48 protein-coding genes (2 of these 48 cut by a window edge) are annotated in these 57,671 nt (G+C 38.2%); 17 read left to right on the forward strand and 31 right to left on the reverse strand.

Annotated features, from left to right (window positions below; genetic code table 11):
* From MS6x_RS10905 to MS6x_RS10920, 4 genes are all read left to right on the forward strand, one after another.
* On the forward strand, positions 1-498 hold the final stretch of the coding sequence (locus MS6x_RS10905) for a hypothetical protein (protein WP_482601910.1). Its footprint begins 543 nt before the window's first position; only the last 498 of its 1,041 coding nucleotides appear in the window; its start codon lies off the left edge, out of view; the stop codon is at positions 496-498.
* A gap of 103 nt (positions 499-601) precedes the next feature.
* Positions 602-3,634, forward strand: coding sequence for a sensor histidine kinase (locus MS6x_RS10910; protein ID WP_482601912.1), 3,033 nt, complete (start codon positions 602-604; stop codon positions 3,632-3,634).
* Positions 3,635-3,640: 6 nt separating this feature from the next.
* On the forward strand, positions 3,641-4,390 hold the full coding sequence (locus tag MS6x_RS10915; protein ID WP_482601914.1) for a LytR/AlgR family response regulator transcription factor: 750 nt from the start codon (positions 3,641-3,643) through the stop codon (positions 4,388-4,390).
* Positions 4,391-4,670: 280 nt separating this feature from the next.
* Entirely contained in the window at positions 4,671-7,943 is a 3,273-nt protein-coding gene (locus MS6x_RS10920; RefSeq protein WP_482601916.1) for a S41 family peptidase, read from the forward strand.
* 95 nt (positions 7,944-8,038) lie between these two features.
* Here the strand turns inward: MS6x_RS10920 and MS6x_RS10925 are convergent, their stop codons facing one another.
* From MS6x_RS10925 to MS6x_RS10935, 3 genes are all read right to left on the reverse strand, one after another.
* Entirely contained in the window at positions 8,039-8,800 is a 762-nt protein-coding gene (locus tag MS6x_RS10925; protein ID WP_482601918.1) for a LytR/AlgR family response regulator transcription factor, read from the reverse strand.
* Entirely contained in the window at positions 8,797-9,855 is a 1,059-nt protein-coding gene (locus MS6x_RS10930) for a sensor histidine kinase (protein ID WP_482601920.1), read from the reverse strand. The genes MS6x_RS10925 and MS6x_RS10930 overlap by 4 nt, the downstream gene beginning before the upstream one ends.
* A 166-nt stretch (positions 9,856-10,021) precedes the next feature.
* Positions 10,022-10,438, reverse strand: a complete 417-nt coding sequence (locus tag MS6x_RS10935) for a hypothetical protein (protein WP_482601922.1) — start codon at positions 10,436-10,438, stop codon at positions 10,022-10,024.
* Between the two features lie 270 nt (positions 10,439-10,708).
* On the opposite strand from MS6x_RS10935, the gene MS6x_RS10940 reads away from it, so the two are divergent.
* Together MS6x_RS10940 and MS6x_RS10945 are read left to right on the forward strand one after the other, a co-directional pair.
* A complete protein-coding gene (locus tag MS6x_RS10940; RefSeq protein WP_482601924.1) occupies positions 10,709-11,272 on the forward strand; it encodes a hypothetical protein in 564 nt (187 codons plus the stop codon).
* Positions 11,196-12,299: an FMN-binding glutamate synthase family protein gene (locus tag MS6x_RS10945; RefSeq protein ID WP_482601926.1), complete on the forward strand. Its 1,104-nt coding sequence runs from the start codon at positions 11,196-11,198 to the stop codon at positions 12,297-12,299. The genes MS6x_RS10940 and MS6x_RS10945 overlap by 77 nt, the downstream gene beginning before the upstream one ends.
* A gap of 266 nt (positions 12,300-12,565) precedes the next feature.
* On the opposite strand, the gene MS6x_RS10950 is transcribed toward MS6x_RS10945, so the two are convergent.
* The 12 genes from MS6x_RS10950 to MS6x_RS11005 all read right to left on the reverse strand — a co-directional run bounded on the left by MS6x_RS10950 (position 12,566) and on the right by MS6x_RS11005 (position 26,225).
* A complete protein-coding gene (locus tag MS6x_RS10950; protein WP_482601928.1) occupies positions 12,566-15,325 on the reverse strand; it encodes a hypothetical protein in 2,760 nt (919 codons plus the stop codon).
* 659 nt (positions 15,326-15,984) lie between these two features.
* Positions 15,985-16,467 carry a monoheme cytochrome C gene (locus MS6x_RS10955; protein ID WP_482601930.1) on the reverse strand — a complete coding sequence of 161 codons (483 nt, stop codon included), beginning with the start codon at positions 16,465-16,467 and terminating at the stop codon, positions 15,985-15,987.
* 4 nt (positions 16,468-16,471) lie between these two features.
* The gene (locus MS6x_RS10960) at positions 16,472-17,692 is read right to left on the reverse strand and encodes a sulfite oxidase (protein ID WP_482601932.1); all 1,221 of its coding nucleotides are present in this window, start codon (positions 17,690-17,692) and stop codon (positions 16,472-16,474) included.
* Positions 17,693-17,756: 64 nt separating this feature from the next.
* Positions 17,757-18,998, reverse strand: coding sequence for a mechanosensitive ion channel family protein (locus MS6x_RS10965; RefSeq protein WP_482601934.1), 1,242 nt, complete (start codon positions 18,996-18,998; stop codon positions 17,757-17,759).
* Between the two features lie 486 nt (positions 18,999-19,484).
* Positions 19,485-19,661, reverse strand: coding sequence for a hypothetical protein (locus tag MS6x_RS10970; RefSeq protein WP_482601936.1), 177 nt, complete (start codon positions 19,659-19,661; stop codon positions 19,485-19,487).
* A 44-nt stretch (positions 19,662-19,705) separates the two neighbouring features.
* Complete coding sequence (locus MS6x_RS10975; protein ID WP_482601938.1) at positions 19,706-20,125, reverse strand: GreA/GreB family elongation factor; 420 nt, start codon at positions 20,123-20,125, stop codon at positions 19,706-19,708.
* Positions 20,126-20,520: 395 nt separating this feature from the next.
* Positions 20,521-21,147 (reverse strand): MCP four helix bundle domain-containing protein, encoded by a 627-nt coding sequence (locus tag MS6x_RS10980; RefSeq protein WP_482601940.1) that lies wholly within the window; start codon positions 21,145-21,147, stop codon positions 20,521-20,523.
* A 143-nt stretch (positions 21,148-21,290) separates the two neighbouring features.
* Positions 21,291-21,650 (reverse strand): hypothetical protein, encoded by a 360-nt coding sequence (locus MS6x_RS10985; RefSeq protein WP_482601942.1) that lies wholly within the window; start codon positions 21,648-21,650, stop codon positions 21,291-21,293.
* 2 nt (positions 21,651-21,652) lie between these two features.
* Positions 21,653-22,126, reverse strand: a complete 474-nt coding sequence (locus tag MS6x_RS10990; RefSeq protein ID WP_482601944.1) for a GreA/GreB family elongation factor — start codon at positions 22,124-22,126, stop codon at positions 21,653-21,655.
* A gap of 237 nt (positions 22,127-22,363) precedes the next feature.
* Positions 22,364-23,683 (reverse strand): sigma-54-dependent transcriptional regulator, encoded by a 1,320-nt coding sequence (locus MS6x_RS10995; protein WP_482601946.1) that lies wholly within the window; start codon positions 23,681-23,683, stop codon positions 22,364-22,366.
* A 2-nt stretch (positions 23,684-23,685) separates the two neighbouring features.
* Positions 23,686-24,774 (reverse strand): sensor histidine kinase, encoded by a 1,089-nt coding sequence (locus MS6x_RS11000; RefSeq protein WP_482601948.1) that lies wholly within the window; start codon positions 24,772-24,774, stop codon positions 23,686-23,688.
* A gap of 110 nt (positions 24,775-24,884) precedes the next feature.
* On the reverse strand, positions 24,885-26,225 hold the full coding sequence (locus tag MS6x_RS11005; RefSeq protein WP_482601950.1) for a sugar porter family MFS transporter: 1,341 nt from the start codon (positions 26,223-26,225) through the stop codon (positions 24,885-24,887).
* 105 nt (positions 26,226-26,330) lie between these two features.
* Between MS6x_RS11005 and MS6x_RS11010 the strand changes: the two genes are divergently transcribed.
* On the forward strand, positions 26,331-27,038 hold the full coding sequence (locus tag MS6x_RS11010) for an SDR family oxidoreductase (RefSeq protein ID WP_482601952.1): 708 nt from the start codon (positions 26,331-26,333) through the stop codon (positions 27,036-27,038).
* Here the strand turns inward: MS6x_RS11010 and MS6x_RS11015 are convergent, their stop codons facing one another.
* From MS6x_RS11015 to MS6x_RS11030, 4 genes are all read right to left on the reverse strand, one after another.
* A complete protein-coding gene (locus tag MS6x_RS11015) occupies positions 27,039-29,777 on the reverse strand; it encodes a PD-(D/E)XK nuclease family protein (RefSeq protein ID WP_482601954.1) in 2,739 nt (912 codons plus the stop codon).
* 70 nt (positions 29,778-29,847) lie between these two features.
* A complete protein-coding gene (locus MS6x_RS11020; protein WP_482601956.1) occupies positions 29,848-31,188 on the reverse strand; it encodes an OmpA family protein in 1,341 nt (446 codons plus the stop codon).
* Positions 31,189-31,301: 113 nt separating this feature from the next.
* On the reverse strand, positions 31,302-32,495 hold the full coding sequence (gene kbl, locus MS6x_RS11025; RefSeq protein ID WP_482601957.1) for a glycine C-acetyltransferase: 1,194 nt from the start codon (positions 32,493-32,495) through the stop codon (positions 31,302-31,304).
* Positions 32,496-32,502: 7 nt separating this feature from the next.
* Entirely contained in the window at positions 32,503-35,607 is a 3,105-nt protein-coding gene (locus tag MS6x_RS11030) for a UvrD-helicase domain-containing protein (protein ID WP_482601959.1), read from the reverse strand.
* A 120-nt stretch (positions 35,608-35,727) separates the two neighbouring features.
* On the opposite strand from MS6x_RS11030, the gene MS6x_RS11035 reads away from it, so the two are divergent.
* Positions 35,728-36,336: a superoxide dismutase gene (locus MS6x_RS11035; RefSeq protein ID WP_482601961.1), complete on the forward strand. Its 609-nt coding sequence runs from the start codon at positions 35,728-35,730 to the stop codon at positions 36,334-36,336.
* 1,124 nt (positions 36,337-37,460) lie between these two features.
* Here MS6x_RS11035 and MS6x_RS11040 read toward each other — a convergent pair.
* The 4 genes from MS6x_RS11040 to purN form a co-directional block, all read right to left on the reverse strand.
* Positions 37,461-39,359, reverse strand: a complete 1,899-nt coding sequence (locus tag MS6x_RS11040) for an amidophosphoribosyltransferase (RefSeq protein ID WP_482601963.1) — start codon at positions 39,357-39,359, stop codon at positions 37,461-37,463.
* 120 nt (positions 39,360-39,479) lie between these two features.
* Positions 39,480-40,406, reverse strand: coding sequence for a PfkB family carbohydrate kinase (locus tag MS6x_RS11045; protein ID WP_482607162.1), 927 nt, complete (start codon positions 40,404-40,406; stop codon positions 39,480-39,482).
* Between the two features lie 140 nt (positions 40,407-40,546).
* Entirely contained in the window at positions 40,547-41,182 is a 636-nt protein-coding gene (locus tag MS6x_RS11050; RefSeq protein ID WP_482601965.1) for a ribonuclease H1 domain-containing protein, read from the reverse strand.
* Positions 41,183-41,269: 87 nt separating this feature from the next.
* Positions 41,270-41,848: a phosphoribosylglycinamide formyltransferase gene (purN, locus tag MS6x_RS11055; protein WP_482601967.1), complete on the reverse strand. Its 579-nt coding sequence runs from the start codon at positions 41,846-41,848 to the stop codon at positions 41,270-41,272.
* Between the two features lie 286 nt (positions 41,849-42,134).
* On the opposite strand from purN, the gene MS6x_RS11060 reads away from it, so the two are divergent.
* The 5 genes from MS6x_RS11060 (at position 42,135) to pyk (ending at position 46,496) form a co-directional block, all read left to right on the forward strand.
* Positions 42,135-42,368 carry an acyl carrier protein gene (locus MS6x_RS11060; RefSeq protein WP_008269813.1) on the forward strand — a complete coding sequence of 78 codons (234 nt, stop codon included), beginning with the start codon at positions 42,135-42,137 and terminating at the stop codon, positions 42,366-42,368.
* Positions 42,369-42,478: 110 nt separating this feature from the next.
* On the forward strand, positions 42,479-43,729 hold the full coding sequence (fabF, locus tag MS6x_RS11065) for a beta-ketoacyl-ACP synthase II (RefSeq protein ID WP_482601969.1): 1,251 nt from the start codon (positions 42,479-42,481) through the stop codon (positions 43,727-43,729).
* A gap of 8 nt (positions 43,730-43,737) precedes the next feature.
* Entirely contained in the window at positions 43,738-44,472 is a 735-nt protein-coding gene (gene rnc / locus MS6x_RS11070) for a ribonuclease III (protein ID WP_482601971.1), read from the forward strand.
* 114 nt (positions 44,473-44,586) lie between these two features.
* Entirely contained in the window at positions 44,587-45,051 is a 465-nt protein-coding gene (locus MS6x_RS11075) for an IPExxxVDY family protein (RefSeq protein WP_482601973.1), read from the forward strand.
* A gap of 2 nt (positions 45,052-45,053) precedes the next feature.
* Positions 45,054-46,496 carry a pyruvate kinase gene (gene pyk / locus MS6x_RS11080; protein WP_482601975.1) on the forward strand — a complete coding sequence of 481 codons (1,443 nt, stop codon included), beginning with the start codon at positions 45,054-45,056 and terminating at the stop codon, positions 46,494-46,496.
* 68 nt (positions 46,497-46,564) lie between these two features.
* Here pyk and MS6x_RS11085 read toward each other — a convergent pair whose 3' ends face one another.
* A complete protein-coding gene (locus tag MS6x_RS11085; protein ID WP_482601977.1) occupies positions 46,565-47,086 on the reverse strand; it encodes a PAS domain-containing protein in 522 nt (173 codons plus the stop codon).
* A 201-nt stretch (positions 47,087-47,287) separates the two neighbouring features.
* Between MS6x_RS11085 and MS6x_RS11090 the strand changes: the two genes are divergently transcribed.
* From MS6x_RS11090 to MS6x_RS11105, 4 genes are all read left to right on the forward strand, one after another.
* Positions 47,288-48,136, forward strand: a complete 849-nt coding sequence (locus tag MS6x_RS11090; RefSeq protein WP_482601979.1) for a helix-turn-helix domain-containing protein — start codon at positions 47,288-47,290, stop codon at positions 48,134-48,136.
* A 92-nt stretch (positions 48,137-48,228) separates the two neighbouring features.
* A complete protein-coding gene (locus tag MS6x_RS11095; protein WP_482601981.1) occupies positions 48,229-48,384 on the forward strand; it encodes a hypothetical protein in 156 nt (51 codons plus the stop codon).
* A gap of 119 nt (positions 48,385-48,503) precedes the next feature.
* The gene (locus MS6x_RS11100; protein WP_482601983.1) at positions 48,504-49,052 is read left to right on the forward strand and encodes a carboxymuconolactone decarboxylase family protein; all 549 of its coding nucleotides are present in this window, start codon (positions 48,504-48,506) and stop codon (positions 49,050-49,052) included.
* Positions 49,053-49,138: 86 nt separating this feature from the next.
* Positions 49,139-49,546 carry a plastocyanin/azurin family copper-binding protein gene (locus MS6x_RS11105; RefSeq protein ID WP_482601985.1) on the forward strand — a complete coding sequence of 136 codons (408 nt, stop codon included), beginning with the start codon at positions 49,139-49,141 and terminating at the stop codon, positions 49,544-49,546.
* A gap of 61 nt (positions 49,547-49,607) precedes the next feature.
* Here the strand turns inward: MS6x_RS11105 and dinB are convergent, their stop codons facing one another.
* From dinB to MS6x_RS11140, 7 genes are all read right to left on the reverse strand, one after another.
* Positions 49,608-50,717: a DNA polymerase IV gene (gene dinB, locus MS6x_RS11110; protein WP_482601987.1), complete on the reverse strand. Its 1,110-nt coding sequence runs from the start codon at positions 50,715-50,717 to the stop codon at positions 49,608-49,610.
* A gap of 658 nt (positions 50,718-51,375) precedes the next feature.
* The gene (locus tag MS6x_RS11115) at positions 51,376-53,031 is read right to left on the reverse strand and encodes a SulP family inorganic anion transporter (protein ID WP_482601989.1); all 1,656 of its coding nucleotides are present in this window, start codon (positions 53,029-53,031) and stop codon (positions 51,376-51,378) included.
* A 30-nt stretch (positions 53,032-53,061) separates the two neighbouring features.
* On the reverse strand, positions 53,062-53,760 hold the full coding sequence (locus MS6x_RS11120; RefSeq protein WP_482601991.1) for a carbonic anhydrase family protein: 699 nt from the start codon (positions 53,758-53,760) through the stop codon (positions 53,062-53,064).
* A 300-nt stretch (positions 53,761-54,060) separates the two neighbouring features.
* A complete protein-coding gene (locus MS6x_RS11125) occupies positions 54,061-54,456 on the reverse strand; it encodes a hypothetical protein (protein WP_482601993.1) in 396 nt (131 codons plus the stop codon).
* A 40-nt stretch (positions 54,457-54,496) separates the two neighbouring features.
* The gene (pheS, locus tag MS6x_RS11130; RefSeq protein WP_482601995.1) at positions 54,497-55,516 is read right to left on the reverse strand and encodes a phenylalanine--tRNA ligase subunit alpha; all 1,020 of its coding nucleotides are present in this window, start codon (positions 55,514-55,516) and stop codon (positions 54,497-54,499) included.
* Between the two features lie 149 nt (positions 55,517-55,665).
* Positions 55,666-57,546 carry a SulP family inorganic anion transporter gene (locus MS6x_RS11135; RefSeq protein ID WP_482601997.1) on the reverse strand — a complete coding sequence of 627 codons (1,881 nt, stop codon included), beginning with the start codon at positions 57,544-57,546 and terminating at the stop codon, positions 55,666-55,668.
* A gap of 24 nt (positions 57,547-57,570) precedes the next feature.
* Positions 57,571-57,671, reverse strand: partial view of a carbonic anhydrase gene (locus tag MS6x_RS11140; RefSeq protein ID WP_482601999.1) — the final stretch only. The gene runs 532 nt beyond the window's last position; the window shows 101 of its 633 coding nt (coding positions 533-633); its start codon lies beyond the right edge, outside the window — the gene reads right to left on this strand; its stop codon occupies positions 57,571-57,573.

Here is a 57,671-nt window from a genome sequence, read left to right on the forward strand (position 1 = left end):
TTTAATGTCTATGGTGGAAAATATGCACCACATTATCTGGCAAAACCTTACTACAATTTTTACCCAACCGCACAATCGGAAGGGCCAGCAGCGCTGGCAGCCGAGTTTAAACAACTGTATGATATAACTGATATTGATTGGCGAAGTGCAATAGATAACCGACAGGAAACGCGTATTGGGGAAGCGTACAGCTATAAATTTAATATTCCAGTTGAATGGGAAGTCACTTTTGATGCCGAAACGGAAATCCCAGAGCTAAATGATAGGGAGGCAATTATGGATTTTGTAGCGCAATATCCCGAAATGGCGGAAGCGTTATACCAGTTAAATATCCCTTTGGAAAAGTACCGTTGGAGGAGCAAAATACAGGGGAACACCCTAATTATTAAAGGAAAAACCACAGTACTTTGTGTTTTGGAACCCATTTTACAGGAGAAAGATGAAAACGAATACCGAGAAACTGATGTGAACGATAGGTTTTTATATCAAATATTATAATAATATTTTCGTTAAAATGAGGAGCAAACTACACATGATATGGGTTTGTATAGAACAAAATCAGGCTCGATATTTGATTATCGTACAATACTAAGCGTGCTAATTGAACATTAAACGAACATGTCTATTTCTTTTTCTACTTTGTTTTTTAACGAATCACATTGATGCGCAAAACAGTCAACTTAGACCATACACTATTGAAGACGGCCTACCGCAGTCCCAAGTATATGACATCATACAAGATGAAATAGGATATCTTTGGTTGGGCACACAAGGTGGCGGACTCGCAAGCTTTGACGGCGCCAATTTTACGGTATGGAACGAGGCAGACGGACTCGCATCCAACTACATCCATGCTTTATATTCCCAAAACGATACGCTTTTTATTGGAAGTAAACGCGGCCTTTCCATCAAGATAAAAGAGCGTATTCTTAATATTAAAGGGCCACAGATACAGCAGTTCTATTCCAAAGCCAAGGTGCTTTATGTGGCTACAGAGAAAGGCGTGTATCGGTTTTCTAAAGCGGCGGGATTAGAAAAAATCAGCATCAACCCAGAAATAGATAACAGTGGCATAAACGAGATATATTTTGATGGGGCTTTTTACTGGTTGGCGACCAATAACGGACTTTGGAAACTTACGGAACTAAGCGGAGATGCAAGTGAAATATCAAAATTGGAAACCAATAATTTCACATCAATACTACATCATGCCAATGTTGTTTTTGCCGCAACCTTTAATGACGGTATTCGGGCAATCGACATAAAAAACCAAGATAAAACCATACTCATACGAGAACCACAACGGATCAATTCCATGTCCATCCAAAATCAAGATCAACTGTGGGTAGTTACTGATAACAGGGGTATTACGGTCATAAACACCGAAAGTTATGATGAGATAAAAAGTATTGATACAAGAAACGGCCTAAGCGTGCCCCACGTGAGGAAAGTCATAAAGGATAAAGATTCCAATATCTGGATCGCAACATCGGGCGGAGGGTTTTACAAGTATTTTCAGAATAATTTTAACCACTATGACAAAGATTCGGGCTTAAAGGGAGACCGCATCTACGCGGTACATAACGCTAATAATAATATTTGGATTTCCAGTTCGGAAAAGGGGCTTACGCGAATAGATTCACTTGGTATCCATCCTATAAAAATACCTGTGGATTTTACCGATGTAAAAATAAAAACCCTCGCGAGTGATGCTAAGGGAAATATCTGGGTAGGTTCGGATGGCATGGGACTTATGTTCCGAGAATCTAAAATGGTAGATAGTGTAATGGTAAGCATTGATGATCAACTTCAAGTTGAATTTGATACGCTGTCCATCACACGAATCAAAAATCACGTTCTGACTATGGATACCGGTTTTCCAGACAATTGGATTCGGAAAATCATAGTAGGGAAAGATCATATCTGGGCGGCGACCTATGCTAGCGGAATTGTAAAATTTAACTATTACCCCGAGAATGATAGTCTGGTTCTAAGAAAGACTTTTGGTAAAGCAGATGGTATTTCCGATTTGTTAATACAGGATATGGCAACCGATACTCAAGAGCGTATTTGGTATGCCACTAGAAATGGCGCTATAGGTTTTATAGAAAAGGATACGGTTGCGGACTTCCCTTCGGTGCTCCTTGGTCAAACTTCTATTGGAACCCTTCTTTTTCATAAAAATCAGCTGTTTTTAGGAACTGCGGGGCGTGGTATTTGGTATTCGGAAATAAGTGAAACACCTACTTTTCAGAAATTAAAAGGAAGTAAAAAAGGGTCTTCCGAAAATATATACCAACTCATTTTTGACGACCAAGGCTATTTATGGGCAGGGTCCGAGCGCGGCGTGGATAAAATAGAACTTAACGAGGCCAATGAGATTGTAGATGTGTATCATTTTGGTAGAAACGACGGATTTTTGACAATAGAAACCTGCCTAAATGCGGTGGATAAGGATAAGGCTGGAAACCTATGGTTTGGTGGTATTTATGGATTAACGCAATACACGCCAAGCGAGAATACCGTACAAACGCAAAAGCCGCAAATCAGGTTTACGTCCGTTGCCGTAGATTATAAGGTTTTGGATTCCGTACTTACCGATACCTGGACTATGAAGGATAAGGTTTTAGAACTGAACCCTGACCAAACCCAATTGGCATTTACCTACAGAACGGTAGATATCAGCCACCCCAACGAGGTGCAATACCGTAACAAACTCAATGAAACGGAATGGAGCCCTTGGTCTAAGGAGAACAGGCAAAACTTGGTAGGTCTTGCCTATGGCACGCACCAGTTTACGGTACAGTCCAGAAACTACCGCTGGCAGGAAAGTGAGCCGATACAATTCGCTTTTTTCATCGATAGTCCCTTACATAAAAAACCAGGGTTTCAATGGGCGATGCTCGCTTTTGCGGTTGTGCTGTTAGGACTTTTGGCCTTGTTCTATATCCGAAGGATAAAAGCAAAAAACAGACGCGAACAGGAGCGTTTGCGGTTGCAGAACCACTTGCTTACCTTGGAGCAAAAAGCCCTGCGCCTGCAAATGAATCCACATTTTATTTTTAATGTCCTCAACGGGATAAAGGCCATGGGAAACAGCAATCCCCAGAAAATGGACACGACCATTAATAGTTTTGCCGTTTTGTTGCGCGAAACGCTGAACAACAGCAGAACGGACAGTATTAGCCTAAGTCAGGAACTGAAGACCTTGACCCATTATATCGAGGTAGAAAAGTTGATGAGCCCTAAGCCGTTTACCCATCAGCTTATTGTAGAAACAACGCCCGATGCAGAGGAGATTTTGATTCCGCCCATGTTGATACAGCCTTTTGTGGAAAACGCTATTAGGCACGGTATTTTAAAAGGGCCACGGAAGGGCGAACTTTCCATTAAATTCTATACGGAAAATGACTTCCTTCATTGCTCCATTACGGATAATGGACTCGGTATTTTTGAATCTCAAAAAGCCAAAACGAAGACCGACCATCAATCCATGGCACTTACCGTAACACAGGAACGGCTGGAGTCCATCTCTGGAAAAGACGCCTTGGAAATTACAGAACTGAAGAATGCGGACAGTAGCGTTGCAGGAACCCGAATACACCTTAAAATTCCCTTACAAACTGATTATTAGAACCCTATGCTTACAGCCATTATTGTAGAAGACATGCCCGACGCCTTGCAGTTATTGCAGCGGGATATTCAAGCGAACCATCAAGATATTGAAATCATGGGCACCGCCCAAAGCGTGGTGGAAGCCGCTAAATTATTGCGTAAAAACCAGCCAGATATCCTTTTTTTGGATATTATGCTCGGCGATGGTACAGGCTTTGATATTTTAGAAATCGTGCCCGATTTAACATCGAAGATCATTTTCGTAACTGCCAGCGATGAATTTGCCATACGCGCCTTTAAATTCGCGGCCATCGATTACGTGTTAAAACCCTATTCCCAAGAAGATTTGGCATTGGCCATACAAAGGGCAAAAGAGCAGCTAAAACCCAATAAAGAGCGTTTGGATATTTTAAAGGACACCCTGGCGGCTCCAGAAAGAAAGCCCGACAAGATTTCCTTGCATACCTTGGACAAAATCATCATTGTAGGCTTAAATGATATTGTGCGTTGTGAATCTGACAGTAACAACACCATGTTTCACTTAAAGGACAAACGCAAAATTTTTGTAACCAAGACCCTAAAGTATTTTTCGGATATGTTGAAGGGTTATGAATTTCTGCGCATACATCAAAGTCACTTGGTGAACCTGCAATATATCAGCGAATACATAAAGACCGACGGTGGCTATTTAATGCTAAAAAATGGTGAAAACGTACCTGTATCCGTGCGTAAAAAGGTGGAGGTCATGGAAATTTTGGACGGGATGCATAGGTAGGTTATCTGCTTTGTAATGATGCTAAATAAATTAAGTTACTAGCTTAAAAAACCATTTGTATTTATTTTTAAAATTGAAGTCATTCATACTTCAAGTTGGGATATCAACTATTTTCGATTACTTCAAAAATATATCAAAACAATAATTTGTAAAGTATCGGTAGAAATACTTTAGTATAATTTAGTTGTTGATATCCGCGTTTTTAGATACTTTCATTGTGAAATGGCTAGACTTTTTCATGTGTCAAAGCGTATACCATTCCATTCGTAAAACCTTCCTTATGAGACATCTACTACTTATCCTATTTTTATCCGTAAATCCCCAAGCCTTTGCCCAAGGCACACAGTTGCTTCGAGAGCCCACAGTTTTTGGTTCCGAGGTAGTATTTGTTTATGCAGATGATCTTTGGAAGACTTCCAGCAATGGAGGAGATGCCATCCGCCTAACAAGCAATGAGGGTTCGGAATTTTCGCCACATTTTTCCCCAGATGGAACATTAATAGCCTTTACCGCAGAATATGATGGGAATATAGATGTTTATGTAATAGCTGCAGGTGGTGGAGAGGCTAAACGCCTGACTTTTCACCCAAGTAATGACATTGTGCAGGGATGGACGCCTACCGGAGAAGTCTTATTCAGTTCAGGGAGGGAGGCCGTTCCCACATTTACCGATAGGTTTTATAGTGTTGCCGTAGATGGAAGTTTTCCAACAGCCATAGAACTATCCAATGCGGCATTTGGCGAAATATCTCCCGACGGCAAGTACATCGCTTATGTACCCTTACGTGCGTGGGATGCCGAATGGCGAAATTATAGGGGCGGGCAGGCTGTTCCGATTTGGATCTTGAATACCGAAACCAAGGAATTAACCACTGTTCCTCAACCCACTAAAGAAAGACATTTAGACCCCGTTTGGTTGAATACTAAAGTATATTATATTTCTGAAAGAGATTATACTAGCAATATTTGGTCTTTTGATATCGTAACGAAAATGGAGGAACAAATAACCTTTCATAAGAAATTCGATGTTAAAAGTCTTGATTCCGACAGCGAAAAGATCATCTATGAGCAAGGAGGTTATCTTCATTTACTAAATCCTGAAACAAGTTCGGTAAAGCAGCTGAACATTCTTGTAAACGGCGATATGAACTTTGCGAGATCCCGTTGGGAAGATGTAAAGTCGATGCAATTAACGAATCCGAATATATCACCCACGGGGAAACGAGCCATTTTTGAACATAGGGGCGAAATTTTTACGATACCTAAAGAAAATGGTACTTGGCAAAACGTAACCAATTCTCCAGGGATTGCCGATAGAACTCCCGTATGGTCTCCTAAAGGTGATAAAATAGCTTGGTTTTCAGATAAGAGCGGTGAATATGAGCTAGTGGTCGCTGATCAGGATGGGGCAAATCAAAAGTATTACACGCTGCCTAACCATACTTTTTATTTTCAGCCAGATTGGTCGCCCGACGGAAATCATATTGCCTATTCGGACACCGATTATACTATTTGGACCATAAATCTGGAAAACGGAAATGTAGATAAGGTAGCCGCTGATACGTACGCACACCCTAACCGTACATTAAATCCCGTTTGGTCTCCCGACAGTGAATGGATTGCCTACCCAAAGCAACTGAAAAGTCATTTCAAGACTATCTTTGCCTACAATATAACCACAAAACAAACCGAGCAATTAACAGATGGTATGGCCGATGCCATAAGTCCCGTGTGGGACATAAACGGCAAATACCTCTATTTTCTTGCAAGTACCAATTATGGGCTACAATCTGGTTGGTTGGACATGAGTTCCTACGATACAAACCTCACAAGAAACTTATACGCGATTGTTTTATCCAAAACAGATAAAGCCCCCACGCTTCCTAAAAGCGATAAAGAGGAATTAAAAAAAGAATTACCGGACGATAAGGATAAAAAGAAGGGCAAAAAGAAGGAAAAAGAAACCGAGGAAGACACCAAAGCTGTAACCGTTACATTGGATGCCGATGGTATTTTCAACAGGATAGTGGCCTTAGATTTGGAAGACCGTAATTATATGGCCCTAGCCAAAGGGCCGGAGAATACTATTTTTATAGCGGAAAGTATTCCCAACGCAACAGCGCTTACACTACATAAGTACGATATAGAAAAAATGGAAGCTGAAGTTTATGCTACTGGAGTATCTGAAATGGTAGTTTCAGCGGACAGAAAAAACATACTTTTAAACCAAAATGGGGCTTGGCTGCTGTCCGGAACCGATGCAAAACCCGATGGCCTAAAGGACAAACTGAATATCGATATTAAAATAAAAATTGATCCTACTCAGGAGTACAAGCAAATTTTCAAAGAAGGGTGGCGTTTTATGCGCGACTTTTTGTATGTAGATAATGTTCACGGCGCACCATGGGACACGGTTTATGAGTGGTACGCCCCTTGGGTAGCACATGTACGCCATCGTACTGACCTCAACTATCTAGTTGATATTTTAAGCGGAGAGGTTTCCGTTGGGCATTCTTTTGTATATGGTGGCGACTTCCCTGACCTTACGGAGGTACCGGTAGGGCTGTTGGGCGCGGATCTATCATTGGAAAATGGATTTTATAAAATAGAAAAGATTTATAGTGGCGAAAATTGGAACCCTGATTTGTACGCACCGCTCGCCCAACCAGGTAATGAAGTGAGCCCAGGAAACTATATAATAAAAATTAACGGGAAGGAATTGGCCGAAGGGCAGAATCCATATGATTTATTGGAGCAAACTGCCGGCAGGGAGATAACCATAACCGTTAATTCTAAACCCAGTACATTGGGCGGTAGTGATATTTTAGTTAAACCCGTAGATAGTGAACGCGGCCTGCGCACCTATGATTGGATGGAAGGTAACCGAAGAAAGGTAGATGAACTTTCCAATGGTAAGCTGGCCTATGTGTATGTGCCCAACACCGCGGGAGGCGGCTTCACTTCATTTAATCGTTATTATTTTTCGCAACAGGATAAAAAAGGAGTCATTGTAGATGAACGAAACAACGGTGGTGGCTCTGCCGCAGATTATATGATCGATATTATGTCGCGCGAACTTTTTGGCTATTTCAATAGTCGCTCTGAAAGTAAACGTCCATGGACTACACCCATTGCCGGTATATGGGGACCAAAAGTGATGTTGATAAACGAGAACGCTGGATCTGGTGGGGACTTGTTACCCTATATGTTCCATGCTAAACAAATCGGTCCGTTGGTAGGCACACGAACTTGGGGAGGCCTGGTAGGTACTTGGGATACGCCATTTTTTATTGATGGAGGAAAGATGGTAGCGCCACGAGGTGGGTTTTTTGATGTGGACGGAAATTGGGCCGTGGAAGGTGAAGGTATTTCACCGGACATCGAGGTAATCCAAGAACCAAAATTGATATTGGAAGGCAAGGACCCTCAATTGGAAAAAGGAGTTCAAGAGGCCATGCGCTTGTTAGAAAAGGAAGAATTTAGACTAAAACCAGAGCCTGCTGCCCCAAAAAGATGGAAACGCCCAGATGGTTGGGAGAAGTCTGAAAACTAATTGGCTTGGTGTAGTTAATCTCAAGGTTGTAAAGGGAAGAGTACGTGTTTTTAATTTCTTTATGGGCATCAAAATTTATTACTTACATGCTTTTCCTAGTTCGCCACCCAAGTCTTAAAATCGGGAGCTTTTGCCTTACTTACGATAATCTGCTCGGAAGCAACTGGCGTAACCTCTACAATAAGCTTTCCGTTAAAATATTGTTTTATTTTGGATAGGGCATCGCGCCTTAAAATACATTGGCGATTAATTCGGTAAAAATTATTGGGGTCCAACTCTTCTTCCAGCTCTTCTAATTTCTCATCAACGGTGTAGGTTTTGCGATCAAAAGTAGTGGCCTTTACAAGTCCGTTATCGATTATAAAATAAGCAATATCTGCCGTTTTTAATGGAATGAGCTGGTCTCTGTGGCTAATAAGGTAGGTGGTCTTGTAACTGCGCTCTTTTTCTTTTACCAAATCCAGCAAACCCTTTATTTGGTCGTTCGCAATGTTTGCTTCCGGCTTTTGTTCTTTAAATTGCTGAAGGGCATCGGAGAGCTCATCTTGGTCCAAGGGTTTTAAAAGATAATCTATACTGTTTACTTTAAACGCCTTGAGGGTATACTGGTTGTAAGCTGTGGTAAAGATAACTGGAATAGTAATTGAAATCTGTTCAAAAATCTCAAAGGAAAGACCATCAGCCAAATGAATGTCCATAAATACAAGTTCTGCGGTCTGATTTTTAGAAAAATAGGCTACCGAAGCCTTTACCGAATCCAATACCTTAACTACTTTGATAGTACTGTCGATATGCTCTAATAAATAGGTAAGATTATCGCTTGCCGCTAGCTCGTCTTCTACGATTACTACGTTCATAGAGGTTTAATTAAAGGAAGTTGTACGCTAAAGATATCATTTTCCGTGCGTACTGTAAGTTCTTTACGCAACAATAAGATATATCGTTTTTTTAGGTTTAATAGCCCGTTCTTGGTACCCTCCGTAAAGGTTTTCCTTAGCCTTATCGGGTTGTCAACAAAAAGTGATCCGTCTTTAGAGTAAACACTAACTTTTAAGGGATTGGTTTCCGAAATTTCATTATGCTTTACCGAGTTTTCCACCAATAGCTGTAGCGCTAAAGGGGGAATTTCCTGCTCCAAATAGTGAGGTTCTATATTGATGTCTATGGTAAAACGATCTCGGTACCTGGTTTGCATTAAATAGGTGTAGCTTTCCAAAAATTTAAGTTCGTCCTTAACACTAACCAGATCACTATCGCCACTCTGTAAAATATAGCGGTACATATAGGATAGTTTTTTTACAAATTGGGTGGCTGGTTCGTTGTCCCTAATAAGGGAGGTTAAGGAGTTAAGAGAGTTGAACAGAAAATGAGGGTCTACTTGGTTTTTAAGCGCGATTAGCTCGTTCTGTAGACTTTGTTGTTTCAGGTGTTCGTTCTCTATTCTCGTTTCCTGTTTTTCTACCTGTAAGCGTAGTATCCTACCAATAAAGACTAGGGCCAAGAGTAAAATCGTATAAGTAAAGGCTAAGAAACCCTTATCCCTTGGATTCATTTCTATCTGAATCACGTGGGGGTATAAGAATTCAAAAAAGCTTAGCGTCCCTATTAATACTGCTATGTTGATGAGTACCATGACGCTTAAACGAACAGAGGTAGACCATTTGTATTTGGAGTATCCCACATTGGCATTGATCTGTAAAATGGTCCAAGAGAACAAAAAGAAAAAAACAAGGCGGTAGACCAGATCTGCGATCCACGCCCCCAAAAACGCTTCGTCTTTACTCACCATATCATAAATGAATATGGTTTTGGGTACGGAAACCAAAATAGCCAATAAAATAGCAATTTTAATTATAGAGGATTGTTTAACGTGTCTTACGGCCATATGGGACAATGCTTGTGCATATTTCAAAAATACATCAATTTTAAGGGAAATAGCGTACTAAAAATTAAGGTTCTGCCTTGTGTTTAAAATCAATTCGGGCGGGGCCGAGAATAAAACATTCTCCACTCCGCCCGAAGATACTATGGGTTCAAAACGGTCAGCTATCCAATACAAGATGCTAACTAAATTGAAATTACTTGGCTAAGGCATCAAAGCTTCTTGGAAGATATTTCTTAGTATTGAAATCCAAAATAAACTCTTCCTCTTCTTCTATGACAACAATATCTTCTATTGCGAATATCATACCCTTGTATGGATTAAAACCTTCTGGTAAATAGTCCTTTGCATTAAAACCTAGTTCTATTTCCTCCTCAACCTCAATTAATCCTAAATCCTCATGAGCAGTAAACATACCTGCATACGGGTCAAAACCTTTTGGTAAGTACTGAGCGGTGTCGAAACCTAATTCAATTTCTTCTTCAACTTCTATTAGATCGATATCTTTTATATCAATATTATTGCATTCTGTCTGGCACTGAGGGCTTGCTTTAAAAGAAACCATTGTAGCACCCAAGAGTAATAAACTTAGAATTGTTGATGCTTTTTTCATACTATTATATTTTTGTTATTAATTTTCTTTGATTTGTTAAACAAAAGTACAATGGATAACCACCTAAAACCGAAGCTTTTTAACTGAAACGTCTAAAATTGAAGATGAAACGACTTTTTAGCGAAGCGAACTATTTCAATAAGCTTTCTTTGCGATAAAACGGTTCGGGTTTTGTTAGACGGTAGTTCTAAATGGCTGATTATTCGCTACGGCTAATCTTTACGCTTTGCTTTGATGCTTATCTTTGAAGGGTAGAAAATACCTACCCTTATGAAAGTACGTGAATATTTTATTCTAATTTCTTTATTCCTTATTACATTAATAATTGGCATTTCGTTTTTTCAATTATCGATTTTATGGGCTTTTGTAGTCGTATTTCCGTTAATCATCATGGGTATTTTTGATATGCTGCAGACCGAGCATACGATTCGGCGTAATTTTCCGGTATTAGGTAGGATGAGGTATGTACTGGAATCTATACGCCCGGAAATCATGCAGTATTTTGTGGAGACCGATACGGAAGGCAAACCCTTGAACCGTATTTTAAGATCTACCGTATATCGCAGGGCGAAGGGAGAAACGGATACCGAACCTTTTGGTACACAAATGGACCTGTACCAATCTGGTTATGAGTGGATGGAACATTCTATGTACGCTAAGAGCAATCCTCAGAATCTAGGAGAATTTCCTAGAATAGTTAATTGGAGGGAAAGATTGCAAACAACCTTACACTTCCAGTCTTTTAAATATTTCCGCAATGAGTTATGGTTCCTTGAGCAAGAACGCGGTTTTAGCCATGAACCAAGGTGCCAAGATGGGAAATTTTGCTCATAATACAGGAGAAGGCGCCATTAGCGATTATCATTTACAACCAGGAGGAGATTTGATTTGGCAAATAGGAACCGGTTATTTTGGCTGTAGAAAGGATGACGGGACTTTTAATGAGGTGACTTTTCGTGAAAATGCGATAAGGCCCGAAGTAAAGATGATAGAAATTAAACTTTCCCAAGGTGCAAAACCGGGACACGGTGGCATTTTGCCGGCTATTAAGAATACGCCTGAAATAGCAAAGATTAGACACGTGCAACCGGGAGTTGCGGTACATTCACCGCCATCCCATAGTGCGTTTAGCGACCCAATTCAGTTTATGTATTTTATTGAAAAATTACGGAAATTGTCAGGCGGAAAGCCTGTCGGATTTAAGCTATGTATTGGTAGAAAGCAAGAATTCATGGACTTTTGCGAGGCTATGGTATTCACAGGCATTACACCGGATTTCATTACCGTAGATGGTGGCGAGGGAGGTACTGGTGCCGCCCCTGTTGAATTTTCCAATACCATGGGAATGCCAATGCGCGAAGGATTAATCTTTGTGCATGACACCTTGGTAGGCTTTAACCTTAGAAAGGAAATTAAGGTTATTGCGGCCGGTAAGATTATTACAGGTTTTGATATGGCTAGAGCAATGGCACTTGGTGCGGACGGTTGTAATAGTGCGCGTGCCATGATGTTGGCCGTTGGCTGCATACAGGCCTTGCAGTGTAATACCAATGCATGCCCTGTGGGTGTAGCGACCCAGAACAAGTCGCTGATGAAAGGTCTTGTGGTTTCCGATAAGGCCCCTAGGGTCAAAAACTTTCATAACGCAACCGTAAAAAGTTGTTTGGAGCTTATTGCCGCGGCCGGTTTAAACGGCCCCGAGGAACTAAGGCGCGAACACATAAGTAAGCGAATGGGTATGTTTGAAGTGAAGAACTATGACGAAATATATCCTTATATACCTGAAGGAAGCCTATTGGATATTGCGCAAATTCCCGATAGCTACGCGCGCTATTTTCAACTTACGAGAATTATGAATTAGGAATACAAGTGCCCAAGTCCGGCAGTTTAAGGAAGTCGGCCAGTGTGCCGTTGCTGGTAGTAATTTTTTGTATGGCTATAAACCTATGCACTGCCATTATCTAAAGTAGGGAATATTTAGGCTTTTTTTATCTCCATTTATGGTTTATGTGCCGATACTGTAAAAAAGCAACAATCTGAGCAATCAGGTATGATTTTACAACTAATTTAAGCCTTATGGCCATTAAATGATGTATTCTAACCCAATAGAAAAATCAACGCTAAACCCTATTCTAGAATATCGTAAGATATTTCGCCCCGTCCTATTCCAACTCCGCTAGTGGAGATGCCTTCACAAATAATGATCACTTTTCCCGCAATGTCGCCATTGAAAAATTTCACGGTTGCATTTCCTTGGGCGTCGGTTTTAATATTGGGTTGCCAATGTATCAATGTTCTTAAATCTGGGATATTTCCGTTATCGTCCGGACTATCATAGATTGGGCTATAGAACTCCCTTTTTGGAGAAAACGCAGGAGTGAAAGCTTGCAACAAATTTGTTTTGCTTGGAAAAGCCCCAAAAAGCCCTTTGCCCGCATAGGTGTAAATTGCCAATATTGCGGGAGATTTTGGAGGTGGAATAGTATGACAGGTAAAAGGAAATACCTCACAATAATAGCTGTTGTTGGCAGTACCCGAATTTCTAATCAACTCAACACTTTTGACGGCGTGTATAGGAATGTTTGGAATTATGCTGTAGTTTTCTTGATTTACGGGTTTACCGTCAATTACCACATATGTAAAATCTGCGCCAAAAACGTCGGCATACAAAAAACCCGAAGGATCTTCTTCTATTATAACATTAACTTCTAGTACCCTTCTAACATTAAGCTCTAGAGGGAAATTGTACAATAGCCATGAATGAAGCCTACCGGTCCAATTTTTTTCCTTGGCCAGAAGTTCCTTGGCATTAACGACAAATTCTGGCATACCGTGCAATTTTTTCATTTCTTCCCTTTCCGGAGTCAAAATATAGTCACTTACTACTACTTCGTTCAAAGCTATGGTATTAGGCAGTAAATAGGGGTCTCTGGCGATTTCTCTTACAATTCTATCGGTCATCGTTTTTTCTATTACGCTATCAACGGGAGCTATAATCGCCTCAATTTTATATTCGATCTCGGGGATTTTTCTTTCGTTTATGTTTACTTTAAAGGAAGTATTTTCACGAGCAGAAGATGCCGGTTGAATTAGGAATTTCTCACCTTCCTCATGGCTATCCGGCAAACTAAAATTAAAATACCCCGTTCTATCAATTTCTTGTTGGTATACATTGCTATTTTCCCCGTAGGTCATCAAGGTCAAATCAAACTTTTCATCTTCAAAACGCTTTTTCTTTTTTAAATTCTGGACGCCCCCTACATAGCCCGAAAGTCTCAGTCCCTTTTCAGGTTGGTTTAGTTTGGGTGTATAGGGCTTGTCGTATTTATAGTTTGTCCAGCCTTGGGTAAGCATCAGATAGTCCAAATCATTAAGATTCTGTTCATTTTCAAAATAATAAGCGGAATCCTCGATTTTGCCCCTGATATCCGATTCCAACATAAAATAGGAAGTTATGTTATTTTGAACAGGATTGGTTAGTTCAAAATAATTTTTATTTACTGCCATTAGAGAGATAGAGGCCGGTTTGGGTGCGCTTCCTTTAGTCGAACGAATGCGAACGATTACACTATCACGGGTTTCATATTCGCTTTGGCTGACTTCAATTTTGATATCCAAATGATCTTCTGGTTTATGATTGTAAAAATGGCGTTCGGCTATCGGCCTATGCTCTGAATCATATAAAGTTGCGCCTATAAGTCCGCCTGGCAAGCTGCTGCTAGCGAAAGGATAATTAAATGTTCCATTTTTCATCAATGCCTTTAGAATGTAAATATCCTTGCCTCGGTGGTACAATTTTATGAAAATGCTATCGGTTATAGCCGGTTTCGCATTTAAAACAATAAGTTTCAATTGATTTATAGAAATTACACGCATAACTGAACCCACGGGTTTGGCCTTTGGAATAGGATATTTATACGAAGTGCCATCGTTAGACTTAATTATCCCAAAATAGCTTTTACCTATTTCTGGCAGCAAGACTACTTTGCCCATGCCTAGGGGATTACTTTCAAAAGTGGTCAACTCGTTATCATCTTGATCTACTATAATCCCCTTTACTTCTGCTCCCTTCCCTTTATAGTTTAGATACTTAAAACCTATGGTACTTTTTATATCGTTTACCAACGCCCCTCCTTCGGGGAAAAAGTTTAAGGAACCCTCGTTTGTATCCAAAACAATGGATTTGGAATAGCTTTTATTTCCGGTTTTTAAACGATAACCAATAATCTTTACATCATTTGGTATCTTATACTCCACAGGAACGGATCTACCTCTTTTTTGTTTGATATCAATAGAATCGGTTCCATCTTCCCAATTTAAATAAAGCATAGCGTTGCCTTTATACAGACTGTCAACTTCGTTCGGAAACAGTAGTGCAGCTACGGAAATTGTTTCACCATTTAATTCTTTGTTAACTGTAATATTCCGAATAGGGTCGATTTTATCTTCCGGTCTTTGGAAATGGAAGACATCCACATAGGTTGAAAAGATGAAATCGGCACCGAAGTTTTTGTTCCATTCGGTATACGCCCGTATCAAATATTTGCCTTCCTGATAATTGGCATGCAGCTGAAAAAAGCTTTCGGCTACACCGTTTTTTAACTTCAGTACTTTATGGTCTACAATTTGTTCGTCGATGGGGTCAATCAATTCTACGTGTAGAACACCGCTAATTTTGGAGAGGGAGTTATCAAAAGCATTTGTAACGACCGCTTTGAACCATATTATCTCCGATGTGTTGAACGCATTGCCTGTCAACTGTAAATAGATTTTTTCGGCATCAATGGCGTTCGCGGGAATAGCGTTACCGGTTGCGAACGGTTTTTGGGCAGCGCACCAAGAGATGGCGAAAAGAAAAATATATGTGTAATATCGGCGGATAAACATGTTCTTCTAAAATTAAGTAAAAAAATGAATCTCATTGTACAAGAAAACGGTCGTTTTATGGAATTCTAAAACTATTCCTTGCTTTTAACAACAATGTATCCAGATGTTTATGGTGTCTATTCCTTAATGTTTTGGTATTCCAAAAACTGGTACGAAGCTTGATTTTTTTCAAGAAAAAAGGATGTCAGGATACTTTATATGTAAATTTAACGTTAATTAATTGTAAATATAATGAGCTAATTTGTAGCTTTATGAAATGTTTAAAGGAAAAATATTATGAAGAGAGATAAAAATATATTAACAAGCTTAAGGGATTTTCATAGAAACTGTGTTAAAAATCTAAGGTCTTACGGAACCAAAATAAGAAATTTTCACGCGTTGATTTATAGCGTTTAACTTCAATCTTGAAGTTCAGTGAGCTTCGTGTGGCATTGCTTCTTTACAAATATTAATAAGCGATTATTATGTTTTGTTGCTTTGGATTACCGCGTAAACACAACTCCTTACTTTTCATTTTATTCTGCTCTATAATCGTTCTACACTTTTAGATTTGAGGATGAATAAAGTCATTTTAATGTTAGCAATAGTTTATCGTAATGCTTTTACTACAGCTAAAAAAGTTTCTATCCAATTACTAAGTGGGTGTTAAAACCACCAAATTATTGCTCTAAAACATACCACTCAATTTCGCTTAGGGCTTTTCGTCTTCCGCTTGTTTTTTGAGGATAGTTTTCTACCAAATAATTGATAATTACATCTTCGTTTTTACCTAAATCCCATAAGTTTTGGGTCTCTTGCATCCAACGGATGGTAGCTTTCCAACGTTCTGCGCTCATACGGTTCTGCGTTACCAGTTTGGAGGAATGGCAGTTGGTACAATTAGTAACCGTCTCCATGAGTCCAGGAGCATCTATTAGCCCTGTACGCACATGTATACCATTCTCAATTTTATCGTAATCATCTTCTTGGGGAACCGCTACTATAGTTTCATCTGGTTCTTGATTGCTAAACACCGATGCCTTGGGATTGATCATAACGTAAATACCCATAATGGCGATTACTCCTAAACAACAGAACAGTATGAGCATCAGCCTATAAACACCATGCACACCTTTCCTAAATTTAGTATTCTTGTCCTCCATACGATTAGGTAACTTTTATAGCTATTCGTTGGCATGCGTTGTTAAGGTATCCTTTTGGGTTCCACCCAGGAATGAGCATAGGTTGCGCTATTCCTTGGCTATCGGTGGCCCGAGACCATATTTCGTAATACCCTTTTTTAGGAAAATCTACTTCTGCAGTAAAATGTTGCCATGCCAAACGGTTTGCAGGCTTCTCTATAGGACATTCCTTCCAGGTAGCTCCGAAATCGATGGAATATTCCATTTTAGAAACTTCCAGTTCCCCAGCCCATGCATGGCCTCTTATATTTAACTTAGTTCCTTCACTAATCATTGCCCCCGTTTTGGGATATGTAATTAACGATTTAACAGGCATCGACTCTATAATGCACATATCTTCATTAGAAACTTTTTCTCCTGGCGCTACAGGGTTACATGGGACCCGATAGGCATCTCCCTGCATTTTAGAGCCGTCGTGTTCTTTGTTGCGAACACTAATGCGCTGTACCCATTTACCCGAAACCGAAGCAGGCCAACCTCCTGCAACCAATCGCAGTGGATACCCATGCACTAAAGGAATATCCTCTCCGTTCATCTGAAAGGCGAGCAGGGTTTCATCCTGCAATGCTTTAGTCATTGGAGCACCGCGAGAAATAGGTTCTTTTTTTAGATCTCTACTAAGATGTTGGTCAATGGCATGGTAACCTATATATACTGCATCGTTTTTTATGCCTACATCTTCCAAAACATCGCGCAACCTAATGCCGGTCCATTCTGCACAATAAACAGCACCTATAGTCCATTGGTTTCCTTTTGCCGGAGGGTTATATTCTGAGCGACCGTTACCGCCGCATTCTAGCGTAAGTTGATAGGTATGTTGCTGAAATTTTGATTTTAGCTCTGCCAAACTATAAGTCTTTGTCTTGCCAACCGATTCACCGTCTATAGTCAAAGTCCACTTATCCGCATCTATGTTTTCGGGAACCAAGCCATTGTTCCTAATAAAAATATACTTGTTGGGCGTTATCTTGTCATCCAAAAGATGTGCCTGCGCCTCCATATTCCATGGCCGATCGTTCAGGAGTACCATGCTACTATCTTTATTGAACAAAGCAAACGGATCTGGATCTTGTAAACCTACCGGAATGTAGCGGTCTGGCAGATGATTGCCAAATACGATTTCTGTACCCAAGGCACTACATAAAGCAGCTAAAGCGGTTTGGCCAATGAACTTTCTTCTTTCCATGGTACATTATTTACAGTTCCAAGATAGGACTTTTTCAAATTTTCAACCGTTAGATGTTCTGATTTTAAGTTTCTAAGGTCGTTGGCAACTCAAAAACCTTTAATTTAAAAAAGGGTAGCGCTGCAAAGAGATGGTCAAAAATATCGGCCATCACATATTCATAGTTTTCCCAACGTTTATCAGCGCTAAAGGCATATATTTCCAAAGGAATGCCCTGTGGGGTAGGGGCGAGTTGCCTCACCATCAGTGTCATTCCTTTGTTTACAGCTGAGTGATTCTCTAGATACTCGGTAATATATTTTCTAAATACACCTAAATTGGTGAGATTTCTTCCGTTTATAGCTAATTCCTTGTTGGCGTTATTTAGGGTATTATACTCCTTAATTTGTTGATTTCTATTCTTAAGATAGGGAGTTACCAATTCAATTTTTTGCAGATTGTTGATATCATCATCGGAAAGAAAGCTAATACTTTTTTGACTAATGATCAAGGCTCTTTTGATTCGTCTTCCTCCAGAATCCTGCATCCCACGCCAATTTTTGAAAGAATCGGAAATCAGGGCATAGGTTGGAATGGTGGTAATGGTCTTGTCAAAGTTCTGAACTTTCACCGTAGCCAGGGTAATCTCTACTACATCTCCATCTGCACCATATTTCTCAAATGTAATCCAATCACCAATGCGTACCATGTCATTGATACTTACCTGCATACTAGCTACAAACCCTAGGATAGAATCTTTAAATAGCAATAGGATTATAGCGGAACCGGCTCCTAAGGCGGTAAAGAATTTAAAGATACTCACTTCCGTTATTATGGCAAATATGGTGAGTATACCAATAATCCAGATGAATATCATGAACACTTGAATGTAACTGTCCATTGGCTTATCCCGGAACCTTGACTTGGTTTTTAGATAATCGTTCGTACTTCGAAGTACCTTTTTTACTATGGTAATAGCGAGTACCACAAATAGGACCTGAAGTGCTTTTTCTGCAATAGTTGCTGCGTACTTAAAATCGGTCAATGCCAAGGGAACCAAGTCAAATAGCAAAATTAAAGGTAAGAGGTGGGCTACATAACGCGGCACTTTATGGTTGACCAAAAAATTATCAAAATTGGTCTTTGATTTTCTTGCTAACTTAATGGATAAGGAACGCAGTATTTTCCAAGCAATAATATCCAGAATATAGGCAAAAATGAGAATGGCAAGTAAAAATATACCCATGTTCAGGTACTCGGCCACGCTTTCGCTCATGCCGGTTTTTAATAAATAATTATATAGTATTCTGTCTGCTCCGTCTTTCATACGTAAGTTTTACGACACTTATTATTTTAGGTCGATTATCATGTGGATATTACAAAAGTAACTTAGGAATACTGTTTGTAAAAACTTCTACAGGATTGTTTTGTCATATTCAGGTCGCTCTCGTATTATGTTCTAGATATTGTACTTGATGTGTTCACTTTTTTAACGGAATTTATCTGAGAATAAAGAAATGGGATTAATGCATCATCACCTTATTAAACAGTATGGAAAGGGTATCTATTGGATATATATATATTCTTAATATTTAAAGGTATCTGTTAAGAAAGATAATCTACACCTATGCAAACCAACTGAGTGATATTACCTTGGAATCTGCACTATTTTAGAAAACACTTTTGCTTTAATGCTTCTATATTTATTCAAGTGGGTAAGGAAATTTGTTCGCGTTTTTTTATGGTTAGAAAGACAAAAGGCGTCACACTCCGAGGTGTCGCATTCGCGTGTACTTCTAACAGTGCCTTCGTATTAGTATAACTCTCCTAATCGCAATTGATTTTCCTTTTTTAACCCATATAAATGTTGATATAACTCGGTATTGTTACGTATGCAACCTTCTATATCTAAAAGATACTCTAGGTCTTCATTTATGTATTCTAAATCATCGGTCCAGTTTATAATTTCTAAAAGGTTCTTTTTTATCATAATCTTATCATCCGTTTCATGACTATAAAATGGTTATATAGCGTTCATAACATCACGTTTACGTTGGGTTGAATATTTTCCTGCTCTACTTTTTTTATAGTAAGCGTTTGTTCCCCAGATGGAAACTCCCAGATTAGGGAATCACCCTCGGCGTAACCCATTACGGCAGCTCCCATTGGGCTTAATAAGGATATTTTGTTGTTCTTTACATCGCTTGATTTTGGTAATACCAATTGAAATTTTTTTTGCCACCCGTTTTCTGAAACAATAGTAACTTCGGAATTAAAGCGCACTACATTTGACGACATGTCTATCTCGTCACATATTTTTGCCGATTCCAATTCCCTTGATAATTTGCCCACAGCTTTACGTAGCGTTAGGTCTTGCTGGTAGCCAGATATGTTGAGTACGCGTTTTAGAATTACGTATTCTTTTTTTTCTACAATTAGATTTTTGTATTTCATTTTTAGAATTTTTGCTGTTTTCATTACTTACAACTCAAAGACTTAGATTTCTTAAATCAGCACTATTTATAAGACAAAGAATTAGGCTTGTAATTGCTACTTTTTAGAATACATTTTGAAATTGAGTTCTCATTTTCAGGTTTACTTCTTAATAGTATATCCTTTTCAAAGTAACTGGTGTACAAGCCTAATGGTTCTGCCCTTTTTTCATGTTATTATGATGTAAGAAAAAATACCATGTTGAATATATGTGTCTTCCAACCAATCCCAATATTCATTAAAAGAACGTATGGCATCTTTATTTATTAATGAGGGAGCAATCCATATAAATTGTAGATGTTATACAGATTCTTTTGTATGTTCTGTCATAGCACTATTTTTTTTGAATCTTTAAATTAGTCTTTTGTGTTGGTGTCCTTCTTTTTGATGGGATAAAAGATGAGTGCCATCATGGCGATACCGATAACAATCATTAAGCCTAATTCCAATCTTGACATTAATACGTTCATACCCAAGGATTTATTTGAAAGTTCTGTCAGTTGTTCACTTTCTTCTAGCTGTATTTTGGCCAGACCATCTAGCTGTTGCCTCATTGAATTAAGAGCTGTTAGCACCTCTGTTTTTTGATGCGCAGTTACTTGGGGGCTAATCATTTTTTTTTCTAGAGTTAAAAAATGGTCAAAATCTTCACTTAATTCAAGAAGTAGATTGTACTCTTTTGAAGTTAATTCTGTTTTCCTGAATGCGGTAAGAATAGTAGCTACTTCGTTATTTTCAATGGTGAACGCTTCGTAATTTGTTTGATCCAAACTGAACCGTAATGCTTTTTTGTGTAAAATAGTACTTAGTTCGTATATTAAATTCTGTACCACAACCCTATCCTTGTATACCGAGTTTACCGTGTTTTGAATGGTTTCAAAGTGTCTATTATCCAATCGGTTGGAAAACAACACCAAAAGAAAGGCAATAGCTAAGATTAGGCCTACTGAAATTCGTTGTAACACTGTAAGTTTTGTGAACATTTTCTATTTTTTAGAATTCATGATTATATTATGTTAGCATGTTAATATTATATAACAAAATCCACCCGGTCATTGTCTTTGTTTTGAGCAAAACAAAATAATTTATAGACCGAGTAGATTATATCAACCAACCAAAATTTTTACTAGAACTGTAATTCTCCTGCCTCCAGTGCTTCCTCAAAATTTGCGGATATGAAGGTATGGCTTCCAAAAAAACGACCACCGTCTTCTCGTTTTATCGTTACTTGATTAGTTCCATCCTTTTTTTTCTTAACCGAGGTTACGATTACTTTTTTCCCTACTGCACGTTTGTAATTGGCAACGCCACCTTTCTTAATAATGAAGTTTGGGTTGGGGAAATTAATGTGTCTGTAGGTCCTTGTTTCAGGTTTTCCAATTTCATAAATATCGCCTACCTGTGGGTTTTGCTGATTAGGTTTTGAATTGTTTTTAGCGGTTAGCAGGCTTAATGCTAGGAACAGGGTCATAATTAATTTCATCATAGTTATGTTTTTAAAGTTAAAATTCTTGAATCTTGGGAAACACTAGTGCTCGCTTCTGCTTTTGAAGGCGATAGATTAGCTTTTATTTTAGTAGTTACCACAGTTTCTATTTTTAAAAATATAGTGCTTCCGGGCAGACCATACTTTATACTATCTCCTTCTGAGATTCCGATGAGAGAAGCTCCCAAGGTGCTCATCACCGATGTTTTGTTCTTTTTGATGTTTTCTTCGGATGGAGCCACCAAGGTAAATTCTTCCTGCCATTGTGAGTTGCATGTGACCGTAATCTTAGAATACAGTTGTATAACGTCCGATGGCATTCGTTCTGCCTCTAAGATTATAGCGTTGGACATTAAATTTTTTAAGGTATCCAAGGTGTTCTTATGGGCGTAGTCCTCGTAGGTAAGGTTTGTGCGTTCATATTGCTTTATCAACGCGAAATCACTTTTTTCTAGTACGAGCTTTCCATATTTCATCTATAATCTTATAACCGGTTTCTAAGTTTCATATGTTTTCTCCTAGTAAAGCAAAATTTGTTCCTATTAAATAGCTAGCTACATCAAATTATTTTAGTTATTTGAAAATCAGATTGATAGGTTAAAAAATATAATATAAAGTAATATCCAAAGTGGGGAGAAACTCCTCAACCGGGGAAATTTTACCCATCTGTTTACAGTAACAAGTAATGTCGTGAAGAAACCTATGGGCTGGATTCAATTGAGTTTGTCGCGCAAGGTTTTGCGATCTATTTGAAGTAGTTCTGCGGCTTTGGTTTTGTTTCCTTTCGTGTGTAGTAAAACCCGTTTTATATATTCTTTTTCCATCTCCCTAAGTGGAAGTAGTTTAGAGTCGGGGAAATTTATTTCAAATTTTAAAAAGTCAGGAAGGTCTTTTATTTCAATTGGTCCATCTGCCATAATTACTGCCCGTTGTATAACATTTTCTAGCTCTCTAATATTTCCGGGCCAGTTGTAGCGCTTTAAAATACTAATCGCTTCTGGGGAAATTCTCAAAAGACGGTCCTTATATTCTACACCATATTTACGAAGAAATTTTTCTACTAATAATGGAATATCCAATTTACGTTCCCTAAGGGGAGGTACCATTATTTCTACAACGGTTAGCCTATAATAGAGGTCTTCCCTAAACGTCTTGTTTTTAATTCCTTCAACAAGATCGGCATTTGTGGCTGCAATAATGCGTATGTCTACTTTTTCTACTTTTCTTGAGCCAACTCTGGAAATTTCTTTTTCTTGTAAGGCACGTAATAATTTTGTTTGTACTGCAAGGGATGCCGTCCCAATTTCGTCTAAGAACAGCGTACCCCCTTGCGCCGCTTGAAAGAAACCGTTTCTGTTTTCGTTTGCTCCCGTAAAGGCACCTTTTTGATAGCCAAAAAGTTCGGCTTCTTGTAGATTCTCAGGGATGGCTCCACAGTTTACCGCAACGAAAGGTGCACGGGAGTATTTGCCCGAATAATGAATAGCTCTTGCTACTAGTTCTTTTCCGGTACCACTTTCTCCTTTTATAAGTACGGTTGCCTTATTATCCTTTACTCTATCTATTATTGTGGCAACCTGGCAAAAACCCTCCGAGGCGCCAACCATATCTCCGTATAAAACGGTAGTCGGTTTTTCTCTTAAGTTGGCTCTGGATTCCTTGCTTTTTTCAAATGCTTTTGAAACAGCTTCCCTTAGCTCCGCTTTAGTAAACGGCTTTGTTAAGTAGTCTGTTGCACCGGATTTCATCACGGCTAAGGTGCCACTTACCGAGGGATAGCCCGTAACCATAAGTTTGGGCATATCTGGGTAGTGCTCGTTGGTATACTTCAGTAATTGTAAGCCGTCTACCTCCGGCATTTGGATGTCTGTAATTAATAAATCTATAAAGGTGTCCTTTAAAATGAAAAGTGCCTCTTTTACAGATACAGCCTTGTAGGTATGGTAATTCATAGAATGTAAGTGCCGCTGTAGCAGTTCTAATATGTTGATATCATCATCAACAAGTAGTATGTTTTCTTTGCGAAAGGCCATGTTTACAATTTAGGGAAATCAATCGTAAAAATAGTGCCATTTGGTGTATTGGGTTTGTGTAAAATAGTGCCCTTGTGGCTATCGATAATTCCATGAACGACACTGAGACCCAGTCCCGACCCTTCGCCTAAGGGCTTGGTAGTGAAAAATGGTTCAAAAACCTTATCGTTATATTTTGATGCTATTCCTTTTCCTTGGTCAGCAATATAGATTTGGACCGTTTCGTTTTTCTCTGTGAGCACAAGCTCTATTTCTCCGCCTATTGGAGAATAATAAATTGCGTTCATAATCAGATTAAAGAGAACTTGTGTCAATTGAACTGAATCTGCACGTAGAAGAATATTGGCATTACTGAATTGTTTTTTAAGTACTATGTTTTTATCCTTAAAGGATGGAGAGAGCAGTTTCAAGGAATTTTCAACTAGGGCATTAAGTTCTATTTCATCTTTTTTATGTGGCATTTCACAGGCAAAAAACATTAATTTTTTTACAATTTCACGACTAAAGACCGCATTTTCCATGATTTTTTCAAGATCTCTACTATTTTCTTTGAGTTTTACCTTTTCTTTCAATAATTCGGCAAAACCTAAAATGTTAGCCAAAGGTGTATTTAATTCATGTGCTATACCGGCTGTAATTTCACCTAGAATATGCAAACGATCTGCACGTTCCATTTGCATTTTTGCGGCAACTTCGCTATCGCGTATCTGTTTACGTTCCATTAGATTGCCCACGGCCAAGCTTACATTGTGCAATAACGTATGTTCTTCTGGTAAAAAATCTGATTTCGAGTAACGGTCCAGTGGATAACCTATTTGGATTTGCCCGTCTACTCGGTTAAAGATTTTAATGTCTTGCTGCATAAAGGCCATGTTATGCTGGTAGTTCTTTGTTTTAGTTTCATAGTCGCACACTTTTAGATATACCTCGGTATCATTTTCAAATTGCCATGCTTTTTTTAAACAATACACGATTGCTTCAAGAGAAGTCTCTAATTCATCATAATCAGAATTTACGATAATGGAAGTTACCTCATATAAACAAGTAAGTTCTTTAACACGTTCTTTTAACTTGGCTTCTATTGTACTCATTATCTTTAGCGTTTATAAAATCGGCTAAAAGGAATAGCTAAACGTAATTAAAGATAGCCAAAATCACCAAATATAATGGGAGTTTTATATACTGTAGTAGGTAGTTGATTTTAACTTTCAGTCAGTTTTTTACTTAATTCCTCCAAGGATATACCTTTTGTTTCAGGCATTTTTGTTATTGCCCAAATGAGTTGTAGCACCATCATACCGCCAAAGAAATAATAGATATACCAAACTGCATTTCTTAGAACTCCTTCTGTGGCATCCAAGAAAAATGGCGTGATTAATGTAATTACCGCTGCGAAAACCCAATGTACGCTCACACCCCATGATTGACCGTACGCACGAACGCTATTGGGATATATTTCTGAGATAAAGACCCAGATAACGGCACCTTGACCAATAGCATGGGAGGCTACGAAGGAACAGATGAAAATTAGGGTTAGCGTAGAACCGAGTTCCATTTGAAAACATAAGCCTACCATCACCAAACTGATAATATATCCAACGGAGCCAATGATGATCAGTTGTCGTCTTCCTAACTTGTCCAATAATCGAACACCAATAATGGTAAACAATAAGTTTATGATGCCAATAGCAATGGAGTTAAAAAGAGATTCCTTGCCGCCTAGTCCGGCCTGCTCCAGAATTTCGGGTGCATAGTAGAGTACAAAGTTAATGCCGGATAGCTGATTAAAAAATGCAATTAAGAAACCTAACCATAGAATTTTAGAATATTTCTTTTGAAAAAGATTTTCACTTATTTCAGAATGATTATAATCCAGCTTTATCTCCTGTAATTGCTCGGTTGCTTTTTCCTTACTGTGTATGAGTTCCAACACCTTTAGCGCTGTATCATCGTCTTTCTTGTGCAGCACTAACCATCTTGGACTGTTTGGTACTTTAAGTACCATAATCGTGTAAATAAAGGCAGGTATTGCCTCTACCCCGAGCATCCATCGCCAGTCATTTGCACCATCAAAACCTTTTAACAACCAGTTGGATACGAAGGCAATTAGAATTCCGAATACCAACCAAAATTGATAGAGTCCACCCATTTTACCACGGTTTTCCTTAGATGTTATCTCAGAGATATAAATGGGGGCAGCTACAGAAGATATTCCAACACCCACACCACCTATAAAGCGGAAAAATGAAAAGGAATATGGGTCTTGTGCTAGCGCAGAACCTATTGCCGAAATAAAGAATAGAATCCCTATCCAAAACAAGGTTTTTTTACGGCCTATCTTTTTTGTAGGAATTCCTCCAAAGAGTGATCCAAATACAGTTCCCCAGAGTGCCATACTCATTATAAACGTACCATGAAACAAAGGCGATGTATCCCACAATTGTTTTATAGGCTCGTTAGCCCCGCTGATGACAACGGTATCAAAGCCAAACAAAAAACCTGCAAGTGCTACAGTGATAGACCAAATTACAATTTTGTTCATGTACATAGTTTTAACAACTTCTAAATATAACAAAACAAAACTTTAACATATGGCACATTCTGGATAAGTATCTTTGAAATAGTTATTAATTAAATGAATTATAGGATGAGCATGGAAGGAAAAGTAGCATATATTACAGGAGGAACAAAAGGAATTGGTTATGGGATTGCACAATGCTTGTTGGATATTGGAATGAAGGTAGCTATTAGTGGAAGAACACAAGATAGTGTGGATACTGCTTTAAAAAGTTTGAATAGGGATAATGTTATTGGTGTAGTTTCAGATGTTTCTGTGCTGAAGGACGAGACAGAAGCAGTGCGGTATATTCTTGATACTTGGGGACAATTGGATGTGGTTTTGGCCAATGCAGGGCTTGGACATTTTGCCCCTGTGGACAAACTTACGGAAGCTGACTGGCACCAGATGATAAATGTAAACCTTAACGGTGTTTTCCATACCTTAAAAGCATCAGTAGAGGCATTAAAGCAATCCGAAGGTTATTACATGACGGTTGCTAGTCTTGCTGGAACCAATTTTTTTGCTTCTGGGGCCGGATATAACGCAACAAAATTTGGAGTAGTAGGTTTTACACAAGCTGTAATGTTGGATTTGCGAAAATACGGAATCAAGGTAACCACTATAATGCCAGGATCAGTAGCTACTCATTTTAATAGTAATAAACCCGACGAAAGTGATGCCTGGAAAATCCAACCAGAGGATATAGGAGCATTGGTGGTTGACTTATTGCAAATGAACCCTAGGACATTGCCCAGTAAAGTAGAAGTGAGGCCGACACGCCCAGATAAGAAATAGTTACACCTTTTTTTCTGTGAATGGTTGCTCTACGTCATGTATTTCGAGGATAAGTTCGTGTAAAACCGTTTCAAAATTAGAAAGGGTTTCTGAATTTATTACATGGTTTTTAGGTCCCCTGGGTGCTTCTTTTTGAGCAAAAAGAAGGGTTCCTTCTCTTAAATTTTTAAGAGAAATAATACCAGCCACAATGGGTTGGTTTATGTGTTCCTTTGAGTACATATATGCGTAACAAAGCAACTGAAACGCTTTACTATATTTATAATCAACTATCATGTTCTCCCATGACATTATTTCAACGTGCTTTCTTTCTACCCTACCTGTTTTATAATCAATAATTCGCGTCATACCATCTACTTCATCTATACGGTCTAGTTTTCCTTTTAGTATTATAGGATGATCTATTCCTTTAACATTCAATTTTATACTCATCGTTTGCTCCAAGGCTATTATTCTTACCTGGTGATGTTCTAATTGTTGTAGTTCTAAATCCAAAAAATTGGAAATATACTTTTGTATAACATGAAAAGACAAGTAGTTTTTACCTGTACTAATATCGCCATCAAAATAGGTTTTAAGAAAGTTACTGTGTATGGCTTCATTAAGTTTTGTTTTGGCGGAAATGAGATTTTCTTTGGATAGAACTGCTCCAATAAACGGCATGTATAGTTCCTCTAAAGTGTCATGTACGATGGTGCCAAAGGTATTTGCAGCAATGGTCTCTTCTACTGCAAGGCTATCCTTAATCCCCAATAAATTTTGTTTGTAAAAGTCGATGGGATTTCTAATATAGTTACTTAATGAACTAGGGGAGAAACCTTTGGCAGAATAGCTAGTAATCAAATCTAGTAAAGCGTCAGATTTGATAATGGAATCCAAGTTGGCCACAACGGGTTGTAAGGTAGGGGAAGCTATTTTTTCAATGATAGAGCCCCTATTTTCCTCTGTGAGTAGTTGAGTGATAAGCCTACTTTTTTCACCTCCTTCTAAAACATCTGGTTCCGTATTGTATAAGAGATAAATGGTCTTAGCCCTTTGTAGTAAACGATAAAAATGATAGGTATACACAGCATCTTTTTCTTTGTAGGTTGGAAGCCCGTGTGCTATTTTCAAATCAAATGGAATAAATGAGTTGTTGGATTTACCGGAGGGAAGGATGCCTTCATTTACAGAGGTCAATACCACCGTTTCAAAATCTAAATTTCTGCTTTCTAACATCCCCATAAGCTGTAATCCTTCTAATGGATCTCCTTGAAAGTCTAGGGTTTCTTTGGATAGTAGTTGTTTTACTAGATTTTTAAGAGCTTTTAGGTTGGTTATATAATTGTACTTGGTTATTAGCTGTTCAATTTGCGAAAATAACGTGTGATATTTGTAAAGCTGTTCTAAAACTAAATTATTGTTATCAGTCAGAAAGGTTTCTTTGAGAACTGTGACGAGTGCCTGACATTTTTTTAGAAAGTGCGAAGGGCTGTTATTTTCTTTAGAAAATAACAGTGGTAGAATGGGATGATTATTTCCTATTAGTTTTTCTAATTCTTCGAGTTTTACAAATGTCCAGTTTCTATTCTTTATAGTATTTAGTATCGCTGTTAAGTTAATCTCATGGTGGTTTAACAATGCTGTGCAAAAGGGGTGGGTAACAAAACTTATAAAATCCTTAAAAAACCAACCTTTGGTACTTGTTATCTCATGTAAGTCAAAAAATCCGATAAATAGGCCAGCCAACGGACTTAGTTCCAGTTTTTGTCCCATGGTAATATTTACGAAAGGTATGGAATTGGGTATAGCGTTGAGCAAAGGTGTTAACAATGATTCATCGCCCAAAATTAACGCTGTATCCTTTAAAGCTTTGGGGTTATGCTGATGAATATTAGCAAGTAAGTTTCCTGCATATTTAGCCTGGGATACCGCTTTAGGAACACCTATAATTTCTATATGTTTTTGCTGGCGGTAGTAATTACTGGTTCCTTTTAAGTGGGTGTCTTCAAAATAAGACCAATTTTCTTTGTGTTGCCTTATGAATAAGCCTGCATCATGTATGTGATCTGCTAAGAAATAAGGGTCAATATCCCAATAGATATCTGAATGCGTCTCTTTTAATATGCTTTGTATGATGTGGCTTTCTGCTTTATTAAGCGCGTTAAAACCCAAAAAGATATGGGTAATAGACTGTTTTTTTAAATATTCATTTAGATTTTTCGAGGCGTATCTGTATACCAAGCCTTGATGACCTATTCCTTGATCTACTAGATTTTTATTGAATCTGGAATATATAGGAAAAATATTCTTCCAGAAGTTCAAGTAGTTTTCAACAAGAACGGTCTGTTCGGTATTTGTAGACCAGTGATTTATTTCCTGTATATCGCTTAGATTGGAGAAGAGCGCTTTTGGATTAATGAGATAACGATCTACTTCATTAAAGTCTTGGAGTAATGTTTCGCCCCAAGTGAGAAATGTGTCAAACGTTTCCTTTTCATAGTCACCTGTCTGAAGATACGCAGTGTAAAGCTCAAAAAGTTGTTGGGTATTTGTTGCGTATTCCAATCCGGATACTTTTTCAACAAACTCCTCTATGCTGTAAACAACAGGAGCAAATATGGTTTTACCTGCTTTTCTGGATATGGCTTCTTTTAAGAAGGTGCCGGCTCGTTTACTAGGGAGTACGAAGATAATATTCGAAATGGAAGCATATTCCTCCCATACCTTATCAACTACATCTTCTATGAAAGTTTGCATATGGTAAAAATAAAAAAGCTCCGCGAGTTGCGGAGCTTTTTAAATATTAAAACACTTAGTTTTTAGAAACTTATTTTACTAAGTTAATTTCAACTCTTCTGTTTTGTGTTCTACCAGTTCTTGTGTTGTTAGTAGCGATTGGCTTGTCTTCACCATATCCAACAGCAGATAATCTGAATTCTTCAATTCCTTTGTCAACTAAAAATTCTTTAACAGAAAGAGCTCTTGACTCAGAAAGACTCTGGTTTAATTTAGCACTACCTACACTGTCCGTGTGACCTTCAACTGTAAATTTAGCAGTTGGGTACTCTTTAAGTATAGTAATGATATCTACCATAACTGAAGTAGATTCTGCCTTGATTGAAGATTTACCAGTGTCGAACAAGATAGTTCTAGCATAGTCGTTCAATTGTTTTTGAACTTCTTCCGTTACTTCAGGACAACCAGCGTTAGCTACAGTTCCAGCAACATCAACACATTGATCATCTTTGTCAAGTACACCGTCACCATCTGTATCTGGCCATGGGCATCCTTTATTTGCAGAAGGACCAGCTTCGTTAGGACAAGCATCATCTTTGTCAGCAACACCATCGCTATCCGCATCTGGACAACCTGCTAGAGCAGCAAGACCAGCTTCGTTAGGACAGGCATCATCTTTGTCGGCAACACCGTCACCATCAGCATCTGGACATCCGTTCATCTCTTTAGATCCAGCTTCATTAGGACAGCTATCTTTGCTGTCTTCGATGCCATCACCATCAGCATCTGGACAACCGTTGAAAGCTTCTAAACCAGCAACTTCTGGACAAGCATCATCTTTATCATATATACCGTCACCATCAGTATCCGTTCCACCAAATTTGATAGAAAGACCTGCTAAATGCTGGAAATGAGTAACACCATAATCTTCGAAAGCATTTTTGTATGAAGACTGTAAAGTAAGACCAACATTTTCAGTAAACCAGAAATTTACACCAACACCACCATTTACGGTACCAGCACCTATTTCATCTACCCAAGTATAACCACCGCCAATTTCAACGAATGGGTCAACTACAGTATTTTTAATAAAGTTATATTTAATTGTACCATCTAATGCATAATGAGACAAATCATCAACAGATACATCTCCAAGTTTGCTTATTTTGTTCAATGAACCTCTTGCTCCAACAGAGAAACCGCCTCCTACAGATTTAGATAAGCCGATGAAAGAGATAGATGGAAGAATATTCCAGTGGTCGTTGGCATTAAAGAATTCATTACCAAAAGAACTTACATCCCCAGTAGGATATACGTCGATTGCGTTAACCCCGAACTGTACTTGCCAAGGATTGTTCTCGTCTTGCGCTTGTACGTTGTTAAAACCTACAACAAGTAGGGCAACAAGCATTAATTTGCTAAGATGTTTCATGTTCAAATTTTTAAGTTTAAGTGTTTATTAGCTGCAAATGTAACTTGTTAAATATTATTAACAAAATCAATTTCCTATTTTTTTTAACGCATTTGAAGGATTAAATGACGCGTTTAAACGATTTTTAACTCCTGTCCGACTTCTGTAAAGGCTTTTATGGCATTATCTAATTGCTCTTTCGTATGCGCCGCCGATAGCTGCACACGTATTCGTGCTTTGCCTTTAGGTACTACAGGATAAAAGAATCCTATAACATAGATTCCTTTCTCTAGAAGTTTATTTGCCATTACCTGTGAAAGTTTAGCATCGTATAGCATAACTGGAACTATGGCAGACTCCCCATCTATAATGTCAAATCCAGCATCTTTGATTCCTTTTTTAAAATAAGCCGTATTTTCTTGCAGGGCGTCTCTTAAACTAGTATCATTTTTTAACATATCAAAAACCTTAATGGAGGCTCCTACGATAGCTGGAGCTAGGGAGTTAGAAAACAGATAGGGTCTAGATCTTTGTCGCAATAGTTCTATAATCTCTTTCTTGCCAGTAGTGTAACCCCCCATGGCGCCGCCTAGCGCTTTCCCTAAGGTGCCGGTAATGATGTCTATACGACCCATGACATTCTTTTCTTCTAAGGTGCCTATTCCTTTTGTACCAATAAAACCGGTCGCATGACATTCATCTATCATAACTAGTGCGTCATATTTATCTGCTAAGTCACATATTTTATCCAAAGGAGCCACCAAGCCATCCATGGAAAACACACCGTCTGTAACAATTATTTTAAATCTAGCACCGTCCTTGTTAGCTTGTTGTAATTGTTTTTCAAGATCTGCCATGTCGCTATTGGCATACCTATAGCGCTTTGCCTTGCATAACCGAACACCATCAATAATAGAAGCGTGATTTAATGAATCGGAGATAATGGCATCTTCGGAGGTTAGTAAAGGCTCAAAAACTCCCCCGTTGGCATCAAATGCAGCTGCGTATAATATGGTATCCTCTGTTTCATAAAAATCAGCAATTTTGGCTTCCAGTGTTTTGTGTATGTCTTGGGTGCCACAAATAAAACGTACCGAAGACATTCCAAAACCATGGGAATCCAGTGTGTCTTTCGCTGCTTGCACAACATCTGGATGAGACGACAAACCCAAATAGTTGTTCGCACAGAAGTTTATAACTTCTTGTCCTGTAGCTATTTTTATAGAAGTATCTTGGGGTGATACGATAATACGCTCCTCCTTAAATAACCCATCTTCTTTAATTTGTTGAATCTCAGCTTCTAAATGTTCTTTGATTTTTCCGTACATAATAATGTTAAATAAATTCTGCAGTTATAGTATTGTCAATATATACAATGATTTTTTCATCTATGGTATAACCCAAATCGGTTAAGGCGTTGGCATAAGCTAATACTTGATTCTTGTATTTTGGGTTTTTACTACCCGTTTTGTAATCTACTACAGAGGCATGATTGTTCCTTATGACCACTCTGTCCGGGATTAACTTTTGCCCGGTGGCCAAGAGGATTTCCCTCTCATTGTAAACCTGGTTCTCTTGATTAAACAAAGGTATTAGTTTTGGATGGGTAACAACCTGTAACACCTTATCTTTTATTTGTGATATTTCGTCCGGGAGTATTATACCTTGTTGTAAGGCTCGTTTCACGGCGGTATTAATATCTTTATCGGTATGGATAAGGCCCAAAATATAGTGTATTGCGTTTCCTTTTTTTATAGCTTCTTCCTGTGCTGTATCCCATAGCATACCTGCTGTTGTCAGTATGTTAAAGCTAGGTCTGTTCTTGTGAGTATAACCAAAAGGAATTTCTAAATGTTCGTATTCTTCGGTGTTTTTAACCTCTAAGTTTTTTGGAAGTGTGCCAAAGCTATAGTCTTCGGTGTTATCGTTCCAGAGCCCTTTGGATTGTAGGTAGTGAATAAAAAGACCAGAGAAATAACTGGGTTTGTGGGAGCCGTCCCTATTCAGATCTTTTTCACTAATGATATAAAGGGATGCCTCTGCCCTTGTGAGGGCTACATATAAAAGGTTAAAAGCGTCTAAGTGTAATTTTTGCTGTTCCTCATCGAATAGTAAAGCTTCTTGCTCCCCATATTCCCTAATCTCCTGTTTTTTGGATAGTAGAAGTTCTTGAAAACCTGAAAAAGATTCGGGAGCTACCGTTGTCCATATTTTCGGTTCTATTTCCTCAAAAATATAGGTATTAGCATACGGGAAAATAACCACCGGAAATTCTAAGCCCTTAGATTTATGAATGGTCATTATCTGCACAGCATTTGTGGTCTCTGGTGTGCTAATGCTCAACTTGTTACCTTTTTTGTCCCAATACGTTAGAAAAGATTGGATGTCCGCACCATGTTTTTGTTGCACTTCGAAAATAGCATCCATAAAAGCGGTAAGATGGGCGTCGGATTTTGGGATAAGATCAAATACTTTAATCGCATGCTCCATACCATCATAAATAGCAGTTTCTCTAAAAAGTTTTATATTAAAACCATAAGAATTTTGAAGGAGGATGTCCAGCTTATTCAAGTTAGTCGTTATGAAGGTATGCTTATCCCTTAGCGTCGTTGCAAAAAATTGTAGTACTTCATAACTAAGTTCTGATTCGTTTGGCTGCATGGTATATTTTGCCAAGGATACTAAGAATTTAACCTTGGCACTGCTGGAAAGTAAAAGCGATTCGGAGGAAACTACTGGAACATTTTCTTGCATGAGATAGTTTGCCAGCGAGACCCCATGTTTTTTTTTGCGAATTAGGATACAGATATCTTTGTAATCAAACCCTTGCGCTAAGGATGTTGAAATGTGATGCATTGTTTTGTGTCCGTAAAGGGAATCATCTGCATCGTTCAAAAAGGACAAATGCACATAACCACCTTCTTTATGGTTGGTTTCTTGCCGGTTTCCTTCTTCAAAAAATATCCGATACTTTGGGTGTTCCAAGAAGGAACTTATACTTTGAAAAAAGGAGTTGTTGAAACGAACGATTTCATGATAACTACGATAGTTTTTAGGAAGTATTCGGGTTTCGCTCGCAATGGAAAATGGGTTGGAAAGAGAGGTGGCCAATTCTAGAAATTGTTCTGCTTCACCTCCGCGCCATCGGTAAATTGCCTGTTTGGCATCGCCAACTAAAAAAAGAGATCCTGTTTGTCCTTGTTCGTCCTCGCTTTCCAAAGCATTTCCTATCAATGGAATTAGATTATCCCATTGCATTTTAGAGGTGTCTTGAAACTCATCTATAAAGTAATGGCGATACTTCTCTCCCAAACGTTCATAAATAAAAGGAGCAGGCTGGTTCTTTATTTCGTTGGATATAATGGTGTTGAACTCAGAAATGGATAGCTGATCTTTTTCTTTTTGAATGTTCTTTATCTCTCTTTGTATCGCATTAAGCAATGTAAGCGGGACAAGGTTTCTGTAGGCATTCTGTAAAAAGTTAAATCGCATCAATTTCGACTCTAGTTCTCTAAAAAGCTTAATGAACTGGGCGTGAAGACCATCCAAGATAGATTTTGTAGGCTCTTTACAAGATTTATTGTAAAGAGGCTTCGTTTCAAAATTTTGTTTCCATCCGCTTTTGAAATCCTGTTTTAAATCGCCCTCCGCTATTTTCATCATGAATTTTGGAAAGTAACTAGAAGTAAAATCACTAAAAACCAAGCCATGGTTTTCAATGAGATTCAGACTCTCATTTGCGTTTGAAATTATTTCTTTTTTATAGTTTGCTAGGGTGTTAGAAATATTTCTTTGTAAGGTTAAAAAATCGCTAATCGATTTGTTTTCGAGTTTTTTTATATGGGAAACATTATTTTCGTTGAACAATAATTTGCCAATTTTAGTTAGGTCAAATGCGATATCCCAACTTCTATCGTCATCTATTTTTTCCAAAGCAAAGTCCATCAAGACCTTGGTAAGTTCCATATCTTCTCCAGCCTTTGAGATAACTCGAGAAACGGCTTCGTCCAAAAGCAAATCGGTATCAAGGACTACTTCAAAGTTTTGAGGAATTTTAAGGTCTTTGGCAAAAGTTCGTATCAGCCTATGGGTAAACTTATCTATGGTAGAAATATCAAAGAACGCATAATTATGAAGTAACTCCTTAAGACTTTTTTTACTTAGTGCAGTAAGCGATTCTTGAGTCATGCCTAACTCCTGCATGACATCTTTAAACAAGGAGGAGGCTTCCTTAATTGAGGAAGTTTTGCTAAAAGCAAAGAGACTGTCCAAAATTCGTTTCTTCATTTCGTTCACCGCTTTGTTGGTGAACGTTATGGCTAAAATACGCTTGAAGCTGCGTGGCGAAGAAAGAACAATTTTTAAATACGCTTTAGAGAGTGCATAGGTTTTTCCGGAACCTGCGGAGGCGTTATATATTTTAAAAGAGCTTTTCTGCACTTGCTTTTAGGTGCAAAATAAGCATAATCAAACAGTTCTTAACAAATTATTAGGGGAATGTAAATGTTAAAAACTGTAAATTTGAGTAGAAAATAATATTAACAACAAAACAAAAAAATTATGGCTTTTGAATTACCAAAATTGCCCTATGCCTATGATGCCTTAGAGCCCCATATTGATGCAAGGACAATGGAAATACACTATACGAAACATCATAACGGATATACTACAAAACTAAATGGTGCAATTGAAGGGACCGATTTAGAAAGTAAATCGATAGAAGAGATCCTAAGCTCTTTGGATATGGATAATGGTGCAGTACGTAACAATGGTGGTGGATTTTATAACCATGCCTTATTTTGGAATGTTTTATCCCCTAACGGAGGTGGGAAACCTACAGGAGCAATAGCAGACGCTATTAATGATGCTTTTGGCACATTTGAAGAGTTTAAGGATAAATTTAGTACCGCAGCTGGAACTAGATTTGGTTCTGGGTGGGCTTGGCTTTGTGTACAAAAAGGAGGAAAACTAGAAATTTGTTCTACACCAAATCAAGATAACCCATTGATGCCCGGAGTAGGATGTGGCGGATTTCCTATTTTAGGCCTAGATGTATGGGAGCATGCGTATTACCTGAATTATCAAAATAGAAGACCAGATTATGTAAATGCATTCTTCAATGTTATTAATTGGCAAGAAGTTGCTAAACTATACGCTGAAAATAAATAACAAGAGATAAGAAAAAACTTGTTAAAGTATATATCTACAACCACTTAGGAATTTTCTTAAGTGGTTTTTTGTATAAAATAGAAATAGAAAAGGGCGGAGAAGTCTCCACCCTTTTCGTCCCAAATCTTACCATAAACTTAACCTACTTATGCTATGGCAAGACTAAATTACTGGTATTGTGGGAAATAAAAAAAGAAATGTTAAAAAAAATGTAGTTTCTTTTTACTGTTGCAAATTCATTTATTGTAAAGTAGGAGAATAAGTTAAATAAAAAAGGCAGAGCATTGCTCCACCTTTTTTCCCCAAATCTTACCATGAACTTAACCTACTTATGCTATGGTTTTTCAAATGTATTGCACACGGTCACCATAAAAAAAGGAAATGGACAAACATCCAATTCCTTGGTTGAAATACCTTTGGGAGAAATCCTTTACGATAATAGTAACGTTATAAAGTGTGTCGTCAGCGTTTTGGGGCAATTATTGCTTTAGGGCATCTTTGGGTCTTTGTATCTTCTGTTAAATTTCTAATGACTGAGAAAGTAAGGACTACCAAGGAAAGAAAATTCAGATGGAAATACATAAACAGGGTAAAAATAAAAAGACGGAGCATTGCCCCGTCTTTTCCCCAAATCTTACCATGAACTTAACCTACTTATGCTATGGTTCTTCAAAGGTATGGCGCATGGTTATATTAAAAAAAGGTATCGGTCAAACACCCCAATTATCAGGTTCAAAAGTAATTAGGGATAAATGGCGTAGTAGACTTATTGAGTTTGAAACTGGTTATATTCTCCAAATCAAATATATGCGTACATATAACTGAAAAGGGGTAATACTGGTTTAAGGTTCGGATGTTCTAAGGTATAAGGGGAGTGCCATTGCGGATTGCCAGTGGCGGATGTCGCGGAAGGCTAAGAGAGCTTAAAGCGATGCACTATGGACTGAAAATAAAAAAGGTGGAGAAGTCTCCACCTTTTTTGCCCCAAATCTTACCATGAACTTAACCTACTTATGCTATGGTAAGCTCAAAACTAATTTTGTTTCGTTCAAACTACCTATTGTAACGTTAAAGCGCTAATTTCATCGACGAAATGCTTAAATAAACGTTTTTTATCGATTAAATTAATAGGCACGTTCATTTTTACCCTCATAAAAGTTGATAAACGCCTTATTTACTACTCGGTTTCCGCCAGGGGTAGGATAGTTACCTGTAAAGTACCAATCTCCTAAGTTTTTAGGACATGCTAAGTGTAAATTAGATATTGTTTGGTAAATGATCTGGACCTCTGCATTTATGGCATCGGAACTTAAAAGCTCGCCTATTTTGCTTGAAATTTGATTAGCGGAGAATGGAGCATAAAATTCTTTAACGTAATTAATGACATCCTTATCCTTGTTTTGCACCTGTTCTACACACTTTTTATAAATAGTATCAATCAAGTTCATAGTGCCATGGTCTTGATGCAAGGCCAATGCTGCTTTAAAGGCAATAAAGTCTTCTAGTTTTGCCATGTCTATACCATAACAGTCAGGATATCGAATTTGGGGAGCTGACGAAACAACAATTATTTTTTTGGGAGCCAACCGATCCAAAATACGCAAAATACTTTTTTTAAGTGTTGTTCCCCGTACAATACTATCATCAATAATAACAAGGTTATCACCTTTATTTACTGAACCATAGGAGATATCGTAAACGTGCGCCACCAAATCGTCCCTACTATCATCTTGTGTAATAAACGTTCTTAATTTGGCATCCTTTATTGCTACTTTTTCTATTCTTGGACGAACCTCTAGAATAGCATGAAGCTGTTCACTTGTTATTTTTGTTCCAATGGCAAGTATCTCTTCTTCCTTTTTTTTGTTCAGGTAATTTTGGGCTTCTTTAACCATGCCAAAGAACGAAGTCTCTGCCGTATTTGGAATATAAGAGAACACTGTGTTCTTAATATCATGATCTATTGCTGCTAGAATTTGAGGAAAAACTAATTTGCCCAATTCTTTTCGTTCCTGATAAATTTCTTTGTCACTACCTCGTGAAAAATAAATTCGCTCAAAGGAACAAGCCTTTCGCTCAGTAGGCTCTAGTACCCTTTTTATACTAGAGGTACCGTTTTTCTTAATTATTAATGCATGTCCAGGATCAAGCTCTACAACTTCTTCATAAGGTACGTTGAAAACCGTTTGAATAGCAGGTCTTTCAGAAGCTACGACTACCACTTCATCATCCCTGTAATAATATGCGGGCCGTATTCCTGCAGGATCTCTAAGGACGAATGCATCACCATGGCCTAATAGGCCCGCCATAGCATATCCACCATCAAAATTCTTAGCGGCCCTACGAAGTATCTTACCCACTTTTAACCGATCTGCAATAATAGCGGAAGCTTCTTGCTTGGTATAGCCTTCCTTTTTTATCTCTTTGTATAGTTTGGCAACGGCATCATCCAAGAAATGGCCAATTTTTTCCATAACCGTAACCGTATCCGCCATTTCTTTAGGGTGCTGACCTAATTGAATTAGATTATCAAATAGTTCGTGCACATTAGTCATATTGAAGTTTCCGGCTACAATAAGGTTACGATGCATCCAGTTGTTTTGTCTTAGGAACGGATGCACACTTTCTATACTGTTCTTTCCAAACGTACCGTAACGAACATGTCCCAAAAGTAATTCTCCTATATAAGGGATATTCTTTTTTTGTAATGCTACGTCATTTTCATATTCGGGATGATCTTTAAGCTCTTTGTTGATTCGATCGTTTATTTGTGCAAAAATATCTTGTATTGGTTGTTGTTCACACGATCGAACACGGCTCATATATCTTTGACCTGCTTCTACGTCTAATTTTATGCTGGCAAAACCAGCTCCGTCTTGACCACGGTTGTGCTGCTTTTCCATCATTAAGTACATTTTATTTACTCCATAAAATGCAGACCCATATTTCTCCTTGTAATATTCAAGAGGCTTAAGTAAACGGATTACAGAAATGCCACATTCGTGCTTAATAGCGTCACTCATTGTTACTTTTGTTTGATAAGCTTTATAGTTCTAAATCAAAATTTATTTTCTATCGGTATTTTTGCAAGACTATTTTTATATTCTAGGTACTAACAAAAAAACCCCAATTATGGGGCTTGTTTATTGTAATTCAATTTCAAACTGTGTCAATGCCTTAAACTGATGTAATCGACCGTTAACCTCTTTTTTTTCTAGGTTCACCATTCGTTCCGTACCAAAACGTTCTACGCAGAACGATGCCAAATTGGAACCATGTATTACCGCGTTCTTCATGTTTTCAAAGGATGTGTCGCCTGTTGCGGCAAGATAACCGGAAAACCCTCCTGCAAAGGTGTCACCGGCACCTGTAGGATCAAAAACTTCTTCTAAGGGCAAAGCCGGAGCAAAAAATATCTGTTCGCGGTTAAACAATAAAGCACCATGCTCCCCTTTTTTAATCACCACATATTTAGGTCCCATGTCGTAAATTTTACGAGCTGCTTTTACTAAGGAATACTCTCCGGTTAGCTGCCGAGCTTCCTCATCGTTAATAGTAATAACATCAATATGTTTTATGGTTTCCAGTAAAGTGTCCAAGGCATTGTCCATCCAAAAATTCATAGTATCCAGTACTATCAATTTTGGTCGTTTTGTCATTTGATTAATTACACTCATTTGTACTCCTGGATGTAAATTGCCCAACATTACCACGGCTGCGTCTGTGTAATCGCTTGGCACCACAGGGTTAAAATCGGCCAAGGTGTTCAGTTCGGTTATTAGTGTGTCTCTAGAATTAAGGTCGTTGTGGTATAGACCCTTCCAGTAAAAGGTTTTTCCACCTTCTACTATTTCTAGTTGAGATATATCTATGTTTTTAGCACTAAGCAAATCCAAATATTCCTGTGGAAAGTCCTCTCCAACCACGGAAACAATAGCGGAATCTACGTCAAACTGAGAAGCCGAAAGGCCAATAAACGTAGCTGCACCACCCAATATTTTATCTGTTTTCCCGAACGGAGTTTCAATCTCATCAAATGCCACCGTCCCTACAATCACCAACTTGCCCATATACCTATTCAAATTTGCTTGCAAATATACAGTTTTCATTACCCATTATAAACTGGTATTTGATAGATTGATAGTTTTTGAAAGAGATGCTTATACTTGTTTGTTAAACGGTTGAGTATCATACCAAACTATTGGAGTTTTCACTTTCTCCCAAAGTCAGCCGGAATTTCGCCCCAGGCCTTCGTCTCCCATTTTACGATAGGCGTGGAATATTGGTTATTCTTTAGCCAGGAAACTGCACGCCGAATTAAGTCAAACAGGTCTTTATTTTTAGTTGTTTCTGGCAATTTTGTGTTGCATTTTTTCTTTCGTACCCAGCTCATGGCGGTGCGAGAATCGGTATAAATAATACGTTCGCTGTTACGCTCTTTCAAAAAAGCAAGTCCGTGTACGATAGCCAAAAATTCCCCGATGTTATTGGTACCTTCCGGGAAAGGCCCTTGCCTAAATAATTTTTTACCGGTTTTGGTGTCTACGCCCTGGTATTCCATAATACCGGGATTTCCGCTGGACGCTGCATCTACTGAAATGGAGTTATAGTTGGGTTGTCCTATTTTTAAAAGTTCTTGTGGCGATAAACTGGACTCTCTTTTTTTCTTCCCCTTAAAATCTTCATAGTTGCCGTTAAACGCTTTTTGCGCTAGGGCAAGGTTCTCAAAAGATTTGTATTCTGCACCTTTGTAGCCTTCAATAGCCTTTTTGCAAGCGGCCCAGGTTTTATGGATACCAGGTTGCTGTCCCTTCCAAACCACATAGAATTTTACTTTTTTTGCCATTTGTTTGCTTTGATCACGTTGCGGGGGGAGAAATACATACTGATAAAATGGTCTTGGACTGCGCTGAGACCGACAGCTTTGGATTCTCTAATTATTATTGGATAACAACTTTTTTATCACGCTAGGAAAATGGTTAAACTCTAGTTCGTGTATTTTCTCCGCAATAATTTCTGGTGTGTCTTCTGGTAAAACAGTGGTTTTGGCCTGATGTATAATTGCGCCTTCATCATAGTTTTCGTTAACATAATGTATCGTAATACCAGTTTCGGTTTCGTTATTATCTTTAACTGCTTTATGAACATGTTTACCGTACATACCTTTCCCACCGTATTTTGGTAAAAGTGCAGGATGAATGTTAATAATTTTATTCGGAAAGGCATGTACTAGTTCTTGTGGAATCTTCCAAAGAAAACCTGCCAATACAATGAGGTCTGGCGAAAGCGCTGCCAGGATGTTGATGATAAAATTACTATCTGTGAACGCATGTTTGTTAAAACACAATGTATTTATTTTCAATCTATTACATCTATCTAAAACTTTGGCATCCCTTTTGTTAGTTAATACAGCGGCAATGATAACGTTTGGGTCATGGTCAAAATATCGAACTATGTTTTCTACATTAGAACCGGAACCAGAGGCAAGTAATACTATTTGTTTGGGTTTCAAAAGAAAAGGATTTAGTGTAAAGATAAAGTGATATTTGGCAAGGACATTGGAAACTGAACAAAGTAAAAGAATAAAGAGCTCACCATATTATTTAGTAAATTTCTCTATTTCAACTACTTCTTTTTAAACCCACAAACCTTGTTATAACGAAATAATTATTCGGGTAAAATTACTACTCTTGTATTTAATTTGATTAAATTACATCACATTTTAACGACAAAACGTGTTATTAAACCAAAGTTTTTTATTTTTGCCATCAATTTAAATTTTTAAAACCAATATTATTATGTCAGACATTGCATCAAGAGTTAAAGCTATCATCGTTGATAAGTTAGGAGTTGATGAAAACGAAGTGGTAACGGAAGCTAGCTTTACTAACGATTTAGGGGCAGATTCATTGGATACTGTTGAGTTGATCATGGAGTTCGAAAAGGAATTTGATATTCAAATTCCAGACGACCAAGCTGAGAACATCGCAACAGTTGGTCAAGCAATCAGCTATATAGAAGAAGCGAAGTAATTTATGATTTCTCTTAGATAGAATTTCAAATTATCCATGTGGTAAATGCTCCACATGGATAATTTTTTTTAATTTACATTGGTTTATAGGTTAAACTAAAATAATATTCAATGCAATTAAAGCGAGTTGTGGTTACGGGGTTGGGTGCGCTTACGCCGATAGGAAATAACATTGAGGAATATTGGGACGGTCTTGTAAATGGTAAAAGCGGTGCAGCACCTATTACCCATTATGATTCGGAAAAATTCAAGGTAAAATTTGCCTGTGAACTCAAAAACTACAATATAGAAGACCATTTTGATAGAAAGGAAGGCCGTAAGCTAGATAAGTTTGCGCAATATGCCTTAATTTCTTCAGACGAAGCTATTTTAGACTCGAAACTTGATTTGGATAAGGTAGATAAGTTCCGTGTTGGAGTTATCTGGGGAGCCGGAATAGGTGGATTGGAAACTTTCCAGAACGAAGTATTGAATTTTGCCGCAGGGGATGGGACACCGCGTTTTAACCCGTTCTTCATTCCTAAGATGATAGCGGATATCGCTCCTGGCAATATTTCTATAAAACATGGATTTATGGGTCCTAACTATACGACAGTTTCTGCCTGTGCTTCGGCGGCAAACGCTATGATAGATGCGCTTAACTATATTCGTTTAGGTCACTGTGACGTCATTGTCACGGGTGGGAGCGAGGCTGCGGTTACGATTGCCGGCATGGGAGGTTTCGGAGCCATGCATGCCTTGTCTACAAGGAATGATAGTCCAGAGACCGCTTCTAGGCCTTTTGATGCAACTAGAGACGGATTTGTTTTAGGAGAAGGTTCTGGAGCACTTGTATTAGAAGAATATGAGCATGCCAAGGCAAGAGGTGCTAAAATATATGCAGAGGTTGCAGGTGGCGGACTTTCGAGCGATGCGTATCATATGACCGCACCGCATCCAGATGGTATAGGTGTTGTAAAGGTGATGGAAAATTGTCTACGTGATGCAGGTCTTAAACGAGAAGAGGTAGATGCAATTAATACCCATGGTACTTCAACGCCACTTGGAGATGTTGCGGAACTTAAAGCTATTTCCGAAGTGTTCGGGGATCATGCCAAAAATATAAACATCAATTCTACAAAATCCATGACAGGACATTTGCTGGGAGCGGCGGGAGCAATCGAGGCCATAGCATCGATTTTATCTATGGAGCATGGGATTGTGCCTCCTACAATTAACCATACTACAGTAGATGAAAATATAGACCCTAGTTTAAACTTAACGTTGAACAAAGCACAAAAACGGGAAGTCAATGTTGCTATGAGCAATACTTTTGGCTTCGGAGGACATAATGCCTGTGTGGTCTTCAAGAAAATAAAGTAATATAGTTAATGGGATTTCCTAAGAACATATTTAATTCCCATCCCAAAGAGGATGGGGATTTTTTTTTAGGGATAACACATATATTGGGCTTTAAGCCAAAACACCTAAACTATTATAAGAAAGCCTTTCTTCATAGATCGATGAACAAACGAGACAAAGGGGGCAATCCTATGAATTATGAACGATTAGAGTTCTTAGGAGACTCTATGTTGGGGACTATTATTTCTAGGCATCTTTACAACGAAGTACCCAACGGAGATGAAGGCTATCTAACTAAAATGCGCTCTAAGGTGGTAAGTAGGGAGCATCTAAACGAATTGGGGAAAGACCTAGGACTAATAGATTTTCTGGAAAGCAGGATTCCCAAAACCCATTTTGGAGAGAATATTCACGGTAATGTATTTGAAGCATTAGTTGGAGCGATATACTTGGATCGAGGTTACCCTTATTGTGAAAAATTCATTAAAAAAAGAGTTATTGAACCCTATGTAGACATTGAGCAGTTAGAGGGAAGGGTGATTAGTTACAAGAGTTTGATAATCGAATGGTGCCAAAAGAAAAAAAAGACCTTTGATTTTAACGTGTACGATGACACGGGAAAAGATTCCCTAAAGCATTTTGCGGTTAAGTTATCTATAGGGGGATCAGTAGTGGCAAAAGCAAGGGCAACCTCAAAAAAGAAAGCAGAGGAGCGTGCATCTAAAAGAGCATTTTTTGCGCTTCAGGACAAAATAGGGAAGTAAATGCCTATTTTGTAACAAAACACTAACGTTTTAGTAACATTTATTATAGCTTTTAGGACTTTTGTTCTTAGGCTTTATTCTTTAATAATCCTATATTTACGTCTTGTTTAAACTATGGCAGCAGTCTACAAAATAAACGAGGACTTTTACGACGATTCATTTCTTTTGATTGCAATTCATAGTCCTTTAGAGGATTATGCTATCGTTTATAGTTTAAACAAAACACTTAAGGCAAAATTCAAAAGGTCTGGTAAGGATTTTGACTTATCGGAAAATAGTTCCTTTCCTTGGTTTGAATGGGTAGACAAATTCAATGACCGGTATTGGCTTCTTATTGCAAACCAAAGCTCCAAACAAGAAGTACAGGTAAGCAATGATTTGTTTCAGAACGAAACTACATATAGCAGACCGCGACTTGTCCCAGAATATAAAGATGTAGATTATTTTCTTAAAATAGAAGAAGATGAAGGTTTGGAAAGTGATGAAATAGTAAAAGTGTTGAGCAAGATGCCCAAAGTAATTATGGCATATGCGGTACCAATAGATAAATTAAAATCAAAAAAAAATCTAATATTTTAAGTATGCCAACTAATAAAAAAACAAAAATAGTAGCCACTTTAGGGCCGGCCACCAGCAAAAAAGATGTGCTTAGAAGTATGATGTTAGCGGGAGTCGATGTCTTTAGGATTAACTTCTCTCATGCAGATTATGAAGATGTTAAAGAGCGAGTAGCCATGATTCGTGAGTTAAACGAAGAATTGGAAATCAATACTTCCATACTTGCAGATTTACAGGGCCCAAAGTTGCGTGTAGGCGTAATGGCAGGAGAAGTTGTTGTAAGTCCGGGGGACGAAATCACCTTTGTTACCGGAACTCCTTTTGAGGGTACTGCCGAACGCGTATACATGAACTACAAGGAATTCCCTAGAGATGTAAAGCCAGGAGAACGCATACTTTTAGATGATGGTAAGTTAATGTTCGAGGTACTTACCACTAATGGAGAGACTGAGGTTAAGGCTAAAGTGATACAAGGTGGCCCGTTGAAATCCAAAAAAGGGGTAAATCTTCCTAATACGAATATATCCCTGCCAGCTCTTACCGAAAAGGATATCAAGGATGCGGAGTATGCCATTTCACTGGAGGTCGACTGGATAGCGCTCTCTTTTGTCCGTTTTAGTCAAGACCTTATCGATTTACAAAATATCATAAGTAAGCATTCTAAGCATAAAATTCCGATTATAGCTAAAATCGAAAAACCGGAAGCCGTAGATAATATAGACAAAATAGTAGCCTATTGCGATGGTTTAATGGTAGCTCGCGGAGATTTAGGAGTTGAAGTTCCTGCCCACGAAGTTCCTTTGATTCAGAAAAAATTAGTTTTGAGGGCAAAGAAAGCAAGAATACCTGTAATTATTGCTACCCAGATGATGGAAACCATGATTACGAGTCTTACACCAACAAGAGCTGAGGTAAACGATGTTGCAAATTCCGTTATGGACGGTGCCGATGCGGTAATGCTTTCAGGAGAAACTTCGGTAGGAAATTATCCGGTCCAAGTTATAGAAAAGATGACGAGCATTTTAAAAAGTGTTGAAGGAAGTGAACTGATAAAAGTTCCGCACGAGCCACCGCATATTAGAACAAAGCGCTTTATTACGAAATCTGTTTGTTACCACGCAGCGCTAATGGCCAATGAGATAAAGGCTAAAGCTATATCTACATTGACTAACAGTGGTTACACGGCATTCCAAATTTCTGCTTGGAGACCAAGTGCACATATACTTGTGTTTACATCCAATAAACGTATACTTACCCAGTTAAATTTGTTATGGGGGGTTAAGTCATTTTATTATGACAAGTATGTTTCTACGGATGAAACAATAGATGACGTGAATAGCATAGCCTGTAAAAAAGGATTTTTAGAAGTCGGAGATATGCTCGTAAGTTTGGCGGCCATGCCCATTAAGGATAAAGGAATGGTCAATACGTTGCGTGTTACAGAAATAGAAAGTTGTAATTTCTAGTTTACAGCCCAAACTAATAGAAAAACCCGCTACTAGCGGGTTTTTTGTTTCTAAAAAACCTTGGTGTTTTAAGCTACCTCTTTTTCAAAAGCTATAAAATTGATAACCTTACCTGTTTTGTTAAATACCGGTTGACCATGTATCCAACACTTATAGGTAGTACCATCTTGTCTATAATTGGTTACTATTGTTTCAAATGATCGTTCTTCCTTAATCGCGTTTGAAATAAGTGCTAAAGACTTTTTACAGGTTTTTTCACCTTGGAACATCTTTGGTTTGTTCCCAATAATCTGTTCTGGTCTGTAACCGTTCATTTTCCAAATGTTATTTGTAGCGTAAACAATATCAAGTTTGGAATCCGTAACAACGATTACATGGTCTTTTTCTTGTAGTTGTTCTTGCAATATGTTCTGGTCAAATGCCCATGAACTTTCTTTGGCGATTTTGAATAAGGATGAAAGGTCATTCGCCGTTTCACATACCTTATCAAAATTTAAGGCATAAAAATCCCATGAAGACACAGGTAGGGGGGTAATTTTTAATGTTTTGTAAAACTTCCGTACGGCATCGTCGTAATTTCCAATATCCATAATAATTAAATAATATTAATAATCTTTTTCATAGCAATAGCTGATAAAGCTATTAAAACGGTTTATAGTCGTCAAATTAATAGGAATCATTAACAGTATTGTTTAATAATTTATTCGATTTATTTTCTTTAGTCCCTGTAAAGAATGAACAAAAAAACAGACTAAACCGGTATTATTAAGCTATTTTATATCATATTTCTTATGCATTACGAATATTACAACCGTAAGTTAGGTTCACTTCTAGGCTTTACCAACAACGTTCACAACGATAAGAAGATGTTCTCCCTGAGTTCTGGGAATATTGCCATTTTATGGAATAGAAATGAAACAATTGCACGTTTTAGTCTAGACGGTACGGTAATAACCTTGCTCCCCAACCAACTAGTGACCACAACTTATTTGCAGCATATTTCTTATTATAAGGAAGAACCACCATTAACTGCCTTTCTTTTTAATAGGGCGTTCTACTGTATTAACGATCATGATAGCGAAGTATCCTGCAATGGGATCTTATTTTTTGGCACCCAGGATGTACCAATTATTACGATTCCTGAAAATCAGCTTTTAAAGTTTAATTTGTTACATGATATTTTTATCGAAGAATTTTCCACATCCGATCAAATTCAAGGAGATATGCTGCAGATGCTTTTAAAGCGTCTCATTATTATATGTACTAGACTTGCAAAAGAACAACATATAATAAAAGCTATGGACAACGACCAAATAGAGGTGGTGCGCAAGTTTAATGTTTTGGTAGACACCCATTTTAGAACAAAACGAAAGGTTAGGGATTATGCGGATCTTTTATTTAAAAGCCCAAAAACGCTTTCTAATTTATTTGCATTGTACAACCAAAAATCACCACAACAGATTATTTTGGAACGTTTGGCACTTGAGGCCAAGCGGCTAATAACCTTCACGGATAAACAAAATCAGGAAATAGCTTACGACCTTGGTTTTAACGACCCAGCCCATTTTAGTCGCTTCTTTAAGAAAATGACGGGGTTTTCTCCTTCCCAATACAAGCAAAATAGTAGTTTGTCCGCTTAAAAGGAAATTTGTGCAAGTAGTCGGGCAATAGCTCCTAACAAAAAGCTTGGTTCTCATCGCATCTTTGTAGTGTACTTTAAAAACAAAGAAAGATGAAACTAAAACAACCTTCCATTTTTAATCTGATAGAAATTTTCAGTCAGTCTAGAACAAGACAATCTAACATAATTCATACAGAATCGCATTGCGAGCAAAAGCATCATCATGATTTCTATTGTGATGCGGAGAAACCATTTATATCCTTATAGCCAACATTAATATCAGGTTTAAAACGAGACACCTGAGAATAAGTCTCGTGGAGAAAACACCAAATTTAAATAACATAGTAATCTCTGCAATTGCAGTGATAGAACAAAAACAAATAATTATGAATAATTTTAATGTACCCACAAGAGAAGAAGTCAGTGAAAGCAACCAAGCTATTTTTGATAATCTAAAAAATACATTGGGTTTTGTACCCAATCTCTACGCCACCTATGCCCATTCAAAAAATGCCCTTGGTAATTACTTAGCACTTAGTGGAGCAAAAACGTCCCTAAATGCAAAACAGAAAGAAGTGGTAAACTTGGCCGTTAGTCAAGTGAACGAATGTCTGTACTGCTTAGCTGCCCACACAGCTATAGGTAAAATGAACGGTTTCAACGACTCACAAATATTGGAACTTAGAGCAGGGAAAGCCTCTTTTGACGTGAAATTGGACGCTTTGGCCAAATTGGCCAAAAACATGACCGAAAACAGAGGTAGTACTGACACTGCGGTGGTAGCGGATTTCTTAAACGCAGGTTGGACCAAGGAAAATTTAATAGACACCATTGTTTTGGTGGGGGATAAGACCATATCCAACTACCTGCACAAAACTACCAACGTGCCAGTAGACTTTCCAGCAGCACAACCTTTGGAAGCGGTAACAGCTTAAATATAAAACGTAGACCTTCGGTTGATAGCAAGGTCATCTAATAATAATTAAAACTTCCGTGTAACGGAAAATTAAATTCAGTACTTATGAAAAAATTAATAGCAGTAGCAGTAGTCGTATTTGGAACAGTATTTAATATAAATGCGCAGGAAAATACGATGAAGAAGACTAAAATGACCAATCAGGATACTAAAGTGGTTGCCTTGGAACAGATTCCTGGCGAATTTACCACCAAAGAGCTAACGTTAAACGAGGGTATCTATGTGTTCGAAATTTTCAACAATGCAGTAGGACATAATATTGGCTTTGTATTGGCTAAAAAAGGTGTGGACTTGTCCAATCCTGAAAACCATATTGAAACGGCATACGTAACCGAGCAAGTGGCCGATGGTCAAAAGCAAATGTCCCTTCCTACAGCCTTAACAAAAGGGGAGTATGTGTATTTTTGTCCTTTAAACCCAACAGCCACCGACAATACGTTGACCGTTAAATGATAATGCGTATAAAAATGGCATTGCAACTCCCATAAGGATAACTTCCTTATGGGAGTTTTTATTAAAAATCAAATTTTAACTGTACCAAAATAGCTTCCTCCGTCGTCTTTACCGTTTTGTTTTTATCGGTATTAAGGTTGGCAAGTGAAAGACCTAATAAGCGTACGGAGTTTTGAAGTTCTTCTTGATACAATAATTGCTTGGCCGTTTCTAGAATAAGGTCTTTGTCTGCTATGTAGTAGGGTAGGGTTTTACTTCGGGTAATTAGAGTAAAATCGCTGTACTTTATTTTTAGTGTAATTGTTTTTCCAGCGATATCGGCTTTTTTTAATCTACGTTCCAATTCGCTAGCTATTTGATCCAAACGTTCGAGCATAAAAATTTCACTACTTAGATTTTCATTAAAGGTGCGTTCTGCACCAACTGATTTTGGAATCCTATGGGGTTTTACCTCGCTGTTATGGATACCTCGCACCACATCATAGTAGTATTGGCCGCTTTTTCCGAAATGCTCGCTTAAAAACTCCACCGATTTTGTTTTTAAATCCCTTCCAGTGAAAATACCCTGTTGATACATTTTCTCTGCGGTAACTTTTCCTACCCCGTAGAATTTTCGGATATCCAGGTCTTCTAAGAACTCCAGTACCTCCTCCGGATTCACTGTTTTTTGTCCATTGGGCTTATTCACATCGCTCGCTACTTTCGCAATGAATTTGTTGATAGAAATCCCAGCGGAGGCATTTAACCCTGTTTCTTCTAAAATACGTTGACGTATTTCTTTAGCGATTAAAGTAGCGGAAGGATTACCTTTTTTATTGGTGGTGACATCTAAATAAGCTTCATCCAGGGAAAGAGGTTCCACTAGATTTGTGTATTCATGAAATACGGAGCGTATTTTTTGTGAGATTTCTTTGTATCGGTCAAACCGAGCCTTTACGAATATTAGTTCAGGACAATTCCGTTTGGCTAAAATGCTACTCATGGCACTGCGCACCCCAAATTTTCTTGCTTCATAACTGGCTGCCGCCACAACTCCTCGTTGCGAACTTCCGCCTACTGCAATAGGCTTTCCTTTAAGTTCAGGATTATCCAGTTGCTCCACGGATGCGTAAAAGGCATCCATATCTACATGGATTATTTTTCTTTGTGGTATGCGCGTTCTATTCTCCATCCTAACCTTACAAAGTTAGGAATCTGTTTTGGCTTGTGGTGTTTTTGAGGTATTTAATACAATTTTAGATGAATTGTCTTAACTAAAATTCGCTTTAGTATAATACCATATTTTACAACTTGTATTTAGTCTAGCATTCCTTAATTTTTAATAATTTGAATTGGCTTGCTATTGTATTTCGCACCGATAAAAAAATGGCCCGTACCATTCACTAACATCATTTTCTTCTTTTAAGGTTAAGACCAACGCGTCGGTTTGATTATTAAATAGCATAGGTATTCGCTCCTTTACTGCCGTTAAGAAAATTGTAATAGCCGAGTCTGTCGTATTTGAAGATGTATTTTCTTGCCGGTTAACTATAGAAACAATAACACAGGCTAAAGAAGATGTTCCATTGTTACTACAGTTGGTTCCTGATGCATCTATTAATTCAATCTAAAAATTTTTGAACTGCACACCGTACCGCAGCAAAATTTGGTGGTAAAGCATCTTTTTCTTTGTTGCTTTCACACGTTCTAAAGAGCAGTAGAAAAAATCAGTAAACAACTAATTTATTTCCCACATTCAATAGGTGAAAATCTATAAAAACGGTTGCGTAGTGCAAATTAACTTTAACATGGCCATACTATTTACAATGAGGCTAGCCCTTTTTTGGTATTCAGCCTCTTAAGTCATTAGCTACCCAATCAAAACTAGTTTCTATGGTATCAAAAACTTGAGTTTCTGGGACTAGATCGGGTATTACATCAATAGAGATCAGTAAATCCTTTGGTTGTTCTTGTAAGCCCGTAATCACTACTTTAATATCTTTCAACGCCAAATCCAATATGGCATTTTCGAGTGCATAAATACCGGATTGGTCTATGTAGGGAACCCTATCCATTCGTATTATAAGTGTTTTTACCCCTTCGTCTATATTTTTTACTTGATCTTGAAAATGCGAGGTAAAGCCAAAGAATAAAGGGCCATATAAATGCTTAATATAAATTTGGTCTTTAAATTTTTCAAAGAATTCAATTTCGTCTTCCCAGGGTTTTTCTCCGTCAAACCCAGCAAGGGTGCCTACTTGCATACCTTCCTCACCAATATCACTAGCTTTTTTCATAAACAATAAGGCTGCAAGGGTCACCCCTATGCCTACCGCCTGAATCAAACTTCCAAACGTAGTCCATAGTAGAACCAAAATAAGCACTGCCGCATCAGCTTTGGGCACTACTTTTAAATGCCGGAGACCTTTCATGTCCACAATCTTAAATCCGATTGGAATCAAAATTCCTGCTAATACTGCCAAAGGAATGTAAGCGGCCAAAGAACTTAATCCCAATAAAATAGCCAACAGAAAAGCGCCGTGCAACGCACCTGATAATCGGGTTTTGCCACCAGAATTAATATTTACAACAGTTCCCTTGGTAGCACCAGCGCCAGGAATACCACCAATAAGTGCCGCCACCATATTTCCAATCCCTTGACCTATTAGTTCACGGTTACTGTTGTGTTTTGTTTTGGTCATATTATCAGCAATAACCGAAGTCAATAAAGAATCTATGGAACCTAATACAGCCAAGACCATACCATATTCCAATATTAAAAAGTATGCGCTACTCTCTACGTTGAATAAACCTTCTAACTGTAAAGAAGGGAGTCCAGAAGGGATTTCACCTATAATAGGCACATCCCATTTTATGAAGTAGGCAAATATGGAGACAACGATCAATGCGACCAAGGGGCTTGGAACTGTTTTGTTGATTTTGGGAAATACGTAATAAATAGCAACGGTCATAGCACCCAAAGCAAGGGCTTGCCAATTAAAATCACTGAATAGTCTCGGTAGGTCTGCCATAACCTTAAGGGTCGATTTTGCAGAATCCAAACCAACAAAGGGGAAAATCTGAAGAATGATAATAATAAGACCAACGCCACTCATGAAACCAGAAATTACCGGATAGGGAAAATACTTGATATACCCAGCAATGTTGATCAAACCAAATATAATCTGTAGTGCTCCACCGACTAAAAAGCTAAGCAGTATAATACCCATGGCATCCTGTAAACTTCCCGCTACTTCAATTGCGTTTGCTACTAACGCTGCAGACACCACTGTCATGGGGCCTGTAGGTCCACTAGCTTGGGTAGCCGTGCCGCCAAAAAGCGCGGCCAAGATACCAACGGCAATTGCACCGTAAAGTCCGGCAATTGCACCAAGACCAGATTGAACGCCAAACGCCAATGCCAAAGGAAGCGCTACAACACCCGCAACTAAACCACCGGTTATGTCTCCCTTGATATTACTAAAATCGAAAATATTCTTAAACATGGATAGGAATTAAAGATGGATTGTGGGATATTAAAGGAAAGCTACCTTTCCGGTATCCATATCATAAACACCGCCTATTATTTTTATTTCACCTTTATCCTCCATTTCTTTAAGAATAGGGCTGTTATTTCGTATATCCTGTATTGTTTTATTCACATTGCTCTCACATACCATGTGTACAAATCCTTCGTTTTTTGAGCTTCTATCCCCGTCATACTCTACCGACTCTACCGCAGGCCTTATCTTGGAAAGCATAGCTGTAATATTTCCAAGTTTCACATTGTCCACAGCAGCTTTTACAGCGCCACAATGTTCATGTCCTAAAACCAAGATTACCTTTGAGCCAGATACTTTACAACCAAACTCCATGCTGCCTAGAATATCTTCATTTACAAAGTTGCCTGCAACACGTGCTACAAAAATATCCCCTATTCCTTTGTCAAAAACATCTTCCACAGGTACGCGACTATCTACACATGATAAAATAACAGCTTTTGGAAATTGACCGTCCACTGTTTTACGTATTTGTTCCGTATGGTCTCGTGCCGTGAGTTCTCCCATTACAAATCGTTCGTTACCATCTTTCAGGTTCTGAATTACTATGTTAGGGGTTAAGGCCGCTTGTTCATCAGCGGTCAGTACTTTTTCAACCAAAGGGGTTATTTCCCTTGTGCTAATCTCTCCTGTTTCAGACTCAACATATATGGTCAGCTTTTTAAATGGGCTCATTTACTTGTATTAATGGTTTACGTGAGTTAAAAGTAAACGTGGTATAGGCTTTTTTAAAATTTAAGCCATAACAAATGATTATGTCATACATAAGTAAAACTAAATGTATTTTAATAAAACCATAAAAACACAGGGTCTAACACCTTTATTAATAGAAGGACAGTTTCTAAAAAAATTACAGCTATACGTAAGACAAGGACTAATCCATCTGTCTGGGTTATTCGCTATTGGAGACGGCGTTCATTTTAAAAATTACTATTAAACGAACTCGATAGGAAAGCTATGAGATGGGGTTCTCCTTTATTTCCTCAGAATACCATCCTGTTCGAGTATAGGAATAGGGCTTAGATTGCCAATTGATACGCTACCACTCTCGAAGATAAAACGTTTTTCATATAGTTTGCTATCGGCGTAATAAGTAACGAAGAACTCATTGTTAAGCCTTAGGACATCTTCTTGAACTACTTCTATTTTTTTAAAGGATTTAGCGGCAAGTTCTCCTATGACGTGACGCATAGTAGAGGTTTTTCGTTCTGTATCAAAACCATTAGAAACAACCATAACCATGTCAATAGCCGTAGCTCTGTTATTAAGAATATATGCGTTCCATTCCCTATCTAAAAACTCTTCGTTCGCTTCATGAATAAGCGCTACATAAACTTCTTTGGCAATGGGTATCTCTATATCCTTTTTCATAAAAATATATTGTACTTGTAAAGATGGGGCCTAACGTGTTTTATAAGGCGCTTTTGAATTGCTCTAAAAAGCGAATATCGTTTTCACTCAACAAGCGTATATCAGAAATTTGATGCAATAATAAGGCGATACGGTCAATTCCCATTCCAAATGCGAATCCAGAGTATTCTTCTGAATCTATGCCACAGTTTTTTAAGACATTAGGGTCTACCATACCGCATCCCATAATTTCTAGCCAACCCGTACCTTTGGTCATTTTATAGTCTGTTTCGGTTTCTAATCCCCAATAGACATCTACCTCTGCACTAGGCTCTGTAAACGGAAAATAAGAAGGTCTTAAACGTATTTTAGATTTCCCAAACAGCTCCGTAGTAAAGAATTGAAGTGTTTGCTTTAAATCAGCAAAGGAAACATCCTTATCAATATATAAACCTTCTACTTGATGAAAAAAGCAATGCGAACGCGCCGAAATGGCTTCGTTCCGATATACCCTTCCAGGAGAGATGGTGCGAATGGGAGGTTTGTTATTTTCCATATAGCGCACTTGAACAGATGATGTATGGGTGCGCAATAAAATGTCAGGATCGGTTTGTACAAAAAAGGTGTCCTGCATATCCCGTGCAGGATGATATTCCGGTAAGTTCAAGGCAGTAAAATTATGCCAATCATCCTCTATTTCAGGCCCTTCTGATACGTTGAAACCGATACGTGAAAAGATTTCTATGATTTGGTTTTTTACTATAGAAATAGGATGTCTTGCCCCTAATTCAATAGGATTTCCCGGTCTTGTCAAGTCTCCGTAGCTTCCTGGTTCTTCTTTTGTGCTTTCCAAGGCACTTTTAAGTTCATTTACCTTGTTGGTTGCGGCCTGCTTTAATTCATTGATTGTTTGTCCAAATTCTTTTTTCTGATCATTGGGCACATTTTTAAATTCAGCGAAATAATGGTTTAACAAACCCTTTTTACCTAGATATTTTATACGAAAGGTTTCAATGCCCTCTTTCGTATCTGCAGAGAATTTTTCTACCGCTGCAATATGCTCTTTTAGTGTATTGATCATGGAGTTCTATAAGGCGGTAAATTTAATACATTTTCCTGAACCTCGTTTTTGTTTTTTATAACATTTAGTACCGCAAGAAGCCAATAATTTATTTGGCGGCCAGTGCTTTTACTTTTAGGAGGGGAGTATAATAATGTGAGCTAATTCGCCTATGGCACTATGGGCGGGATATCATCTTTAACATTCCCTTTGATCCATATCGTACAATCTTCAAAGGTTTCAAAAATATGTTCTTCCGGAATAAAATCTGGAATTATATCGATACGTTCCATCATGTATCTTGGTTGGGGCAATAGGCCTACAAATAGAGCTTTTATATCATTTTTGTTCAATTCTTGAAGTGTATCTTCTATGGCATAAAGACCGGATTGGTCTATATAGGGCATGCGGTCTAACCGTATTACCGCATACGATGCAGTTTTGGGAATTTGATTCGTTAGTATTTGGAATTCGCTTGTAGTGCCAAAGAACAAAGGTCCTTTTACATGTTTGATAAATACTTCTTCTTTTAGTGCAGCAGGGAATTGTTGTTCGTCTGTCCAAGCTTTCTCCTCCGTTAACGATTTTACATTAGAACTTAAAGACATGAGGTCCCCCATTTTTTTCATAAACATCAAAGAGGCGATGATTAAACCTATACCTACAGCGTATACAAGGTTCCAAAAAGTAGACAAGACCAATACAACCATCATAATTAAAACCTCCGAGCTTAATTTCAATGGTCCAATTTTAATGTCTTTTGGCAGATTGGGAATCGCTTTTAGTCCCTTATAATCCATTACGGCTATACCTACCGTGATAAGGATACCGGCAAGTACCGCAGCCGGAATCTGTGAGGCAATCGGACCTAGGGCCAATAGTATAATCAAAAGCAGCACACCTGCAACCATCCCTGATAAGCGGGTCTTGCCTCCGGCATTTATATTTACTACTGTTCGTATAGTGGCGCCTGCTCCGGGAAGACCTCCAAAAAATGCAGCAATACTATTTCCTATTCCTTGGCCTATAAGTTCTTGGTTAGGCTTGTGTTTGGTTTTGGTCATGTTATCTGCAACTACAGATGTTAATAGTGAATCTATGGCACCAAGGAGAGCGAGCGTAAGCGCGGTAAAAATATATGGAGCTACCGTTCCAATCTTGAATTCAGTGAAAATTTCGAAATTTGGTATTGGGAAGCCTTGTGGGATTTCTTCTATGGTACGGTAGTCAAGTTGTAAGGCATATGCCGCCACAGACACCAAAAGTAAAGCGACCAGTGTGCTGGGTACCGTTGTAGTAATACGTTTAAACCCGTATATGATGATAATTGTAATGAGAGCTAAAGCCAACTCCAGCCAGTTTATGTTACGCAGCGCTTTTGGCAGTACCTTTAATGCTCCTAAAACACCTGAAGCCTCTTTTGCGGCCAATGTTTCTGCTTCTGCCATTACGGTAGCTTCGGTAATCTCTCCAGAACGTGCGATGGTCTGCTCAAAATTTTCTAAAACCAATATACCTTCGTTAGCCTCTTCTTTTAATATGTTTTCCAATATTAGTTCCTCTGCCTGTGGTTTGAAAGGCGTTACCCAGGACAAATCTTCTTTTGGATAATACCCCAAAGCAGGTAGTATCTGAGTGACAAGAATAATGACACCTATAGCGGTCATGAAACCCGATACTACGGGGTAGGGAATATATCTAATGTACTTACCTACACCAATGATTCCTAACCCAACTTGCATTAACCCTGCCAATAAAAAAACGGTTAATATAGCTGGCATTGCTTTTTCTACACTACCATCAAATGTGGCGATAATACCCGCAATAATTACCATACTTACAGCAGTCATTGGTGCCGTTGGGCCTGAAATTTGAGTGTTGGTACCGCCAAAAAGCGCTGCGAAGAAACTAATAAATATGGCACCATAGAGACCTGCCGTAGGGCCTAGGCCAGAGCTTACACCAAAGGCGAGTGCTAAAGGCAAGGCAACGATACCAGCTGTGATACCTCCTAGAAGATCTCCTTTAAAGTGCTTGAAAAGGTCTTTCATGAATGTTTTTGGTTCGGAATATGTTTACATACGAATCTGGTAGATATCCTCTAAATTGGAATTATCTTTCATGCTTACTTCAAGATCTTTGGCTATGCCACTTTTTATATCGTAGACCCAGCCAT

It is taken from the genome of Maribacter sp. MS6 (assembly GCF_056839185.1).

What these genes read in the sequence shown, in the direction of transcription:
- MS6x_RS10915 (WP_482601914.1), top strand. Translation starts at nt 3,641, where the DNA reads ATGCTTACAGCCATTATTGTAGAAGACATGCCCGACGCCTTGCAGTTA.
- MS6x_RS10920 (WP_482601916.1), top strand. Translation starts at nt 4,671, where the DNA reads ATGAGACATCTACTACTTATCCTATTTTTATCCGTAAATCCCCAAGCC.
- MS6x_RS10925 (WP_482601918.1), bottom strand. Translation starts at nt 8,800, where the DNA reads ATGAACGTAGTAATCGTAGAAGACGAGCTAGCGGCAAGCGATAATCTT.
- MS6x_RS10935 (WP_482601922.1), bottom strand. Translation starts at nt 10,438, where the DNA reads ATGAAAAAAGCATCAACAATTCTAAGTTTATTACTCTTGGGTGCTACA.
- MS6x_RS10940 (WP_482601924.1), top strand. Translation starts at nt 10,709, where the DNA reads ATGAAAGTACGTGAATATTTTATTCTAATTTCTTTATTCCTTATTACA.
- MS6x_RS10945 (WP_482601926.1), top strand. Translation starts at nt 11,196, where the DNA reads ATGAGTTATGGTTCCTTGAGCAAGAACGCGGTTTTAGCCATGAACCAA.
- MS6x_RS10950 (WP_482601928.1), bottom strand. Translation starts at nt 15,325, where the DNA reads ATGTTTATCCGCCGATATTACACATATATTTTTCTTTTCGCCATCTCT.
- MS6x_RS10955 (WP_482601930.1), bottom strand. Translation starts at nt 16,467, where the DNA reads ATGGAGGACAAGAATACTAAATTTAGGAAAGGTGTGCATGGTGTTTAT.
- MS6x_RS10960 (WP_482601932.1), bottom strand. Translation starts at nt 17,692, where the DNA reads ATGGAAAGAAGAAAGTTCATTGGCCAAACCGCTTTAGCTGCTTTATGT.
- MS6x_RS10965 (WP_482601934.1), bottom strand. Translation starts at nt 18,998, where the DNA reads ATGAAAGACGGAGCAGACAGAATACTATATAATTATTTATTAAAAACC.
- MS6x_RS10970 (WP_482601936.1), bottom strand. Translation starts at nt 19,661, where the DNA reads ATGATAAAAAAGAACCTTTTAGAAATTATAAACTGGACCGATGATTTA.
- MS6x_RS10975 (WP_482601938.1), bottom strand. Translation starts at nt 20,125, where the DNA reads ATGAAATACAAAAATCTAATTGTAGAAAAAAAAGAATACGTAATTCTA.
- MS6x_RS10980 (WP_482601940.1), bottom strand. Translation starts at nt 21,147, where the DNA reads ATGTTCACAAAACTTACAGTGTTACAACGAATTTCAGTAGGCCTAATC.
- MS6x_RS10985 (WP_482601942.1), bottom strand. Translation starts at nt 21,650, where the DNA reads ATGATGAAATTAATTATGACCCTGTTCCTAGCATTAAGCCTGCTAACC.
- MS6x_RS10990 (WP_482601944.1), bottom strand. Translation starts at nt 22,126, where the DNA reads ATGAAATATGGAAAGCTCGTACTAGAAAAAAGTGATTTCGCGTTGATA.
- MS6x_RS10995 (WP_482601946.1), bottom strand. Translation starts at nt 23,683, where the DNA reads ATGGCCTTTCGCAAAGAAAACATACTACTTGTTGATGATGATATCAAC.
- MS6x_RS11000 (WP_482601948.1), bottom strand. Translation starts at nt 24,774, where the DNA reads ATGAGTACAATAGAAGCCAAGTTAAAAGAACGTGTTAAAGAACTTACT.
- MS6x_RS11005 (WP_482601950.1), bottom strand. Translation starts at nt 26,225, where the DNA reads ATGAACAAAATTGTAATTTGGTCTATCACTGTAGCACTTGCAGGTTTT.
- MS6x_RS11010 (WP_482601952.1), top strand. Translation starts at nt 26,331, where the DNA reads ATGAGCATGGAAGGAAAAGTAGCATATATTACAGGAGGAACAAAAGGA.
- MS6x_RS11015 (WP_482601954.1), bottom strand. Translation starts at nt 29,777, where the DNA reads ATGCAAACTTTCATAGAAGATGTAGTTGATAAGGTATGGGAGGAATAT.
- MS6x_RS11020 (WP_482601956.1), bottom strand. Translation starts at nt 31,188, where the DNA reads ATGAAACATCTTAGCAAATTAATGCTTGTTGCCCTACTTGTTGTAGGT.
- kbl (WP_482601957.1), bottom strand. Translation starts at nt 32,495, where the DNA reads ATGTACGGAAAAATCAAAGAACATTTAGAAGCTGAGATTCAACAAATT.
- MS6x_RS11035 (WP_482601961.1), top strand. Translation starts at nt 35,728, where the DNA reads ATGGCTTTTGAATTACCAAAATTGCCCTATGCCTATGATGCCTTAGAG.
- MS6x_RS11040 (WP_482601963.1), bottom strand. Translation starts at nt 39,359, where the DNA reads ATGAGTGACGCTATTAAGCACGAATGTGGCATTTCTGTAATCCGTTTA.
- MS6x_RS11045 (WP_482607162.1), bottom strand. Translation starts at nt 40,406, where the DNA reads ATGGGCAAGTTGGTGATTGTAGGGACGGTGGCATTTGATGAGATTGAA.
- MS6x_RS11050 (WP_482601965.1), bottom strand. Translation starts at nt 41,182, where the DNA reads ATGGCAAAAAAAGTAAAATTCTATGTGGTTTGGAAGGGACAGCAACCT.
- MS6x_RS11060 (WP_008269813.1), top strand. Translation starts at nt 42,135, where the DNA reads ATGTCAGACATTGCATCAAGAGTTAAAGCTATCATCGTTGATAAGTTA.
- fabF (WP_482601969.1), top strand. Translation starts at nt 42,479, where the DNA reads ATGCAATTAAAGCGAGTTGTGGTTACGGGGTTGGGTGCGCTTACGCCG.
- rnc (WP_482601971.1), top strand. Translation starts at nt 43,738, where the DNA reads ATGGGATTTCCTAAGAACATATTTAATTCCCATCCCAAAGAGGATGGG.
- MS6x_RS11075 (WP_482601973.1), top strand. Translation starts at nt 44,587, where the DNA reads ATGGCAGCAGTCTACAAAATAAACGAGGACTTTTACGACGATTCATTT.
- pyk (WP_482601975.1), top strand. Translation starts at nt 45,054, where the DNA reads ATGCCAACTAATAAAAAAACAAAAATAGTAGCCACTTTAGGGCCGGCC.
- MS6x_RS11085 (WP_482601977.1), bottom strand. Translation starts at nt 47,086, where the DNA reads ATGGATATTGGAAATTACGACGATGCCGTACGGAAGTTTTACAAAACA.
- MS6x_RS11090 (WP_482601979.1), top strand. Translation starts at nt 47,288, where the DNA reads ATGCATTACGAATATTACAACCGTAAGTTAGGTTCACTTCTAGGCTTT.
- MS6x_RS11095 (WP_482601981.1), top strand. Translation starts at nt 48,229, where the DNA reads ATGAAACTAAAACAACCTTCCATTTTTAATCTGATAGAAATTTTCAGT.
- MS6x_RS11100 (WP_482601983.1), top strand. Translation starts at nt 48,504, where the DNA reads ATGAATAATTTTAATGTACCCACAAGAGAAGAAGTCAGTGAAAGCAAC.
- MS6x_RS11105 (WP_482601985.1), top strand. Translation starts at nt 49,139, where the DNA reads ATGAAAAAATTAATAGCAGTAGCAGTAGTCGTATTTGGAACAGTATTT.
- dinB (WP_482601987.1), bottom strand. Translation starts at nt 50,717, where the DNA reads ATGGAGAATAGAACGCGCATACCACAAAGAAAAATAATCCATGTAGAT.
- MS6x_RS11115 (WP_482601989.1), bottom strand. Translation starts at nt 53,031, where the DNA reads ATGTTTAAGAATATTTTCGATTTTAGTAATATCAAGGGAGACATAACC.
- MS6x_RS11120 (WP_482601991.1), bottom strand. Translation starts at nt 53,760, where the DNA reads ATGAGCCCATTTAAAAAGCTGACCATATATGTTGAGTCTGAAACAGGA.
- MS6x_RS11125 (WP_482601993.1), bottom strand. Translation starts at nt 54,456, where the DNA reads ATGAAAAAGGATATAGAGATACCCATTGCCAAAGAAGTTTATGTAGCG.
- pheS (WP_482601995.1), bottom strand. Translation starts at nt 55,516, where the DNA reads ATGATCAATACACTAAAAGAGCATATTGCAGCGGTAGAAAAATTCTCT.
- MS6x_RS11135 (WP_482601997.1), bottom strand. Translation starts at nt 57,546, where the DNA reads ATGAAAGACCTTTTCAAGCACTTTAAAGGAGATCTTCTAGGAGGTATC.